Here is a 56,657-nt window from a genome sequence, read left to right as displayed (position 1 = left end):
CTTCGCCAGTTCGGGCCGGATCTCCGGCTCGGGATTGGCCATGGCGAAGATGATCGGCGCCTTCGCCATGTCCTTCACCATCTCCGGCTTCAGCGCGCCCGCGGCGGAGAGGCCGAGGAACACGTCGGCGCCGTGCAGCGCGTCCGTCAGCGTGCGGCGGTCGGTGGCGGCGGCGTGCGCCGACTGCCATTGGTTCACGTCCTCCCGCCCCTGGTAGATCACACCCTTGCGGTCGCAGATCAGCACGTTGTCGTGGCGCACGCCCATCGCCTTGATGAGCTCGGTACAGGCGATGGCGGCGGCACCCGCGCCGTTGACCACCACCTTCACGTCCGCCAGCGCGCGCCCCGTCAGCAGGCAGGCGTTGATGAGGCCGGCGGCGGTGATGATCGCGGTGCCGTGCTGGTCGTCGTGGAAGACGGGGATGTTCATCCGCTCGCGCAACGTCTGCTCGATGATGAAGCATTCGGGCGCCTTGATGTCCTCCAGGTTGATGCCGCCGAACGTCGGCTCCATCAGCTCGATCGCGTCGATCAGGCGATCGACATCCTCGGTCTTCAGCTCGATGTCGATCGAATCGACGTCGGCGAAGCGCTTGAAGAGCACCGCCTTGCCCTCCATCACCGGCTTGGACGCGAGCGCGCCGAGGTTGCCGAGGCCGAGGATCGCGGTGCCGTTGGAGATGACGGCGACGAGGTTGCCCTTGGCCGTGTAATCGTAGGCGGTCGCCGGATCGTCGGCGATGGCGCGCACCGGCACGGCGACACCGGGGGAATAGGCGAGCGCCAGGTCGCGCTGCGTCGCCATCGGTTTGGACGCGACGATCTCGATCTTGCCCGGGCGTCCTTCGGAATGGAACAGCAACGCTTCCCGGTCGGAGAATTGGTTGCGTTCCTCGCTGCGGGTGCGGTCGTCGGTCATGCCCCTGCCCTTACGGAAACAGGTCGCGGTTGCAAACGCCCTCATGCGCCAGCAACCAGCGCTTCGCGGCGAGGCCGCCGGCGAAGCCGGTCAGCGCGCCGCCGCTGCCGATGACGCGATGGCACGGCAGCACGATCGACAGCGGGTTGCGCCCGTTCGCGGCACCGACCGCACGCGTGGCGGCGGGGCGGCCGATGGCGCGTGCGACCTCGGCATAGCTGCGCGTCTCGCCGAAGGGGATCTGACCGAGCGCGGTCCAGACCGCGCGCTGGAACGGGGTGCCGCGCGGGGCGAGCGGCAGGTCGAAGGCGATGCGGGCACCGGCGAAATACTCGCGCAGCTGCGATGCCGCGGCGGCGAGGACGGAGTGCGTCGCATCCTCCTCCGGCACGGGCAGCGGCACGCGCGCGGGCGCGTCATCCGGCCACAGCAATGCGACGAGACCTGCGTCGTCAACGACGAGTGCCAGGGTGCCGACGGGGGACGCGAACGTGGTGCGGCGAAGCATGGCGCAGGCCTAGCCTAGGACCGCGGCCGCGCCTACAATGCCGCTGATGAAGCACGAACCCGGCATCTTCGAGCAACCCGATCCGGACGTGGAAGCCGCGGCGATCGCGCGGGCACGCGCGGACATCGCGGCGGGACGCTACCACGACCATGCCGTGGTGGCGGAGTGGCTCAAGACGTGGGGAAAACCGGGCCGCCTGCCGTTCAGGGAGTGGCTCGCTGCGCGGGATGCATAGGGTCGTCTGGCTCGACGAGGCGGCCGACCAGCTCGACGCGATCGTCGCTTATATCGAGTTGTTCGATCCCGCGGCTGCCGATCGGATCGCCAAACGGCTACTCGCCGTCGCGGACAGCCTTGCGTACTTTCCGCAGCGCGGCCGACCCTCGCGGGAGGGTTCGCGCGAGATGGTGACCGTTCCTCCCTACATCCTGCGGTACGACGTGCACGACGGGATCGTCTACATCCTTGGCGTCCGCCACGGCGCCCGCCGCCCGGACTGACCGCGATGACAACTCCCGCCCCCACGCCGATGATGGCGCAATATCTCGCGCTGAAGGCGGAAGCCGGCGATTGCCTGCTGTTCTATCGCATGGGCGATTTCTTCGAACTGTTCTTCGACGACGCGCGCGTCGCGGCGCAGGTGCTGGACATCGCGCTGACCGCGCGGGGCGAGCATGAAGGCAACAAGGTGCCGATGTGCGGCGTGCCCGTCCACGCCGCCACCGCCTATCTCCAGCGGCTCATCAAGGCGGGGCACCGCGTCGCCATCGCCGAGCAGACGGAGACGCCGGAGGCGGCGCGCAAGGCGCGCGGGTCCAAGGCGCTGGTCAATCGCGGCATCGTGCGCGTCGTCACGGCGGGCACGCTGACCGAGGAGGCGCTGCTCGACGCGCGCTCCGCCAATTGGTGCGTCGCCGTTGGCGAGGCAGGCGGCGAGGTGGCGGTCGCGGCGGCGGACGTCTCCACCGGGCGGTTCGAGATCGTCGAACTGTCGCCCACACAGGTCGCCGCCGAGCTGGCGCGACTCGCCGCCGCCGAAGTGGTCGCGGCGGAGGGCAGCGCGTGGCCCGCCACGGCGTGGCGTCCGCGCGGCGAGTTCGACAGCGGCGCGGCGGAGGCGCGGCTGCGGCGGTTGTGGAACGTCGCGACGCTGGACGGGCTGGGACTGACCGGGCGCGCCGCCATCGCGGCGGCGGGGGGCCTGGTCGCCTATCTCGATTACGCCGCCAAGGGCGCCCTCCCGTTCCTGCGCCCGCCCACGGTCGTCGCGGCGAGCGGGACGATGGCGATCGACGCCGCCACGCGCGAGAGCCTGGAGCTGACCCGCACGGCTGGCGGAGAGCGGCGCGGCAGCCTGCTCGACGCGGTCGATCGCACCGTCACCGGCGCGGGCGCGCGGCTGCTCGCCGCCGATCTCGGCGCGCCGCTGATGGACCGCGCGGCGATCGACGCGCGGCTCGACCTCGTCCGGACGATGGAGGCGGACGCGGGCCTGCGCGAGGGCGTGCGCGGCGCGTTGCGGGCCCTGCCCGACATCGGCCGCGCGCTGGGGCGGCTGGCCGCGGGGCGGGGTTCGCCGCGCGACCTGGGCCAGCTTCGCGACGGACTGGACGGCGCCTGGTCGCTGGCGCAGCGGCTGGAACAGGTGGCGGAGCGGCCCGCGCTGCTCGCCGACCTGCTGCCGCGGCTGCGCGGGCACGGCGCGCTGATCGACCTGCTCAAGCGCGCGCTCGTCCCCTCCCCGCCGATCGAGGCGTCGGACGGCGGCTATATCGCCGCCGGCTACGACGCCGCCCTCGATGCATTGCGCGAGACCGGGGCGGGCGGGCGGCGCGCCATCGCGGCGCTGGAAGGCGAGATGCGCCAGCGCACCGGCATCGCCACGCTGAAGATCCGCCACAACGGCGTGCTCGGCTATCATATCGAGGTGCCGGCGAAGGCCGCCGACCCGCTGATGGCGGCGGATTCGGGCTTCACCCATCGGCAGACGCTGGCGGGCGTGGTCCGCTTCAACGCGCCCGATCTGCATGATGTCGCCGCGCGGGTGACGCAGGCGGGCGCGCACGCGCTGGCGGCGGAGGCGGCGCACCTGGAAGATCTGACGGCGCAGGCGCTGGCGGGGCGCGAGTCGATCGCCGCCACCGCCGACGCGCTGGCACGGATCGACGTGGCGGCGGCGCTGGCGGAGCGTGCGGTCGAAGGCGGCTGGACCCGACCCGCCTTCGCCGACGAGGCCTGTTTCGACGTGCGCGACGGCCGGCACCCGGTGGTGGAGACCGCCTTGTCGCGCAGCGGCGAGCGCTTCGTCGCCAACGATTGCACGCTGAGCCCCACGTCGCGGCTGTGGCTCGTCACCGGGCCCAACATGGGCGGCAAGTCCACGTTCCTCCGGCAGAATGCGCTGATCGCGGTGCTGGCGCAGGCGGGCAGCTACGTTCCCGCCGCCGCGGCTCGGCTGGGCCTGGTCGACCGGCTGTTCAGCCGCGTGGGCGCGTCGGACAATCTCGCGCGCGGGCGCTCCACCTTCATGGTCGAGATGGTGGAGACCGCGGCCATCCTGGCGCAGGCGACCCATCGCAGCTTCGTGATCCTCGACGAGGTCGGGCGCGGCACCAGCACCTACGACGGCCTCGCCATCGCCTGGGCGGTGGTGGAGGCGATCCACGAGGACAATCGCTGCCGCTGCCTGTTCGCGACCCACTATCACGAGCTGACGCGGCTGGCCGAACGGTGCGACGCGCTGTCGCTCCACCACGTCCGCGCGCGCGAGTGGAAGGGTGAACTGGTGCTGCTGCACGAAGTCGCCGCCGGGCCTGCCGACCGCAGCTACGGGCTGGCCGTCGCGCGGCTCGCCGGGATGCCGCCGGCCACGGTCGGCCGCGCCAAGGCGGTGCTGGCGAAGCTGGAGGCTGGCCGCGCGAAGACCGGGGGTCTCGCCGCGGGGCTGGACGACCTGCCGCTGTTCGCCGCCGCGGCGCAGGCGGAGGAGCAGGCGTGCGACGCGATCCGCGCCGAGGTGGAGGCGCTGGACGTCGATGCGCTGACCCCGCGGGAGGCGCTGGACACGCTCTACCGGCTGAAGGCGCTCGCGCGCGAGGCATGACGATCCTCGCTTGACCCGTCCCTTGGGTCCGGCCGCATAGCCCCACCCGTCGGAAGGGAGCGCGAGTCGCATGGCAGGCGGGAACGAGTGGTACACGGCGGGCGCGATGGCGCGGCGGCTGGGCGTCAGCGTGAAGGCGTTGCGCGTCTACGAGGATGCCGGGCTGGTCGCGCCGGACCGCACCGGCGCGGGCTATCGCCTCTACGGCCCCGCGCACGCCGCGCGGCTGCACCAGGTGCTGGTGCTCAAGCGGATGGGGCTGTCGCTGAAGGACATCGCCGCGTTGTTGGCCGCACGGCTGGCCAGCCTCGACGCGGTGCTCGCATTGCAGCAGCGCGCGCTGGAGGCGCGGGTGGCGGAGGCGAAGCACGGCCTGTCACTGATCGCCGCCGCCCGCGCCACGCTGGCCCGCGGCGCCTCGCTCTCGCCCGACGATCTGGCACGACTGACACGGGAGACGGTGATGACGAAGGAACGCGACGAGGCGCTGGCGGCGGCGATGCGACCGCACGTGGAGCGGCATTTCAGCGACGCGGACCGCGCGCGGCTGGCGGAGACGGCGCCACCGTTCGACCAGGAAGAGGTCGCGCGCGAGTGGGACGCGCTGATCGCCGAGGCGACGGCGCTGATGGAGCAGGGCGACCCGACCACGCCCGCGGCGCGTGATCTGGCCCGTCGGTGGTTCGCTCAGGTGGAGCGCTTCACCGGCGGCGATCCGGCGACCTTCGCGAAGCTGGGCGCGGCATGGTCGGACGCGATGGCCGATCCGGTGGCGGCACCGAACCTGCCGATGACGCCCGAGCTCATGCGCTTCGTCGGCGCGGCGCGCTCGGCGGGGTAGGGAAGAACGGCGCTTCGACTGGCTCGGCGCGAACGGGGGAAAGGCGGGCGCCTCCCGTTGCGGCCGAACCCGTCGACGCCCTGCCCTTCTCTCCTGCCCCCTGTCCTTTTCGCGCCGCGCGCGCCACATAGCGCTCCATGCCGGGCCGTTTCGATCACCTTCCCCATCGCCGCGCCATCGTCGACCGCCGCCTCCTCGCCGAGGCGCTGCAGCGGGTCGAGGGGACGGGGACGGAGCTGCGCCGGGCCGCCACCGTCATCCTGAAGCAGGCGCTCGACGAGGGCCGGGCCGCCATCGCGCGGAGACTGGAGACGCATCCGTCGCGCGGGCTGGAGGCGGCGAACGCGCAGGCGTATCTGATCGATCAGATCCTGATCGCGCTCGCGGAATTCACCACCCACTGCCTGTATCCGCTGTCGAATCCCACCGCGGCGGAGCGGCTGACCGTGCTGGCCGTCGGCGGTTACGGCCGGGGGGAGATGGCGCCCTTCTCCGACGTCGACATCGGCTTCGTTACGCCCTGGAAGCAGACGCCTTGGGCGGAGCAGGCGATCGAATCGATGCTCTACTCGCTATGGGACCTCGGCCTGAAGGTCGGCCATTCCAGCCGCTCGCTGGACGAGATGGTGCGCCAGGCGAAGGCCGACGTGACGGTGCGCACCGCGCTGCTGGAGGGGCGCTTCGTCTGGGGGGACGAAAAGCTGCACGAGGAGGCCGCGCGTCGTTTCCGCGCCGAGGTGCAGAACGGCAGCGAGCGCCAGTTCATCGCCGACAAGCTGGCCGAGCGCAACGCGCGCCACGTCCGCATGGGCGACACCCGCTATGTCGTCGAACCCAATATCAAGGAGGGAAAGGGCGGCCTGCGCGATCTTCACGCGCTCTTCTGGATCGGCAAGTACGTCTACGACGTGGAGCGCGCGGCCGAACTGGTCGGCGTCGGGCTGTTCACCCGCACCGAATATCGCGCCTTCCATCGCGCCGACAATTTCCTGTGGGCGGTGCGATGCCACCTGCACCTGATCGCCGGGCGGGCCGAGGATCGGCTGACCTTCGACTATCAGCGCGAGATCGCGGCGCGGATGCGCTATGCCGCGCGACCGGGGAAGAGCGCAGTCGAGCGCTTCATGCAATTCTACTTCCTCCAGGCGAAGTCGGTGGGCTCGCTGACCGGGCTGTTCCTGGCGCATCTCGAGGAGAGCTTCGCCAAGACCCGCCGCCGCTACGCGCTGCCCCGGCTGCGGCGTGGGCCCAAGAAGCTGTCCGGCTTCGTGCTGGAGGGCGGGCGCCTCTCCATCCCCGACGACGCCTTCTTTCAGGACGACCCCGTCCGCCTGGTCGAGCTGTTCGCGATCGCCGCGCAGGAATCCGTGGAGATCCACCCGCTGACGCTGCGCTGCGCGACGCGCGACGCGAAGCTGGCCGACGGCGTGCGCCGCGATCCGCGCGCCAATGCCTCCTTCCTCGACGTGCTGACCAGCCGCAACGATCCCGAGCTGGTCCTGCGCTGGATGAACGAGACCGGGGTGATGGGGCGCTTCATTCCCGATTTCGCCCGCGTCGTCGCGCAGATGCAATTCGACATGTACCACCACTACACGGTCGACGAGCACACGATTCGCGCCATCGGCCTCCTCTCCCGCGTGGAGAAGGGCGAGCTGGCGGCGGATCATCCGCTGGCGACCGAGGTGATGGCGAACGTCGTCTCGCGCCGCGCGCTGTACGTCGCGGTGCTGCTGCACGACATCGCCAAGGGGCGCGGCGGCGACCATTCGATCCTGGGCGCGGGCGTCGCCGAGCGGTTGTGCCCGCGCTTCGGGCTGACCGCGGCGGAGACGGAGACGGTGGCCTGGCTGGTACGCCACCACCTGCTGATGAGCGCGACCGCGTTCAAGCGCGACCTGAGCGACTTCAAGACGATCCTCGACTTCGCCCACGTGGTTCAGTCGGCGGAGCGGCTGCGGATGCTGCTGGTGCTCACCGTAGTCGATATCCGCGCGGTGGGGCCGGGCACGTGGAACGGGTGGAAGCGACAGCTATTGTCCGACCTGTACGAGGCCGGCGAGGAAGTGCTGCGCCTGGGCCACAAGCAGAAGGGGCGGACCGAGCGGCTGGCCGCCAAGCAGGAGGCGCTGGGCGCCGCGATGGGGTGGGACGCGGCCACGCTCGCCGCCTACGTCCGCCGGCTGCCCGAACCGTATTGGATCGCGGAGCCCGCCGACGTGCTGGCGCGCAACGCCGCCTTCGTGACGCGCGCGGGCGAGGCGCCATTGTCGATCGAGGCGCACGCGGATGCGGATCGCGGGGCGACGCTGGTCACGGTCTACGCCGCCGACCATCCGGGCCTGTTCAGCCGCATCGCCGGCGCCATCCACGTCGCGGGCGGCAACATCATCGACGCGCGCATCCACACCACGCGCGACGGCATGGCGCTGGACAATTTCCTCGTGCAGGATCCGCTGGGCGGCATGTTTGCCGAGGAGGGCCAGCTCGCGCGGCTGGAAGCGGCGATCCGCGATGCGCTGATGGAGCGGTGGAAACTGGGCGACCGGCTGAAGGCGAAACCCGCGCCGCGGATGCGCGCGGACGCCTTCCGCATCGAACCCAACGTGCTGGTGGACCACAAGGCGTCGAACCGCTTCACCGTCGTGGAGGTGAATGCGCGCGACCGCCCGGCGCTGCTGAACCAGCTCGCCCACGCGCTGTTCCTGTCGAAGGTCACGATCCACTCCGCCCACGTCGCGACCTATGGCGAGCGGGCGGTGGACACCTTCTACCTCACCGACCTGACGGGGGACAAACTGGCGGCGGGGCCGCGCGTCAGGTCGCTGGAGAAGCGGCTGCTGGCAGCGGCGTCGGGGCTGGCCTACGACGAGGCGGCGTAGGGGTCGCGGTCGCCTGTCCTATCTCACCCGGGGGTGACGAATGGGGACAGTGCGGGAAAGCGCCGGGGCAGGCAGTAGCGCCTCGAAGGCGGCACGCAGGGGAAAAGCGTCGCCCCCCCCGCGCGCCCGACGGTGTCAACGGCTCACTTGGGCGCGAGCACCATCAGCATCTGCCGGCCTTCCATGCGCGGATAGGCCTCGACCTTGGCGACCTCGGCCACCTGCTCCGCCACGCGCTGGAGCACGTTCATGCCGAGCTGGCCATGGCTCAGCTCGCGCCCGCGGAAGCGCATGGTCACCTTCACCTTGTCGCCTTCGCCGATGAACTCCGCCACCTTCTTCATCTTGGTGTCGTAGTCGTGATCGTCGATGTTCGGACGCATCTTGATCTCCTTGATCTCCTGCGTCTTCTGCGACTTGCGGGCGAGATTCGCCTTCTTCTGGGCCTCGTACTTGTACTTGCCCACGTCCAGGAACTTGGCCACGGGCGGATCGGCGTTGGGCGACACCTCGACCAGGTCGAGGCCGACTTCCTTGGCCTGCTCGATCGCCTCGCGCGTGTACATGACGCCGAGGTTCTCGCCCTCGTGATCGATCACGCGGACCTTCTGGCTCTGGATCCACTCGTTGAAACGAGGGCCGTTCATCGGTGGCGCCTGCATGGGGCGGCGCATCATGGGCGGACGTATGGAAGCTTCTCCTGTTGATTCATCCGCGCCATATAGGCGATCTCGCGCGCCGAATGAAGCCGTGCCGCGCGATTTCAGCGCGGCGCGCAGCTGGCGGGCGCGTTGAGGATGCTCTCCATCACCTGCGCGCGCGTCTCGATCTCGCGCGCTTCGGCGTCGGACAGCCCGCCGGCGGCATAGCGGTCGCGCAGATCGCGCAGCTGCGAAGCCTCGTTGCGCGCGCGGCGGACGTCGCGGCCGGTCAGCCGGTCGTCGCGATCCGCGCGGCGGACGGCGGCGTCCACGTCGTTCAGCGCGGCGGCTCCCGCGGGCGCGGGCCGCGCCTCCACCCGGACGGGCGGCGGCACCCGCGCGGTATCCGGAGGCCCGGCCTGCGCCGCCAGCAGCAGGATCGCCGTCACCATCATCATCGCACGCCTCCGTCGTTCGCAGGAAGGATGCGGACGCCGCGATGCACCGCCGATTAACGCAGATCCGGCGGCGTCGCCTCGGCTTTCAGCGCGGCGATCGCATCGGCCAGCGTCATCACCTCCTGCGCCTGGCTGCCCAGTCGGCGCACGGCGACCTTGCCCTCCTCCGCCTCGCGCTTGCCGACCACCAGCAGCGCCGGGACCTTGGCCAGCGAATGCTCGCGCACCTTGTAGTTGATCTTCTCGTTGCGGCGGTCGGTCTCCACGCGCAGGCCCGCGCGGCGCAACTCGGCGGCGACCTCCTCGGCGAAATCGTCCGCGTCGCTGACGATCGTCGCCACGACGGCCTGCACCGGCGACAGCCACAGCGGCAGCTTGCCGGCGTGATGCTCGATCAGGATGCCGATGAACCGTTCGTAGCTGCCGAAGATGGCGCGGTGGAGCATCACGGGGCGGTGCCGCTCGCCGTCGTCGCCGACGTAGCTGGCGTCCAGCCGGTCGGGCAGCACGCGGTCCGACTGGATCGTGCCGACCTGCCACGTCCGCCCGATCGCGTCGGTCAGGTGCCATTCCAGCTTCGGCGCGTAGAAGGCGCCCTCGCCCGGCAGCTCCTCCCAGCCGTATTCCTCCGTGGCGAGCCCGGCACGCGCCACCGCGTCGCGCAGCTCCGCCTCCGCCTTGTCCCACATCTCCTCGGTGCCGAAGCGCTTCTCCGGCCGCAGCGCCAGCTTGATCGAATAGCCCGCGAAGCCCAGGTCCTTGTAGATGCGGTCGGCGAGCGCGCAGAAGGCGCGGACCTCGTCGACGATCTGGTCCTCGGTGCAGAAGATGTGCGCGTCGTCCTGCGTGAACTGGCGCACGCGCATCAGGCCGTGCAGCGCGCCGTGCGGCTCGTTGCGGTGACAGCAGCCGTTCTCGTACAGCCGCAGCGGCAGGTCGCGGTAGGACTTGATGCCCTGGCGGAAGATCAGGACGTGCGCCGGGCAGTTCATCGGCTTCAGCGCCATCCACTCGGCGTCGTCGCTGACGATCGGCCCCTCGTCCTCGGTATTCGGCACCTCGTCGGGGATGACGAACATGTTCTCGCGATACTTGCCCCAATGGCCCGATTGCTCCCACTGGCGCGCGTCCATCACCTGCGGCGTCTTCACCTCGCGATAGCCCGCGCCGTCGATGGCACGACGCATGTACGCCTCCAGCTCGCGCCAGATCATATAGCCCTTGGGATGCCAGAAGACGCTGCCGTGCGCCTCCGCCTGGAGGTGGAACAGGTCCATCTCCTGCCCCAGCTTGCGGTGGTCGCGCTTCGCCGCTTCCTCCAGCATGGTCAGGTGCGCGTCGAGCTGCTTCCGGTTGAGCCAGCCGGTGCCGTAGATGCGGCTGAGCATCGCGTTGTTCTGGTCGCCGCGCCAATAGGCGCCGGACACGCGCGTCAGCTTGAAGGCGGCGGGATCGAGGCGCCCGGTGGTCGGCATATGGGGGCCGCGGCACATGTCGAGCCACTGGCCCTGCCGGTAGATCGTCAACTCCTCGTCGCCGGGCAGCTCCGCCGCCCACTCGGCCTTGAACGTCTCGCCCTGCCGCTGCCACGTCTCGATCAGCTGCTCGCGCGTCCACACCTCGCGCACGAACGGCTCGTTGCGCGCGATGATGCGGCGCATCTCCGCCTCGATCCCCGGCAAGTCCTCCTCGGTGAACGGCCGATCCTTCGGTGCGAAGTCGTAGTAGAAGCCGTCGTCGGTCGCGGGGCCGAAGGTGATCTGCGTGCCGGGGAACAGGTGCTGCACCGCCTCCGCCAGCACGTGCGCGAAATCGTGGCGGGCGAGCTCCAGCGCGTCCTTCTCGTCCTTCTGCGTTACCAAAGCCAGCGCGGCGTCGCGCTCCAGCGGCCGCGACAGGTCGCGCAGCTCGCCGTCGACGCGCGCCGCGATGGCGGCCTTGGCGAGGCCGGGTCCGATCGCGGCGGCGATATCGGCGGGGGTGGTCCCGCGCGCGACCTCGCGGACCGAGCCGTCGGGCAGCGTGATCGAGAGCATCTCCATGGAACCATCCTGCAACGAGTGTCGCGCCCGCTTATCCGCGCGCACGGGAGAAGAGCAACCGGAAGGAGAAAGACGGATCGGAACGCCGGTCGCTCGGCCCGCCCGATCCGGGCGGGCGGCACGCGGCCGCTCAGCCGCGTGCGACGCCCGCCGGGGCGGTGGTAGTCGAGGGGGCGGGCCGGGCCGTCATCGCTCGCCGATATAAAGCGCCCGACCGCGTCGCGCCAGTCATTCCAGCGGGCCGCGCGCTTCCTATATCTGGCGCATGGCCTTCGACCTCGGCGTCCCCTCGCCTTTCCTTCTCGTCCTCGGCGGGCTGCTGATCGCCTCGCTGCTGGCGCGGCGCGTCCCGGGATTGCGGCTGGTGGTGAGCGTCTTGTTCTGGGTCGCGGCGATCGGATCGGTCGCCTTCCTCGTCACCGAGCGCGAGCGGCTGGACCCGTGGCTGGCGCAGGTGGCGGGCAAGCTGAACCTGGAGAGCCAGGAAGTGGCGGGCGAGGAGACGCGCATCCGCATGAGCACCGACGGCCACTTCTACGTCCGTGCGCGAATGGGCGGCGTGACGCGGCGGCTGCTGGTCGACAGCGGCGCGACGATCACTGCGCTGTCGCCGCGCACGGCGCAACTGGCCGGGGTGGAACCGCGCAACTCGCCCTTCCCCGTCCTCCTGAAGACCGCCAACGGCACGGTGCAGGCGCAGACGGGCGAAGTGACCGAGCTGCGCTTCGGCAACGTGGTGGCGCGCGACCTGACGGTCGTCGTCTCGCCTGCGTTCGGCGACGTCGACGTGCTGGGCATGAACTTCCTGTCGCGGCTGAAATCCTGGCGGGTGGAAGGGCGGACGCTGATCCTGACGCCGCACCATCCGCAGAAGACGGCGGCGACGGCGTAGCGGCATTCGTCACCCCGGCGAAGGCCGGGGTCCAGAGTGGCGCGCGTGTCGCCTGCGGCCCTGGATCCCGGCCGTCGCCGGGATGGCGAGCGATGATAGCTGCCGCGCCAGCGACTGCGCCGCGCGAACGTAGGCGGGGCCGCCGCACACGGTCCACGCCTCCGGCACGCGCAGTCGCGGCATGCGCGCGAGGAGGGGGTGGTGGAGCATCTCCGTTCCCTGGTCCGCCACGCGATCGGTCTCGCTCTCGACGATCAGATAATCCGGCCGGGCGAGCGCCATCTCCTCCAGCCCCACGCGCGCGAGCGGCGGCTTGCCCAGCCGCGTGGCGAGGTTGGCGAGGCCGACGCGGCGCATCATCTCGTCGACCAGCGTGCCCCCGCCCGTCAGGAACCCGCGCCGTTGGTAATAGGCGGCCACTCTCCCCCGCCCGGCGCCCGGCGGCACGGCGGCGAGCGCGCGGTCCATCACCGCGACCAGCCGGTCGCCGCGAGCGGGTCGGCCGATCGCCGCGGCGACCTGCCGCGCCTGGTCCCGGATGGCGGCATAGCTGTCCGCCGGGGGCAGCGCGAGCGTCGCGATCCCGCGTGCGCGCAGCCGCGCCATCGTCTCCGGCCGCCAATACGGATCGGCGATGACCAGGTCGGGTCGCAGCGCCAGCACGTCCTCTCCCGTGCCGCGCGTCACCGGATAGGACGCCGCCTGCGCCGCCACCGCCGACATCGCCGGATCGCGCGACAGCCGCGTGACCGCGGCGATCTGCCCCCGATCGGCGAGCGCGAGGAGATACTGGTCGGCGCACAGGTTCAACGACACGATCCGCTGCGGCCGGGGCGATGCGGCGCCGAGGGTCGCGAGGATGAGCGGGAGGGCGAGGAGGCGACGCACGGGGGGGCAATGCCTCGTCCCGGCGCAGGTTGCCAGCCGCGCGGGAGAAGAACCGCGCTTCGACCGGCTCGGCGCGAACGGGGAAGACAGGTAGCGCAAGCAGAGCGGGGATGCTTGTTGGAGTCGATCGCACGGCCTAACCGGCATGAATGCCGCCATCACCCCCACTCGGGCTGAGCCTGTCGAGGCCCCGCTCTTCCTTCCTGCCTTGCCGGGCGGCGTGACCCGCCTCGCCCCCGCCCTCCTGCTGCTCGTCCTGTTCGCCGCCCTGCTGGGCGTCGCGGTCGGCAGCGCGGCGATCCCGCCGGGGCGCGTGCTCGCGGCGCTCGCGGGGCGCGGCGACGACATCGAGCGGGCGATCCTCGTCGAACTGCGAGTGCCGCGCGTGCTGCTCGGCCTGGCGGTCGGCGCGATGCTGGGGCTCGGCGGGGCGGCGCTGCAAGGGTATCTGCGCAACCCGCTGGCGGAGCCGTCGGTGCTGGGCGCGTCCAACGGCGCGGCGCTGGGCGCGGTGATCGCGCTCTACTTCGGCCTCGCGCAGGCGTGGCCGTGGGTGCTGCCGCTGCTCGCCATCGCGGGCGCGCTCGCGACGCTGGCGCTGCTGTTCACGCTGGCGGGCCGGTCGGAGAGCCCGCTGACGCTGATCCTCGCCGGCATCGCCGTCTCGACGCTGGCCGGCGCGGGGATCAGCCTGGCGCTGAACCTCTCGCCCAATCCGTTCGCGGCGATGGAGATCATGACGTGGCTGCTCGGCAGCCTGGAGGACCGGTCGTTCCGGCACGTCCTCCTCGCCCTCCCCTGCATCGGCGTGGGAATCGTGTTGCTCGCCGGGCAGGGGCGCGCACTCGACGCGCTGACGCTGGGCGAGGACGGCGCCGCGGCGCTGGGCGTGGACCTCGCAGCGACGCGGCGACGCCTGCTGCTCGGCGTCGCGATCGGCGTCGGCGGGGCGGTGGCGGTGTCGGGCGCGATCGGCTTCGTGGGGCTGATCGTGCCGCACCTGATCCGCCCGCTGACCGATCGCAGCCCGTCCGCGCTGCTGTGGCCTAGCGCGCTGGCGGGCGCGGCGCTGCTGGTGTTGGCCGACGTGGCAGTGCGCGTGATCCCGACGACCAGCGAGCTGCGACTGGGCGTCGTCACCGCCTTCCTCGGCGTGCCGGTGTTCCTCGCCCATCTGATGCGTGAGCGGCGGCTGTGGTGAGCATCGCCGCCGAGGGCGTCGGCGTGACGCTGGACGCGCGCGATGTGGTGCGCGACGTGACGGTCGCGCTCGCGCCCGGCACCCTGGTGGGTGTCCTCGGCCCGAACGGGGCGGGCAAGTCGACGCTGGTGCGCGCGCTGCTCGGGCTGGTGCCCCATGCCGGACGCGTGACGATCGACGGAGAGCCGCGCGACGCGCTGACCCGCGCGGAGCGGGCGCGGCGCGTCGCCTACCTGCCACAGGGGCAGGTGCTGCACTGGCCCCTGTCGGTCCGCCGGCTGGTGGAGCTGGGCCGCCTGCCCCACCTCGCCCCCTTCTCGCGACTATCCGACGCCGACCGCCGCGCGATCGACCGGGCGATGGCGCGGGCGGACGTCGCCGCGCTGGCGCAGCGCGATGCCACCACGCTGTCGGGCGGGGAGCGCGCGCGCGTCATGCTGGCGCGTGCGCTGGCGGTGGAGGCGGGCGCGCTGATCGTCGACGAGCCGCTCGCCAGCCTGGACCCCGCGCACCAGATCGAGGGGATGGAGCTGCTGCGCGCCGAGGCGGACGCGGGCGCGCTGGTCGTCGCGGTGCTGCACGACCTGACGCTGGCGACGCGCTTCTGCGACCGGGTGCTGGTGCTGGCGGACGGCGCGCTGGCGACGGACGGCGCGCCCCGCCACGTGCTGACACCGGCGCTGCTGGCGGAAGTGTACGGCATCACGGCGTGGTTCGGTGAGGGGCTGGTGGTGCCGACCGGGCGGGTGCGCTGACCGTCACGTCGAAGCCCCTTGCTGCACCCGCGAAGGCGGCGTAAGCGCCGCCGCACGAGCCGGGTCCGCCCGGCCCGTTCGATCGCGCCGGTGCCCTCGCGAGGGGGCCTAAGAGGGAATGCGGTGCGGGAAGGCGACTTCCCAATTCCGCGGCTGTCCCTGCAACTGTGAGCGGCGAGCGAGAGGCGCGTGCGCGGGGAAGCCGTTCCCCGCGCGACCACTGGGGAAACCTGGGAAGGTGCGCTTCGAGCCGTGACCCGCGAGCCAGGAGACCTGCCGGTGCGTGTCGCTCATGTCTCGCGTCCAGGGGATGGCCGGGGCACGGAAGGATACGTCCGTTCGAGCGACTGACGCCGCGCGGCCTTTCGGGGGCCGCGGCGGCGCGCGTGCGCTCGGGCCCCGCGTTCGCCCTCGCGTGCCCGCGCCGCCGTCCGCTCGCCGGACAGCCCCCGCCCGCGCTTCATCGTTCGACGCGGGGGGAAGAGAAGACGTGACGAAGACCATCCTGATCGCGCTGCTGACCAGCGCAGCCACCGCCGCACCGGCCGCGGCGCAGAGCAACCCGACGCTGCCGACCACCGACGAGGCGGGCAACGCCGTCGTCGTCACCGCCTCGCGCTCGGGCGAGGGGACGGAGATCCGCAACCTGCCCGCCAGCGTGACGCTGCTGGACGCGGAGGCGCTCGACCGGCGACAGACGCGCGTCGTCTCCGACGTGCTGCGCGATGTGCCGGGCCTCGCCGTTAATCGCAGCGGCGGCCCCGGCTCGCTGACCCAGGTGCGCGTGCGCGGCAGCGAGGCGAACCACGTCCTCGTCCTCATCGACGGGATCGAGGCGTCGGACCCGTTCCAGGGGGAGTTCGACTTCGGCACGCTGATCGCCGACGAGGCAGCGAAGATCGAGGTGCTGCGCGGCCAGCAATCCTCGCTCTACGGCTCCGACGCGATCGGCGGGGTCATCCAGTACATCACGCTGACAGGGCGGGAGGCGCCGGGCGTGTCGTTGCGTGCGGAGGGCGGATCGTTCGGCACTTTCGCCGGCGGGGCCCGTGTCGCGGGGTTCGGCGACGCGATCGACTATGCCGTGTCGGGCTCGATGCTGCGCAGCGACGGCACGCCGACCGCGCGCGGCGGCGCGCGCGACATCGGCGCGACCAGCGCGAACGGCACCGCCAAGGTGACGTGGACGCCCGGCGGCGGCTTCACGCTGACCGGCGTCGGCCGCTACGCCTACACCGACGCGCAATCGAACCAGACCGGCGCCAACCCGGCGCTGCCCGGCTTCGATGTGACGGTGGACACGCCCGGCGGACGGCTGACCAGCACGTCGATCTACGGCCTCGCCAGGGCCGAGCTGTCGCTGGCGGGCGGGCGCTGGAGCAACGCGCTGACGGCGCAGTTCGCCGACCTGACGCGCGAGGGGTACACCACCACCGGGCGCAACGCCGGCAACGACGGGCGCCGCTACAAGGGCACGTTCGAGACCAGCCTGCGCCTGGGTGGCGACCGGGTGAAGAGCCGCGTGACCGGCGCGGTCGACTGGGAGCGGGAGGAGTTCCGCAACACGACGCCCGGCGGCTTCGCCTTCTCCGGCACGCGCGACACCACCAACTGGGGCTTCGTCGGCCAGTACGAGCTGACCGTCGACGACGCGCTGTCCGCCGGTGCCAGCGTGCGCCACGACGCCAACGACCGCTTCGACGACGCGACCACGTGGCGCGCGCAGGCGGGCTATCGCCTGCCCTTCGGCCTGCGCGTGCGCGGCGCCTACGGCACCGGCGTCAAGAACCCGGGCTATTACGAGCTCTTCGGCTTCGCGGACGGCCGCTACATCGGCAATCCGGACCTGAAGCCGGAAAAGTCGAAGGGGTGGGAAGCGGGCGCGGACTACGACCTGGCCGGCGGCAAGGCGTCGATCGGTGCGACGTATTTCGACAGCCGGCTGGAGAACGAGATCTTCACAACCTTCCCCGCGCCGGACTTCATCGCCACCCCGGCCAACCGCACCACGCGGTCGACGCAGCACGGGGTGGAGGCGTTCGTGTCGGCCCGGCCGATCGAGCCGATCCGCTTCGATCTCGCCTACACCTACCTGCGCGCGCGCGAGAACGGTGTGGAGGAGGTGCGCCGCCCGCGCCACGTCGCCAGCCTGAACACGACGGTGACCAGTCCGGACCGCCGCTTCGCCGGCACGCTGACCGTCCGCTACAACGGGCGGATGACCGACGTCGCCTTCACGCCCAGCTTCGCGTCGGTCACGGTGCCGATGCAGGAATATGTGCTGGTGAACCTCAACGCCGACTATCGCCTGTCCGACCGCTTCTCGCTGTTCGGCCGGGTCGAAAACCTGTTCGACGAGCGCTACGAGGAGATCTTCGGCACCGCCACCAGCGGCACCGGCGTGTACGGCGGCATCCGCGCACGCATCTGAGCGTCGGCAGGCGCGGCGTCACCCCGGCCTCGGGCCGGGGGCCACCGCGCCGCGTACTCAACCGCCGTCAGGCGGCCGCCGCTCTCTCCATGCGGGCCACGGCGGCGGCGGCCAGGCGGCGGAGCGCTTCGCACCGGTCCGCGTCGGGCCGCGGGCGCGGTGCATTGTCGAACACGCACAACATGCCGAAGGCCCGACCGCCCGGCGTCACCAGCGGGGCGCCGGCGTAGAAGCGCAGCGCGTTCGTCCCCTGCGCGATCCTCAGCCCGGCGAAACGGGCGTCGGCTTGCAGGTCGGGCACGCACAGCAGTTCGTCCGGCGTCAGGATACCGTGCGAGCACACGCTCTGCGTCCGCGCCAATCCGTCGAAGGCGATGCCGTGCCAGCCGGGGGCGGTCAGCCGGTCGCGGTCGATCAGCGTCACCAGGCCGATCGGCGTGCCGATCAGATCCGCTGCCGCGGCGGCGATCCGGTCCAGTTCCGCGGCGCGATAGCCCGGCGGCGCCAGGCCATCGACCTCACGCTGACGCGCGGGTTCGTCGTGCGGCAACGGTCCGTCAAGGCGGGGCGACAGGCGGATAAGCGATCTCCGTCGGGCGGCGCGGGATGCGCCGACGCCACCGCTATAGCGCCGATCGGTGAATCAATTGCTCGCGTTTCCGGCGACCAGAGCGACGAGGCCGGCGTCGTTCAGCGGCTCGGCACACAGGAACCCCTGATAGTAGGTACATCCGCGCGCCGCGAGCAGCGCGCGCTGCTCCTCTGTCTCGACGCCCTCGGCGATCGTCTCCAGCGACAGCGCGGCGGCGATCGCCAGCACGCCCTCCACCACGGCGCGGCGGCGGCGTTCGGCGACCACGTCCTGCGTCAGGGCGCGGTCGATCTTCAGATAGTCGAGCGGCAGCGTGGCGAGATAGGCGAGGCTGGAATAGCCGGTGCCGAAATCGTCCACCGCCACGCGGCAGCCGGCGGCGCGCAGGACCTGCAACGCGGGGGCGACCGCCTCGAGGTCGTCGATCAGCCCGCCCTCGGTGATCTCCGCCGTCACCCGCGCCGGATCGACCCCGCTGGAGCCGACGCGCGCGAGGAAGCCGTCGGCGAAGCCCGCGCGCGCCACGTCCGCCGCCGTCACGTTCACCGCCACGCGCAGGTGCGCGAGCGTCGCCGGCCACGCCGCGACATGCGCCAGCGCCAGCGCCTGGAGATGCTCGGACAGCGCCACGCCCAGCCCGGCGCGGTCAGCGGCGGCGAGCAGGCTGGCGGCGCCCAGCAGGCCCAGCCGCGGATGCTGCCAGCGCGCCAGCGCCTCGACCCCGGCGACCCGCCCGTCGGACAGGGCGACCTGCGGCTGGAAACGCACCTCGATCTCGCCGCGCTCGATCGCGCGGTGCAGGTCGGCGGCCAGTGCGGAGAGCGCCGCGCCGTCGTGATCGGGCGCGACCTGCGTCGTCGCACCCTCCCCGCCCCCGCCGCGCGCGCGCGCCAGCGCCTCCGCGGCACGGCGCAGCAGGTCCGCGGACGGCTCGTCCACCGCGGCGCGCGCGACGCCGATGCGCGCACCGACCTGGATGGTCTCCCCGCCGACGTCGAACGGCGCGGCCAGCGCGCGCTCCACCGCGGCCAGCGCCGCCTCCGCTTCCACCGGTGCGCCCGCCAGCAGGATGGTGAAGGCCGATCCGTCGCGCGTGACGATGGCGGCATGGGCCGCCAGCGCCTGCGCCAGCCGTGCCTGCGCCGCGTTGACCAGCGCGTCGCCCGCGGCCCGGCCGAACGCGGCGTTGACGATCTCGAAGCTGGTGAGCGCCGCGATCATCGCCGTCACCCCGGCGCCGTGATGCGCCAGCGCGAAGGCGGCCGCGTCGTCCTCCGCCTCCGCTTCCTCCGCGCGGCGCCCCTCGCCACGCATCCGGCGGACGTAACGCGCGGCGAAACGCAGCGTCGGTGCCAGCGCGTCCAGCCCCACCGCGGCATGGGTGGCGCCGGCGTCGTGCGCGCGTGCCGCCCCGGCCGCATCGGCCACCAGCGCGACCAGCGCGGCCCGGCGCGCGATCGCGCGGGCGTCCTCCGCCGCGACCGCCGCGGTGCCGTCGCGCGCGTCGGCCAGCACGACGCGGGCGTCCTCGCCCGCGTGCCAGCCCGCGAGCGCCACCGCCTCCGCCACGTCGTCGCGCGCGCCCGGCACGATCCGCACGGTGGCGCGTTCCTGGTCCATGCTCGATCCCATCGCCGCATCTCCTAGGAGAATGCGCCCCCCGCGCCAAGGAAGCCGCTCGTCCACATTCGGCACGGGGCCTTGCCCTCGCCGGCGCCGGGCCGTAGCGTTCCGCGCGTGATGGCGTCCGACGCTCCCCTGGTCGACGGCTTCGGTCGCACCATCCGGTACCTGCGCGTGTCGGTGACGGACCGCTGCGACCTGCGCTGCCGCTATTGCATGGCCGAGCACATGACCTTCCTGCCGCGCGACAGGATCGCGACGCTGGAGGAGCTGGCCGTCATCACCGAGCGGTTTGTCGCGCGCGGCGTCCGCAAGGTGCGGCTGTCTGGCGGCGAGCCGCTGGTGCGGCGCGACGTAATGCAGTTGACGCAGCGACTGGGCCGGCACGTCGGCGCCGGGCTGGACGAGCTGACGCTGACCACCAACGGCACGCGCCTGGCGCAGTTCGCGCCCGCGCTGGTCGATGCCGGCGTGCGCCGCGTGAACGTCAGCATGGACAGCCGCGACGCCGACCGCTTCCGCTTCATCACCCGCCACGGCGACGTGGCGCAGGTGCTGGGCGGCATCGCCGCGGCGAAGGCGGCGGGGTTGCGCGTCAAGATCAACATGGTCGCGCTGAAGGGCCTGAACGAGGACGAGATCGCCGCCATGCTCGACTGGTGCGTGGCGGAAGGCCACGACCTGACGCTGATCGAGACGATGCCGCTGGGCGCGATCGACGAGGATCGTACCGACCGCTTCCTGCCGCTGACCGCGGTGAAGGAGCGGCTGGAGCGCACCCACCGCCTGTCGCGCGACGCCGCCACCACCGGCGGGCCGGCGCGCTACTGGCGCGTGGACGGCGGCGCGACGCGGTTGGGCCTCATCTCGCCGTTGACCGCCAATTTCTGCGACGGCTGCAATCGCGTGCGGTTGACGACCGAGGGGCGGCTGTACACCTGCCTCGGCCACGACGACCACCGCGACCTGAAGGCGGCGCTGCGCGAGGGCGGCGTGCCCGCGCTGGACGCCGCGATCGCGGACGCGCTGGCGGCCAAGCCGCGGCGCCACGACTTCCGCATCGAGGCCGGCGCGGCGCCGGCGGTGGCGCGCCACATGAGCGTCACCGGCGGATGACCGAGTACGCGCGGCGGGCGCTGGTCGCCTCGCCCACGCCGCCGGCGCAGGCGGCGCGGGCGGAGCTGGCCGACGCCTGGGAATGGTGCCCGCTGGACGAGGCGGACCTGGTGATCGCGCTGGGCGGCGACGGCTTCATGCTGCAGACGCTGCACACGCTGCTGGAACGGCGCGGGCCGATCGTGCCGGTGTTCGGCATGAACCTGGGCACCGTTGGCTTCCTGATGAACGAGTGGCGCCGCCATGGCCTGGACGAGCGGCTGCGCCGCGCCAAGGCGTTCAAGGTCGCGCCGCTGACGATGACGGCGACGGGCGCCGACGGCCGCATCCACACGCTGCCCGCGATCAACGAGGTGTCGCTGCTGCGCGAGACGCGGCAGACCGCCAAGCTGGAGGTGAAGGTCAACGACCGCATCGTGCTGGACGAGCTGTCGTGCGACGGCATTCTGGTCGCCACGCCGGCGGGGTCCACCGCCTACAATCTGTCCGCCAACGGGCCGATCCTGCCGCTCGCCTCCAACCTGGTCACGCTGACCCCGATCAGCGCGTTCCGCCCGCGGCGCTGGCGCGGCGCGATCCTGCCCGATCGCGCGCGCGTGACGCTGCGCGTGCTGGACGCGGGCAAGCGCCCCGTGTCCGCCGTGGCGGACCAGCGCGAGGTGCGCGAGGTGGCGGAGGTCTCGATCGCGGTCGACCGCTCGCGCGAGCTGACGCTGCTGTTCGATCCCGATCACGCGCTGGACGACCGCATCACGATGGAGCAGTTTCTCGCGTAGAAGTTTGGGGTTGCGCAGCGCGGCGACACCCTTATAGAGCGCGCTTCCGCGACGGCATTCCCTGATAGCTCAGCGGTAGAGCTCTCGACTGTTAATCGAGCGGCCGTAGGTTCGAATCCTACTCAGGGAGCCACCGTCTTTCCCGCGCGCATGTCGTCGCCGGACCCATTCCGTTCATCGCACGTTCCACTCGGGTCAGCTACGCGCACGCCATGCCGTGTTCGCGGCATGTTCGGAGAATGGCAGCATGTTGAGGAACTTGGGTCGCAAGGCGGTTGTCGCAGCCTTGGCGGCCAGCACGATGCTCGTCGCGGCCTGCGCGACGGAGACGACGTATCGCCCGGCGACCGGATCGGGCTTCTATCGCACCGGCTACAGCGACCTTCGCATCGAGCCGAACCGCTACCGCGTCACCTTCGCGGGCAACACCGTTACCGACCGCGACGTGGTGGAACGCTATCTGCTGTTCCGCGCGGCGGAACTGACGCTGCAGAACGGCTTCGACTATTTCGTCATGGCCGACCGCGACACCGATCGCCAGGCGCGCACCTACTCGACGCCTGGCGCCTGGGGTCCTGGTTTCGGCGGGTTCGGCGGCGGCCTCTGGGGTCCACGCTGGGGCTTCTACGGGCGCGGCTTCGGCTATCGCGCGTGGGATCCGTTCTGGGGCGGCCCGTGGGGCGGCTGGGGCGGCGGCGCCGACATCCGCACTGTCGACCGATACGAGGCGTCGGCCGAGGTGGTGATGTTCAAGGGCACGCCGGAACGCGGCAACGTCCGCGCCTTCAACGCGCGCGCGGTGGTGGACAATATCGGCCCGACGGTGCGCCTGCCCAAGCCGTAAGCGGCCAAGGTCGAACGAGCAGCGGGGCCCTCGCCCACCCGGCGGGGGCCTCGTTTCGCGTCCGGCGCCGGACGGCGCGTTGTGCCGCCGGACGCTCATGTCTAGACAAAAGGCGATGGCCGATCTCACCCTCTTCGCCGGCGCGGCGCGGCTGCCCGGCGGCTGGCGCCGCGACGTGCGCGTGGCGGTGCGCGGCGGGCGCATCGCCGCGATCGCGACGGGCGCCGCCGCACAGCCTGGAGACCGGTACGCCGCCTGCCTGATCCCCGGCCTGCCCAACCTGCACAGCCACGCCTTCCAGCGCGCGATGGCAGGGCTGGCGGAGGGGCGCGGCGCCGGGGATGACGGCTTCTGGACGTGGCGGGAGGTGATGTACCGCTTCCTCGACCGGCTGACGCCCGACGACGTCGCCGCCATCGCCGCGCTCGCCTACATGGAGATGCTGGAGACCGGCTTCACCCGCGTCGGCGAGTTCCACTATCTGCACCACGCGCCCGACGGCCGCGGCTACGACGCGCCCGCGGAGATGGCGGCGGCGATCGCGCAGGCGGCGGAGACGAGCGGGATCGGCCTGACGCTGCTGCCGGTGTTCTACGCCTGGTCCGGCTTCGGCGCACGCCCGCCGCTGCCGCAGCAGCGCCGCTTCGTCAGCGACCGCGACGGCTTCGCCCGGCTGGTGGAGGGCAGCCGCGCCGCCGTCGCCCCGCTGCGCGATGCCGTCGTCGGCATCGCTCCGCACAGCCTGCGCGCCGCTGCGCCGGACGACCTGCCGCCGCTGGTCGCGCTTGCCGGCGAGGCGCCGATCCATATCCACGTCGCCGAACAGCAGCGCGAGGTGGACGACTGCCTCGCCTGGTCGGGCCGGCGCCCGGTGGAATGGCTGCTCGACCATGTCGACGTCGGTTCGCACTGGTGTCTGGTCCACGCCACCCACGTCACGCCCGCGGAGGCGGGCGGCATCGTGCGCGCGGGCGCGGTCGTGGGCTTGTGCCCGGTGACGGAGGCGAACCTGGGCGACGGCCTGTTCCCCGCCGCTGCGTTCCGCGCCGCCGGCGGGCGGTTCGGTGTCGGAAGCGATTCGAATGTGCTGATCGACGCCACGGAAGAGCTGCGGCTGCTGGAATATGGCCAGCGGCTGTCGCTGCGCGCGCGCAACGTGCTGGCGGACGGCGCAGGCGGCGCGACCGGGGCGGCGCTCCATGCCGGGGCGGTGGCGGGCGGGGCGCAGGCGCTGGGCGTCGCCACGGGACTGGCGGAGGGGGCGGCGTTCGACGCGGTGGCGCTCGACCTCTCGCACCCCTCGCTCCTCGGCCGGCGCGACGACGCGCTGCTCGACGCGCTGGTCTTCGCCGCCGGGCGCGCGGGGATCGACCGCGTGTGGCGCGCCGGACGCGAGTGGGTGAGCGGCGGCCGCCACGTCGCGCGCGACGCGATCCGCGCGCGCTACGCGCGCGTCATCGGGCGGCTGCTGGCGTGAACGGGACGCTCCACGACCGGATCCGCACCGATTTCGAGACGCGCATCCTGTCCGGCGAGCTGGCGCCGGGCGACCGGCTGCCGACCGAGCAGGCGCTGATGGCGCATTACGGCTGCGCGCGCATGACCGTGCACAAGGCGCTGTCGCCGCTCGCCGCCGCCGGGCTGATCGAGCGGCGGCGCAAGGCGGGCACCTTCGTCGCCCGGCCACGCGCGCATTCGATGGTGCTCGACATTCCCGACCTCGCCGCGGAAGTCGCGGCGCGCGGGCAGGCCTACGCCTATCGCCTGCTCGGCCGCACCTTGCGCGCGGCCGACGCTTCGCAGAGCGCCATGCTGGAGCTGGACGGCGTGCATACGGCCGACGGCCGGCCGCTGGCGGCGGAGCACCGGCTGGTCGCGGCCGCGGTAGCGCCAGGAATCGAGACGGCGGATTTCGCGCGGCAGTCGCCCGGCGCGTGGCTGCTGGCACACGTGCCGTGGAGCGAGGCGGAAACCCGCATCACCGCCGCCGCCGCCACGGCCGCGGAGGCGACGACGCTGGGCGTGGCGAAGGGAGCGCCGCTCCTGTGCGTCGCGCGCCGCACGTGGCGCGCCGGGCGGCTGGTGACGCTGGTGCGGCAGGCGTTCGTCGCCGACGCCTACGAGCTGGTCGCGCGCTTCGGTCCTCGCGGTTAGGAGGGCGGACGCCGTCGTTCAGAAGCCGTCGGGCAGCGTGATCGGCCCCACCACCTCGCGATAGCGCGCTACGGCATAACGGTCGGTCATGCCGGCGATGAAGTCGGCGACGTGGCGGCTCACCCACGGCTCCTCCGCGGGCAGGCGGGCACGCCACTCCTCGGGCAGGAGGGCGGGGTCGGCGCGATAGGCGGCGAAGAGGCCGGCCACCACCTCCTGCGCCGCCGCCGCCGCCTCCAGCTGGCGCGGATGGTGGTACAGGTTGGCGTACATGAAGCGCTTCAGCACGCGCTCCTCCCCCGCCATCGCATCGGAGAAACCGATCAGCGCGCGGCCGGCGGCGCGCACGTCGTCGACGCTCCGGACGCCCGACGCCGCCAGCCGCGCGCGCGAATCGGCGATCAGGTCGTTCACCATCGCGCCGATCTGCGTGCGCACCAGCTCGCCGCGCAGCATCGCCGGCGCACAGTCGCTGAAGCGCGTGCGCACGTCGGCCCAGCCGCGCGCCACCAGCGGCACCGCCTGGATCTGCTCCAGCGTCAGCAGCCCGGCGCGCACGCCGTCGTCGATGTCGTGGTTGTCATAGGCGATGTCGTCCGCTAGCGCCGCGACCTGCGCCTCCAGCGAGGGCCAGCTGTGCAGCGCCAGCGCCGCTTCCGCGTCCGCCGCCGCCAGCGCCCATGGCGGCGCGGCGCACGGCCCGTTGTGCTTGGCCAGTCCCTCCAGCGTCTCCCACGTCAGGTTCAGCCCCGGCCAGCGCGGGTAGGGCCGCTCGATCCGCATCAGCGTGCGCAGCGTGTGGCCGTTGTGGTCGAACCCGCCGGCGTCCGCCCCCCGCTCGCCCATCGCCGCCTTCAGCGCGTCCTCGCCCGCGTGGCCGAACGGCGGGTGGCCGATGTCGTGCGCCAGGCACAACGCCTCGGTCAGATCCTCGTTCAGGCCCAGCGCGCGCGCGATCGTGCGGCCGATCTGCGCCACTTCCAGGCTGTGGGTCAGGCGGACGCGGAAATGGTCGCCGTCGGGCGCCAGGAAGACCTGAGTCTTGTGGCGCAGCCGACGGAAGCTGATCGAATGGACGATACGGTCGCGGTCACGCTGGAAACAGTCGCGCGGCCCGCGCTGCTCGCCGCCGGGCTCGTCGTGCAGCCGGCCGCGGCTTCGCGCCGGGTCCGCCGCATAGGGGGCGGCGCTCACTTCTCGCCGAGCCGGGTCATCTTCTGCCCTGCGGCGCTGGTGAAGGAGAAGGCGGACAGACCCTGCTTCGACAGCGTGTTGACCATCGCGCGCGCTTCCGCCTCGCTCTTGAACGGGCCGGTGACGACGCGGTTGGTGGCGCGCAGCGGCGTCGTGTAGGCCGTCTTGCCGGCGAGCGCCGGCGCCTTCTTCTTCGCGTCGGCCCAGGCGCGGCCGAGGTCGCCCTGGTTCGCGCCGCCCGCCACCTGCACCCAGTAGCGCACCGGATCGGCCTTCGCCGCCTTCTTCTCCGCCGCTGCCTTGTCGGCCAATGCCTTCTTCTCCGCGGCCTCCTGCTTCGCCTTGCGATCCGCCGCCGCCTTGGCGCGGCGCTCGGCGGCGGTCGGCCGGGCGGGCGTGTCCTCCGCCTCGGCGGCGCGGACCGGCGACCGTTGCGTGCCGCGCTGCGCCGCGACGTTGCGCTCGGCCTGGCGCGCGGCGCGATCGAGCGTGGCGGCGGAACCCGGGGCGGCGGGCCGGGCGGGCGCCCTGGCAAGCTCCGACTCGGGGATCCTGATGCCGGCGACGATGCGCGCCAGGATCTCGTCCGCGTCGCCGCGGGGCGGTGCGGGGGCGGCATTGGCCGGCTGCGTCACCGGACGCGCGGCGGCGATGGCCGGCTGCGGCGCGGAACGGGTCGCGGCAACGATGGGTGCGGGCGTGGCGGGGCGGGTCGTCACCGCGGGCACGACGCCGGGGATCGGCGTGGCGCTGGCCACCATCGGCGCGACCGGGCGGCTCGCGACCGTCGCCGGCGCCGCCGGCGTGGAGGAGGCGGGCGCGGTGGCGGGCGGCGTCGCCGCGACGCCGGTGGGCACGTTGGCGGCGGCGGGTCGAGGCGTCGACGATGTCGGAGCCGGATACACCGGCGAGGCCGCGGCGACCGACGTCGTCGGCCGAGTGATGGCGGGCGCGGGCGTCGTCGTCGCAACGGGCGCCGCCACGGAGGTCGCCGTCGGCGCGACGGCCGGGGAGGTGGCCGCGACAGCGGCCACGGAAGCGCTGACGGGCGGGGTCGCGACCGGCGCGACGCCGCCGCCCGGCAGCGGCCGCCCCGTCACCACGGGCCCGCCGAGCACGCGGCCACGCTCGCGGTCGCGACGGCTCTCACGCGTCGTCGTGCGGGGCGGATCGCGGCGCTCGTTACGCGCCACCTGGACCGGCGCGGGCGCGGAGGCGACCGTGGCCACCTGCGTCGGGCGCGGCGCGTCCGGATCGGCCCCGAGCGCGGACAACGGGGGCGCCAGCCGCGCGTCGGCCAGCCGTGCCGGTGTGGGCGCGACCTCGCCGAAGTGCACGGCGAAGGCGCGGTCCACCGGGGCCAGCGCGGGCAGACGCTGGAAGAAGGCGGAGAGGCCGCTGGCCATTCCCGGCATCATGCTGGTGGCGATCTTGTTCGCGCCCGGCACGTCGCCGTTCATCGCCAGGATAAAGGCACGCGCGCGCCACGCGCCGCGGTCGCTGCGGCGCAGCAGCGCGTCGATCTCCTTCAGCGCGTCGTCCTTGCGCCCGGCGATGCCGAGCGACAGCGCGTAGCGGCGCCGGATCTCGTCATCGTCGCCTTGCTTCAACGCCAGGCGATAGTCGCGCTGCGCCCGCTCCTGCTCGCCCGTCAGGTCGTAGGCGAGGCCGCGGTCGCCCGCGTAGGGCGCCATCGACAGCCCGGTGCGTGCCGCCTGGTCGAAGTAGCGCAGCGCCTCGCCGGGATGCTCGCCCGCGACGAGGATGCGCGCGATGCCCGCCTTCACGCGGCCGTTGTTCGGATCAACCTGCTCCGCGCGCTTGAAGAAGGCGGCCGCGGCGGTGGCATCGCCCACCTTGATCGACAGCTCGCCCGCCTCCACCAGCGCGGACAGGTCGCGCGGCGAGGCACCGACGCGCCGCACCGCATCGGCCAGGCGGTCGGCGTCGGTGCGCGTCGGCGCGGCGTAGGTCTGCGCTGCGGCGGGAGCGGCGAGCGCCGTGCCGGTCAGCAGCAGCGGCACGGAGAAAAGGAGAAAGCGGGACATCGGCGCGACCGCTAAACCCCAGCGCGGCTGAACCGCCAATGATGCGGCCGGCACCCTGCGGCGAACCGAGCCCGGGCGACGATGAAGCGAGCCGGTTCCGCCGAAGCGGGAACGGCCCTATGGCGGATGAGGAGGTGATCGCGTTGGGTTGGCAGCATCGACTGATGGTCCGGGGCGCGCGGCTGTGGTGGCGCGTCCGGCGCCCCCGCACCCTGGGCGTCCGCGCGATCGTGGAGGACGGCATGGGCCGCATCCTGCTGGTACGCCATACCTATATCGACCAGTGGCACCTGCCCGGCGGCGGCGTGAGGAAATGGGAGGCGACCGAGGCCGCCGCGCGGCGCGAGGTCCGCGAGGAGACCGGCGCCGACGCCGCCATCGTCCGGCTGCACGGCGTGTTCCACAACCGGTCGCAGTTCAAGGACGATCAGGTGGTGGTCTATGTCGCACGGGCGGACGGCAACGTGGCGCCGCGGGGCGACGGCTTCGAGATCGCGGAGGCGCGCTGGTTCGCGGCCGAAGCGACACCGGACGTCGGCCCCGCCACCGGGCGCCGGCTCGCCGAATACCGCACGGGCGCCACCGCGTTCGGCCCGTGGTGACGAGCGTCGCCGAGGCCCCACCCGCGGTTCAGCCGGCGCGCACCGCCTGCTTCACCCCGTCGATCTTGCCGGCGAGGCCCGGCACCTCCTCCAGCTGTCGCACGTCGTCGAACCGGCCACGCTCTTGGCGGTAGCGAACCACCTCGAACCCATGTCCGCTCAGCTGCGGCACCGCGTCAATCTCGTCCGCCGTGGCCGTGTTGATGTCGATCATCCCTCGCTCCGTCATTACAGGTTCGCCTGTTCCTCCGCCGGCAGGTCCGCGTCCGGCGGGTAGTAGAGCACGGCGCATTCGTCCCGCAGGACGCCGCCCTCGATCACGATGTCGTCGCGATAGGCGTCGGCGATGAACGACAGCGTGTCGACGTGGCGCGCCTCGAAATACATGGCGTGCACGTCGTCGCGCCCCGCGCCGTAGACGACGCGGCCGACCTTCGACCAGATCGACGCCATCGTGCACATGCCGCACGGCTGGAGCGTCGAATAGAGCGTCGCCCCGCGCAATTCGAGCTCGCCGATCCCCTCGCACGCGCGGCGGATCGCCATCATCTCGGCATGGGCGGTGGCGTCGGGCAATTCCTCCGTCTGGTTGCGCTCGCCTGCGATCTCCCTGCCATCCAGGACGATCACCGACCCGAGCGGCGAGGTGGACGGGTCCGAACCCTTGGACCGGGCAATCTCGATCGCGCGGCGCATCCAGCGTTCATCGTCTTCGGTCATCCATACCTCCGGCGGCCTCAACGCCACCGGGCCATCGTTGTGCCGAGCGCTACTCGCGGATGAAGTCCAGGAACGCGCGTAGCGGCGGCGGCACCAAACGGCGGCCGGAATAATAGAGGAACGGGCCGGAGAAGGACTGGTGGCCGACCTGCAGCGGCAGGGGCTGGTGCGCCACATCGGCCTCAGCAACGTGACGCCCACGCAGTTCGCGGAAGCCCGCGACATCGCCGAGATCGTCTGCGTCCAGAACCAGTACAATCTTGCCCATCGCGACGACGACGCCTTCATCGACGCACTGGCGGCGGAGGGTGTCGCCTATGTCCCGTTCTTCCCGCTCGGCGGCTTCAGCCCGCTGCCATCGGCGGCGCTGTCCGACGTGGCGGCGCGGCTCGATGCGACGCCGATGCAGGTGGCGCTCGCGTGGCTGCTCCGGCGATCGCCCAACATCCTGCTGATCCCCGGCACCTCGTCGGTGGCGCATCTTCACGAGAACCTCGCCGCCGCATCGCTGACGCTGCCGGAGGACGCCGTGGCCGAGCTCGACGCGATCGGCCGGTAGTCGGACCGGGCGATCAGCGCGGGCCCTGCCGATCGGGACCGATCGGCACCGCCGGCGGAGCCGTGGCGGCGATCGTCGCCTGACGCGCGATGAGCTGCCACCCCGCACTCCGCTTCGCCCACACGTCGGTGAAGGGGCGCATCACCTGCCGGCCCGCGCCAGGACCCTTCGTCGGCACCATCGTGTCGTAGCCCATCACGACGGTCACTTCGGGCTTCTGCTCGACGAAGGTGACGTGCTTGCGGAAATCCCTGTAGTCGAGGAAGTCGCGCTCCATCACCGCGATCACCTGCTCGCGCCGCAGCACGGCGTTGTTGGGCGCGTTCACGACGAAATCGTCCGCCCACACCGTCCGGACGCCGGCAGCGTCATGCGCCATCATCGCCTTGCCGAGCCGCCCGTACGCGGCGCCGATGCCGGCGGGCATCGTCACGCCGGCCGCCGGTTGGGCGAGCGCCGGCACGGCCGCGAACGCCGCCGCGGCCAGCGCCAGGCTCGTCCACATCGCCGCCTTGCGCTCGCGATGCGGCGCTCGATCGGATCGCACCGCCGTCATCTAGAAAGCCCTCCGCAAGCCGAGCGTGCCATTGTGCGCGGTCCAGCCCCCGCCCGCCTCCGCCCGATAGCGGATGAAGCCGGTCCATCCCGCCTTGTTGACGCTGAGGCTGGCGCCCGCCTTCACGATGTCGCGGTCCAGCGCCACGCGGTTGCCGGAGAAGACGGTGCCATCGGCGGCGACCAGCACGCTCTCCATGCCCCCGGCGGCCCCGCTGCGGCGATAGCCGACCTCCGCGTCGGGAACCCAGGTGATCCCGCTGCTGCCGGTGTAGGCATAGGAGACGCCCAGCGTGGCGAAGGGCGAGACGAACGACTTCGTTTGCCTTCGCCCCGCCACCACGAAGTCGGGCGCCCCGCCCCCCGCCTCCCGAAAGGGGTCCGCCCGCACCCGCCCGGCGACGATGCCGATCGCCGGGGTCAGCACGGCACCCGACAGCGCCACGGGGCGCGAGAGCTGCACGCCCCCCGTCAGGCCGCCCAGGTCGCGGTCGGCCGATGCGATGCCCAGGCCGGTCGGGCGCCGGGTGCGCGTCCACGCGTGCGAGTAGGTCAGCGCCGCGGTCAACCCGGCGGGGCCGACCGGTTGCGAGGCGTAGAGGCTGGCGTGGACGGTGTCGCCGCGCCCGGTGCCCCGCGCGTCGTCGTCGAGCCACGATCCCTCATAGGCCAGCGCCGCGCCGATCCGTCCCGACGTGGCGAGCGTCGCGTCGCCGCCGATCTGCACGCCGACGGTGCTCGCGCGGAATCCCGCCCCCAGGGTCCGGCCGATCCCCTCCATCCATATTCGCGCCGGGTGTGGCTCTCCCGCGTCGGCATTGAAGAAGCTGTTGCCGCCCCCGTTCGCGCGCGGCCGGCCGAGCAGGTCCAGCAAGCGCGCTTCGTTGCCCATCGCGAAGGCCGCGACCTGCCGGCCGAACAGCGCGGCATTGGTCGGCGTGACGACGACCGGGGGCGTCGGTGTCGGTATCGGCGTCGGGGTCGGCATTGGCGTTGGCGTTGGCGTCGGGGTCGGCGTCGGCGTCGGTGTAGGCGTGGGCGTGGGCGTGGGCGTGGGCGTGGGCGTCGGTGTCGTGGCGCCGAGCACCAGGCTCGCCTGTCGGTCGGTGTAGGCGACGCTGACGTCCAGGCCGGCCGGCGGCGTCGTGCCCGCGGCGTTGGCGACGGTCGCGAACGTGCCCGTCAGCAAGGCGGCGCCGGGCGACCCCTCGCTCGCGATAAAGGGCCGGCTGCCCGCGCCATAGGTCCCCGGCGCCCAGGCGAAGGTCACCGTCCCATCCAGGGCGGAGGGGCGCGCGACCGTCAGCAGGTCGATCTGCGTCGGCGTGACGCCCACGATCAGATTGCCGGTCGCGGCCTGGGTGAAGCCTCCCGACAGCGTCAGCCGCCGCCCGTCGCCACCGCCGCGCAGGTCGATCGTGCCCGCGTTCACGACCCGGTCGGTGCCGCTGCCGCCGACGGTGGCGTCGACCGCGACCAGCAGCGTCGATGTCGCGTCGATGTTCAGCGTGGCCACGCGCGCGTCCGCGGTCAGCAGCCAGCGCGATCCCTGCGACAGGTTCACATTGCCCCAATCCCCGATGTTCGTCCCCCGCGCCGGATCGGGCGGCAGGGTGTAGGAGCCCAAGGCGCCGCCGCGGATGCTGGTGTTCGTCAGGTTCAGCGTGTCGGTGAACCCCGCCTGCAGGTAGCGGAGCGTCGCAGTCTGCGCCTGGGTCCGGCCGTCGATCGTCACCGTGGACGGCTCGACATCGAAGACCCGGCGGATCCCTCCCGTCAACTCGCCGCCGTTCCACAGCACCGTCATGTCGCCCGCGAACGACACGTCCCCGGTCACGGCGCCGCCCGCCAATTCGATGGCGCTGCCGAACGACCCCATGGCGACGGCGAAGCCGGTGTTCGGATCGGAAGTGATCGTTCCGGTGTTCACGATCCGCGTCGCGCCGCCCACCGCGCGGATGCCGCCGCGCACAGTGCCGGCGTTCGACACGACATTGCCCGTCGTTGGCGCCATGCCCGCGGGCTGTTCGGTATTGACGAGGATCCCTCCTTCCACCGTGCCCCCGTTGCCGACGGTCACCAGCGCCCGGGTGTTGGCGGTCGGCGCGGCGGCACCGCTGCCGACCCGTACGTCGATGGCGGGCGAGCCGCCCGTCGCCGTCACCCGGCCGTTGACGGTGACGGCCACGGTCCCGACCCCCTGCGCCGTGACGCCCGCCCCCGCCGAGATCGAGCCGTCCACCACGATCGTCACGTTCCCCTTCGCCCGGTCCGGAGAGCTCGACACGCCCGAGACGCCGTATCCCGTCGACCCTGGCTGATCGGCCACGGTGCCGGTGATCGCGATCGTCACGGGATCGTTCGACGAGCGGACGTCGACGATCGCCAGGTCGCTCGCCGCGGCGGCCTGCGTGCGGGTGGCATCGCCGCCGACCGTCACGTCCACGGGCCCCGCGCCGGCGGCATTGACGGACAGCGCCCCCCTGGCCCCGCCGACCCGGCCGCCGCGCGCGATGTCGACCGTGATGCCGCCCGACGCCTGTGTGCCGGTATCGATGCGGATCCCGTACCCGCCCAGCCCGGCGCCGTTCCGCTGCGTCCCCCGCCCGACGATCGTCCCGTTGGTGGTGACGCTGATCGCCCCGGCACCCAGGCTCTGCACGCTGATGCCGTTCGCCGCGCCGCTGATCGCCGCCGCGTTGCGGTCCTCCACCGTCGCCGCGCCACGGATCAGCAGGGCGTCGTTGTCGGCGACGTCGATCGTCAGGCCGGTAGCGGTGCGGACGACGGCGGGGGCGCCGTTCTGCGCGGCGATGAACTGGAACGCGGTGATCGAACCGGAACACAGGTACGAGCCGTCGGACTGCGCGGCGCACGCCTGCGCCCGCGCCTCGCCGCCCAGGACGGCCGCCAGGCCGCTCGCCCCGATCAGCAGAAAGGCCCGGGGAATGCTGGCTTCCTTGGTCATGCTGCTCGTCTCTCCCTGCGTGATCGCGTTAAGGCGTGGAACGGGAGCATCGGGTGACGGACGGCGGGGATCTGCCGAGACATCCGGTGCGCGGATCGCCCTGCGGCGGCGGGCCGGGCGGTGCCAGGACCGCAACCTGACTTTTTCCTGATGACTGCGGTATGGAGGCGCCATGACCGGGCCGGCTCCGCCCCATCCGACGATATCGCTGGGCGCGCTGACCATCCGGCCGGCGACCTGCGAGGTGATCGTCGGCGCCAGACGCCTGGTGCTGGAGCCGCAGGTGATGCGCGTGCTGGCGATGCTCGCCCGCGATGCCGGAACCGTGGTGTCGCGCGACGAGTTGGTGGCGCGGTGCTGGGACGGGCGCAGCGTGAGCGAGGACGCGATCAATCGCGTCATCTCTCGGCTTCGCAAGCTCGCGGTCGAAACCGCCGCGTTCGAGCTGCAGACCCAGCGCAAGGTGGGTTACCGCCTGGTGGCGATCCCGCCCGTTGCGTCCGCGGAGGAGGCGAGGCCGGAGGCGAACGCACCGCTGCCGGCCGCGCGCCGCAGCCGCTGGCCGGCGGCGGCGGCCGCCGCCGCGCTGGTCCTGCTGCTGCTCGGCCTCGCGGCGTGGATACTTTCGGCGAGCCTCGGTGCGCGTAGCGCCACGAAGTCGCTGGCGATCCACGTCACCGCGGACCGGCCGGGCGACCGCGCGGGCGTGCAGGCGTTCACGTCGAACCTGCGGCAGAGTCTGTTGCGGGTGCGCGGGTTGCGCCTGCTGGATGGCGCTGCGACGGGAACGCCCGACCTGACGATCGACGGGTCGTTCGGATCCACGCGCGAGCGCCCGATCCTGCTGACGCTGAAGGACGGATCGGACGGTTCCGCCATCTGGAGCGGTCGCTTCGCCCGATCGCCCCTGCTGCTGCCCGAGCAGCAGCGCGCGGTCGCCGCGGCGGTCCGCTACGTCGCCGTGTGGCTCAGCGACCGCGGCGGTGGGGAGCCGTCCGCGCGCGAGCCCGAGCGGTCGGACGTGTCGGCGCTGGTCGCCGACGGATTGCAGCAGTGGCAGACCGGCCGCGAGAAACGCGAGCAGGGCAAGCCTTCGCTGGCGATGGAGCATTATGCCGTGGCATCGGCGAAGGCGGACGCGGCGCTGGCGCTCGATCCGGAATCGCCGCGGGCATTGATGCTGCGCTACCAGATCGACCTTCTCCCCGCCTATCCGCGCCCCGGCGAGACCGTTCCGGCCTTCCGGAACCGGCTTCAGCGCGCCGACGAGATGCTGACCCGGGCGCTGTCGGCCGATCCCGACGATCCGGCCGTGCTGGTCGCCGCGGCGCGGGACTTCGGCCGCGCCGCGGACTGGGCTGCGGCGGGCGCGCTGCTGCGCCGCGCCGTGCGGCTCGGACCCAGTTCGGCCGACGCGAATACCTGGTACGCCTTTCACCTGGCGCTGGTCGGTCGCTGCCGCGAAGGCCTGCGCTATGCGCGCAAGGGCGTGGAGCTGGATCCCGGCTCGTCCTGGCGGCGGCGCGCCATCCCCCGGCTGATGCAAGGCGCCGGCGACACGTCCGGCGCGCTGCGCGACTATGCGCGCCTGCTGCGCGACGATCGGGCGAACGGTGTCCTCGCCTACGAGACCTATCTGGTCGCTCTGTCCGGCGGACGGGGCCGGCTGGCGCAGCTCGCGACGTTCCTTCGCCACGATCTGTGGCAGGGCGACCCGCCTCCCGGCATCCTGGCCGTCGTCGATCGCGCCGAAGCGGCAGCGGCGCATCGCGACGGACGTGCGGCGGCGTTCGACCGCCTCCTCGACCAGGAATTCCGCGCGACGCTGGAGAACCGCAAGCCCGTCTCCGCCAGCACGGCGGGCGACACGATGTTCGCGCTGGCGTACGAATATGCCCACGCCCGGCGGGTCGACCGCGCGCTCGACGCGCTGACCCGCGCGCACGACGCCGGCTCCACCTACCTTCCCTGGGCGCTCCCCTTCGGGTCGCACGAATTCCCCCCACCGCTGCGATCCGACCCGCGCTATCGCGCGCTGTGGCTCACCCCCACCGCCTGGGCCGAGCTGATGCGCGAGCGGGAAACAACGTCACTGGCGACGGCGGCGTCGCGCTCCTAGGATCGGCGCATGGCCACGCTCGTCCCGGTGCTCGGCGACCAATTGTCGCTCGATCTCGCCTCGCTGGCCGATGCCGATCCGGCCGACACGATCGTCCTGATGATGGAGGTGGCGGAGGAGACCGCCTACGTCCGCCATCACCGGACGAAGCTCGCCTATATCCTGTCCGCCATGCGCCACCACGCGGACGCGCTGACGGCGCGGGGCTGGCGCGTGGACTATGTGCGGCTGGACGATCCGCAGAACAGCGGCAGCTTCACCGGCGAGATCGCCCGCGCGCTGGCGCGGCACGCGGTGGAGCGGATCGTCGTGACCGAGGCGGGCGAGTGGCGCGTCGCGGCGATGCTGGACAGCTGGCAGACGCTGTTCGGTGTGCCGGTGGAGATCCGCACCGACACCCGCTTCCTCGCCACCCACGCGGAGTTCGCAGGCTGGGCGGACGGGCGCAAGCAGCTGACGATGGAGTATTTCTACCGCGCGATGCGTGCGAGGACCGGGCTGCTGATGACGGACGGCAAGCCGGAGGGCGGGCGCTGGAACTTCGACAAGGAGAACCGCAAGCCCGCCGAGCGCGACCTGCTGATGCCGCGCCCGTTGTCCTTCGCGCCCGACGCCATCACGACGGAGGTGATCGCGCTGGTGGAGCGGCGCTTCGCCGCCAATCCCGGCAGCCTGGACGGCTTCGACTACGCCGTGACCGCGGCGGACGCCGAGCGGCAGGCGGCGGCCTTCCTCGCCCACGCGCTGCCGCGCTTCGGCGACTACGAGGACGCGATGCTGACGGGCGAGCGCTTCCTTTGGCACTCGATCCTGTCGCCCTACATCAACTCCGGCCTGCTCGACCCGCTCGACCTCTGCCGCCGCGCGGAGGCCGAATATCGCGCCGGCCGCGCGCCGCTCAACTCGGTCGAGGGGTATATCCGGCAGATCATCGGCTGGCGCGAGTATATGCGCGGCATCTACTGGCGCGAGGGGCCGGGCTATGTCGATCGCAACTTCCTCGACCATCGGCGCGCGCTGCCGGCCTTCTACTGGACCGGCGAGACCGACATGCACTGCCTGTCCGAGGTCCTGTCGCAGACGCTGGCCACCGCCCACGCTCACCATATCCAGCGGCTGATGGTGACGGGAAATTTCGCCCTGCTGATCGGCGCCGACCCGAAACAGGTCCATCTTTGGTATCTCGAGATCTATCTCGACGCCTACGAGTGGGTGGAGCTGCCCAACACGCTGGGGATGAGCCAGTTTGGCGACGGCGGGCTGCTCGGGTCGAAGCCCTACGTCTCGTCGGGCGCGTACATCAACCGCATGTCGGATTACTGCCGCCATTGCCGCTACGACGTGAACCGGCGGACCGGCGAGGATGCCTGCCCCTTCAACGCGCTCTACTGGCACTTCCTCGACCGCCACCGCGCAAAGCTCGGCGACAATCGCCGGCTGGCGATGCCGTACCGCACGTGGGACCGGCAGTCGGACGAGGAACGGGCCGCGACGCGGGCGCAGGCCGACGCCTTCCTCGCCGCGCTGGACGACGGTGGGGCCTACGCCGACCCGCGATAGGCGTCGGCGCTCTTCTCCGGCCGGATGTAGATCGAGCTCAGCTCGGGCAGCGTGGCGCGCAGTTCGCGCTCGATCGTCTCGATCAGCGTCTCGCCCTCCCCCATCCGCAGCGCGTCGTCGAAGTCGGCGCTGATCGCGACGAAGACGCTGTCGGGCGCGGTGTGGATGGTGCGCACGTGGTTCACTCGCGTCACTCCGCCATGCGCCGCCACGATCGCGCGCACGCGGGCGATCACCGCCGGGTCGGCGCGCTCGCCGATGAGCAGTCCCTTGGACTCGCGCGCCAGCACGATCGCCACCCCGGCCAGGATCAGCCCGATCGCGATGGAGGCGTAGCCGTCGAGGCGCGGGTCGCCCCACCAGTGGCTGCACGCGATGCCGACCGCCGCGACGACCAGCCCGGCGAGCGCCGCCGAATCCTCGAACAGGACGATGAAGCCCGCAGGATCCTTCGATCGGTGGATCGCCTGCCACCAGCCCGCGTCACCCCGGGTGCGATCGAACGCGCGCATCGCGATCGTCCACGACGAACCTTCCAGCAGCGCAGCGATGCCGAGGACGATGTAGTTCACCGTCGGGTCACTCAGCGGTTCCGGGTCGACGATGTGCCGCCAGCCCTCATAGATCGACACGCCCGCACCGACGGCGAAGATCAGGATGGCGACGACGAACGCCCAGAAATACAGCTCCCGCCCGTAACCGAACGGCCGCACCTCGTCGGGCGGGCGGCGCGCCTGCCGCTGGCCGTAGAGCAGCAGCACCTGATTGCCGCTGTCCACCACGGAGTGGACGCCCTCCGTCAGCATCGAGGACGAACCGGTGAAGGCCGCCGCCACGAACTTCGCCACTGCGATGCCGAGATTGGCGGCGAGCGCGCCGAACAGGACGATGTTCGCGCGCCATCCCTGCGGCGGCTTCTGCGATGCGGACGCTTCCATCGCCGCCGGACGCGCCGGGCGGCACCGCGGTTCCACCGCCGCTTGCCATTCCGGCGCCGCGGCATCATCGCTGGTCGCCGCCATGAACGGAGAAATGCCATGACGGTGAAGGTGATCGCCTTCGTATCGGTGAAAGAGGGCCAGGAAGCCGCGTTCGAGGAAGCGGCGCGCCGCTGCGTCGCCGCGTCGCGCGCGGAACCGGGCGTCCACCACTACGACCTGTGGCGCGAGGCGGAGGGCGAGCGGCGCTACGTCTTCAACGAACTCTACGCCGATCAGGCGGCGGTGGCGGCGCACATGGCGTCCGCCCATTTCAAGGCGTTCGGCCTCGCCGCGCGCGATCTCGCCAGCGCGCGACCGGTGATCGTCGCGACCACGCCCGTCGACGTGGCCGACTGACGCAACTTACCACGGGCGCGGGGATTATTCCGTCGCGCCATCTCGGCGCGCTGGAGCTCCCATGGCCCTCGACGCCGCCGCGCCCGTCCGGCTGCACCCGCTGCACGCCTTGCTGCTCGCCTTCCCGGTCGGGTTCTTCCCGGCCGCGCTGGCGGCGGACATCACCTATCTGAACAGTGCCGAGATGCAGTGGTCGAACTTCGCCTCCTGGGCGATCACCGGCGCGCTGATCGTCGGCGCGCCGGCGCTGGCGTGGAGCGTGCTGCGCGCGCTTCCCGGCAAGGCGCGCGGGCGTTGGATCGTGCCGCTGCTGCTGGCGGTCGCCTGGGCGGCCGGGCTGCTGAACGCCTTCGGGCACAGCCGCGACGCGTGGAGTTCGGTCGGCACCACCGGGCTGCTGCTGTCTGTCGTCTCGACCGTCGCGATCCTGGCGGCGGGCTGGCTCGCCTTCGCGGCACCGGTGCGCGGAGGGCTGGCACGATGATCCGCGCGCTCCCGCTCCTCCCGCTCGCGCTCCTCGCCGGATGCGGCGGCCAGCCGACCGACGTTCGGCAGACCGGGCCCGATCCGCAGCTGCCCGCGCAGCACCAGACGCTGGTCCCGCCCATGAAGATCGCGCGCCCGGAAGCCTGGGGCGACGCGCGCCCGACCGTACCCGCCGGCTTCCAGATCACCGCGCTCGCCACCGACCTGAAGGTGCCGCGGCAGATGCTGGTCCTGCCCAACGGCGACCTGCTGGTCGCGGAGGGCAAAGGCGGGCATGCACCCAAGCTGCGGCCCAAGGACGTGATCGCCGGCTATATCAAGAGCTTGGGCACCACATCGGTGAAGGGTGGCGACCGCATCACGCTGCTGCGCGACGCGGACGGCGACGGACGGCCGGAAGTGCGCACCACCTTCATCGACAAGCTGGACGCGCCCTATGGCCTCGCGCTGATCGGCAACGAGCTGTTCGTCGCCGAGCAGGGCGCGCTGACCCGCTTCGCCTATACGCCGGGCGCGACGCGGATCGCGACACCCGGCTGGCAGGTGACGAAGCTGCCGTCGCGCATCAACCATCACTGGACCAAGTCGCTGGCGGCCAGCGCGGACGGGACGAAGCTGTACGTCGGCATCGGATCGAACAGCAACGTCGGCGAGCGCGGGCTGGAGGTGGAGGAGGATCGCGCCGTCGTCTGGGAGGTGGACCGCGCCACCGGCGCGCACCGCGCAATCGCGACCGGCATCCGCAATCCGACCGCGCTGGCGATCGACCCTGCCACCAATGCGCTGTGGAGCGTCGTGAACGAGCGCGACGAACTGGGCGCGCGGCTGGTGCCCGACTATCTGACGCAGGTGCGTGACGGCGCCTTCTACGGCTGGCCGTACAGCTATTGGGGGCGCAACGTCGATCCGCGCGTCCACCCGCAGCGGCCCGACATGGTCGCGCGCGCGCTGGTACCCGACTACGCGCTCGGCTCGCACGTCGCCGCGCTTGGCCTGTCCTTCGCCTCGAACGGCGGCATCGCGCCGCAATATGGCGAGGGCGCGTTCGTCGGCGAGCACGGCAGCTGGAACCGCCAGGACCTGGCCGGCTACAAGGTGACGTGGGTGCCGTTCGCGCGCGGCCGTCCCGCGGGCCAGCCGCGCGACTTCGTCACCGGTTTCATCGGTCCCGACGGCAAGGCACGCGGACGGCCGGTAGGCGTATTGTTCGATCCGCGACGCAAGGCGCTGTACGTCGCCGACGACCTGTCGAACACCGTGTGGCGGGTCACTCCCGCCGCGACCACGGCCGCCGCGGAGCGTCCGCGCCCGCGTGGCTGACGGCTACGCCGCGGCGCTGCTCGCCGGCGTGGCGCTGCTGTCCGCGCCCGCGGCGGCAGGGCAGACCGTGCCGACGATCGACACGGAGGATGCCGGCCTCGGCACCGCCGCGGTCGGTACCGGCGCGTTCCACCCGATCGTCGCGCTGGACGTGCGCAACGGCGACTTCGCACGCGGCGGCTACGACGACGATGCCGCCTCGCTCGACCGCGTGCCGGTGCACGCGCAGCTCGGCTTCGCCTGGGCGCTGCGCCGGGACGAAGCCGGCGCGGGCGACCTGTTCGTCGTCGCGACCTCGTCCAACGGCATCCACGCGCCCTCCTCCGCGGAGCGCACGGCACCGCGCGCCTGGTACGAGAGCAACAACCTGGTCGGCCTGGTCGCGCGGCCGGGCGGCGTCGTGGCGGTCGGCGTCGCCTACACGATCAAGACCAGCCCCAACGGCATCTCCGCCACCACCCACGAGGCGAGCGTCACCGCCGCGCTCGACGGCGAGGGCGTGCTTGCCGGAATGAAGCCCCACGCCGCCGCGACGGTGCGGACGAAGGGAGACGGGGGCGTCTTCACGCAGGCGGGCATCGCGCCGCAGGTCGCGCTGTCCGGCGCCGAGGATGCCGCCACGCTCGCGTTCCCGCTGCTCGTCGGCGTCGGCTGGGCCGGCTTCTACGGCGCCGGAACGGGCGACGTGGCCTATGGCAGCGGCGGGATCGCGTTCGCCCGGCCGTTCGCCGCCGGGGGCGCGCACTGGCAATTGGAGGCCGAGTTGCTCGCCGTGGTGCGCGACGCGACGCTCCGGCGGCTGGGCAGCGACGTCGCGGAGCGCGGCGCGGTGGTGCCGCTCGCCACCGTCAGGCTCTCCGTCGCCTTCTGAACGCCCGCCCGGCGCGGGTGGGACCTTACGCTCCCCGCTTCGTTACATGGATCAACCGATCCGGCGAGCGAGGACCACCGATGACCGAGACGACGACCACCACCGGCAGCGGTGGCGAGACCCACCAGCGCGTGACTGGCGACGCCGCCGTGCTGACCACCAACCACGGGGTTCCCGTCGGCGACAACCAGAACAGCCTGAAATCGGGCGCGCGCGGCCCGACGCTGCTGGAGGATTTTGTTCTTCGCGAGAAGATCTTCCACTTCGACCACGAACGCATTCCCGAGCGCATCGTCCACGCCCGCGGTTCCGGCGCGCACGGCGTGTTCGAGGCCACCGCGGACATCTCCGACCTGTCGAAGGCGGCGGTCTTCACCAAGGGCGAGCACACCGAGGTCTTCGTCCGCTTCTCCACCGTCGCGGGCGGCGCCGGCAGCGTCGACACGCCGCGCGACGTGCGCGGCTTCGCCGTCAAATTCTACACGCGCGAGGGCAATTGGGACCTCGTCGGCAACAACATCCCCGTCTTCTTCATCCAGGACGCGATCAAGTTTCCCGACCTCGTCCACTCGGTGAAGATGGAGGCGGACCGCGCCTATCCGCAGGCGGGCAGCGCACACGATACCTTCTGGGACTGGGCGTCGCTGATGCCCGAAACCACGCACATGCTGATGTGGGCGATGAGCGACCGCACGCTGCCGCGCTCCTTCCGCACGATGGAAGGGTTCGGCGTCCACACCTTCAAGCTGGTGAATGCCGAGGGGAGGGCCAGTTTCGTCAAATTCCATTGGAAGCCGCGGCTGGGGCTGCAATCGACCATCTGGGACGAGGCGCTGAAGCTGCAGGCGGCCGACAACGACTATCAGCGCCGCGATCTGTGGGAAGCGATCGACACCGGCGCGTATCCGCAATGGGACCTCGGCATCCAGGTGTTCGACGAGGAGTTCGCGCGGGCGCAGCCCTACGACGTGCTCGACGCGACGAAGCTGATCCCGGAAGACGACGTGCCCGTGCGGATCATCGGCACGCTGACGCTGAACCGCAATCCGGACAATTTCTTCGCAGAGACCGAGCAGGTCGCCTTCCTGCCGACCAACATCGTGCCGGGAATCGATTTCTCGAACGACCCGCTGCTGCAAGGGCGGCTGTTCAGCTATCTCGACACGCAGAACTCGCGGCTGGGCACGACGAACTTTCACCAGATCCCGATCAACGCCCCGCGCTGCCCGTTCGGCAACTTCCAGCGCGACGGCAAGATGCAGACGCAGGTGCCCAAGGGCCGCGCCAATTACGAGCCCAACAGCCTCGCCGCGCACGGCGAGGACGGCGGCCCGCGCGAGAGCGCGGAGCGTGGCTTCGCGACGGTGAACGCGGCGACCGGCGGCGACGAGCAGGGCGACAAGCAGCGCATCCGCGCCGAGCTGTTCGCCGACCATTACAGCCAGGCCCGGCTCTTCTACCGCTCGCAGACGGAAAGCGAGCAGGCGCATATCGCCTCCTCCTTCGTCTTCGAGCTGTCGAAGGTCGGCGTGCTCGACCAGGTGCCGCCACGCATGGTCGCGAACCTGCGCAACGTCGACGAGGACCTCGCCCGCCGCGTCGCCGACGGGCTGGGCATCGCCCTGCCGGAGAAGGCCGCCGCGGCGCGCGAGCCGGTCGACATGGCGCCGTCCGACGCGCTGTCGATCCACAAGAACATGAAGGCGACGCTGGAGGGACGCAGCGTCGGCATCCTGTATGCCGACGACAGCGACGGCGCCGAGATCGAGGCGCTGGTCGCCGCGGTGGCAGCCGCGAAGGGCAAGGCCGTGCTGGTCGCGCCCAAGGTGGGCGGCGCGACGCTGAAGGACGGGTCGAGGCGCAAGGCGGACGGGCAGCTCGCCGGATCGCCGAGCCAGATCTTCGACGCGGTGGCGATCGTGCTGTCCGCCGACGGCTGCGCCGCGCTGCTGAAGGAGGCCGCTGCGGTGCAGTTCGTGATGGATGCCTTCGGCCACCTGAAGGCGATCGGCGCCAGCGACGCGGCCCGGCCCCTGCTCGACAAGGCAGGCGTCGAGCCGGACGACGGCGTCACCGACTTGGGCGGCGCCTTCATCGCGGCAGCCGGCAGGCGCTTCTACGCGCGAGAGCCGGGGGTGCGCACGCTGGCGTGATCGCGCCCGGCGCGCCGCGGCAATTCCGGCGTCGTGATGGATGTGGCCGAGGCGGCAAAACTTCCATGCGGGGCAAAATGCTTGCCAGGTGATCGATCCAACTTGCCGGCAGGAAGGGGTACGTCGCGGCGCCGCCGAGCGAATCGGCGGCGGCGGCGGAACCGCGGCGGTGCGCGCCAGCGTCTCCGCTTCGTCGGCTACGCGACGGACATCCCAGTCCTGCCCGTCCGGATAGGCGTCGACGAGCAGGGGACCGGTGCTGGCGGGGATGCCAGCCATGCCGATCCCCGCCGGCAACCCGCACAGGCCGCCCGCGATCATGCGCACCGCGTCACCGCTCTGCGCGCTGGCTTTCGCGTGATGATGATGGGAAAGCCGCTGCCATGTCCGACACACCATTGCCACGACGTTCGGAACGTCTGTGGACGCCCGCGCGCTACCGCGCCCTCCTGCGTGCACGCGGGCCGCGATCGGTCCAGTTCAGGACGCGGATCGCGATCCTGCTCGGCGCCGTAGCGATCGGCCTTGCCGCGACGGCGTTCGCCGCGGCTGCGGACGCCGCGGCGGAGGTCTTCACCCGCTACTCGGCGCGCTTCCGCTGGGCGCCGCTGGTCACGACGCCGCTGTTGTTCGGCATCCTCGTCTGGCTGACGCGTCGCTACGTACCGCTGGCGCGAGGGTCGGGCATTCCATAGGTGATCGCGGCGCAGAAAGATCCCGAGCGTGCGACCGCGTCGCTCGTGTCGGTGCGCACCGTCCTTGGCAAGGCGATGCTGACGCTGGCGGCAGTGATGAGCGGCGCGTCGGTCGGTCGCGATGGCCCGACGGTGCAGATCGCCGCGTCGATCATGGGCGTCACCCACCGGCTTCTGCGGGTGCCGCTACGCGGCGCGGTGCTGATCGCGGGTGGGGCGGCGGGCGTGGCGGCGGCATTCAACACGCCGCTCGCCGGGCTGCTGTTCGCCATCGAGGAGCTCGCGTCGGCGTACGAGCAGAAAGTGACGCTGCTGGTCATCGCGGCGATCGTCATCGCGGGCATGGTCGCGCAGTCGGTGCAAGGCGATTACGTCTATTTCGGTGTAATCGGCGCGCACATGCCGCTCTCCGCGGCGCTGGTTGCGGTGCCGGTCGCGGGGGTCGCCGGCGGCGCGGCAGGCGGGTTGTTCGCGCGCGCGATGCTCGCCCTCGCGACCGGCACCGGCCGGGTGACGCGGTGGAGCAAGCGCCGCCCGGTCGCTTTCGCCGCGCTGTGCGGGCTGGTCGTCGGCGGCCTGGGCGTCGCGACCGGGCTGACCTGGGGAACAGGCTATGGCGCGGCGCGGGCGATGATCGTCGGTACCGATGCGCCGTTGTGGTTTGGGCCCGCCAAGTTCGCCGCAACTCTCGCCACGGCGGTCGCGGGATTGCCCGGCGGCATCTTCGCCCCCTCGCTGGCGGTGGGCGCAGGCATCGGCAACCTCCTCCAGTGGCTGTTTCCCGACTACCCGGCATCCGCGATCGTGATCCTGGGAATGGCCGCCTATTTCGCCGGCGTCGTCCGCGCGCCGTTGACCGCGGTCATCATCCTGTCGGAGACGACCGCAAGCCGCGGACTGATGCTTCCGATGTTCGCCGCTGCCTTCATCGCCGACGCGGTGAGCCAGTTCATCTGCCGCGACAAGCTCTATCACGGTCTGTCCCGAACGTTCGCGATGCCGCTCGCGGAGGGCGGGCGGACGTAACCTCGTCAACTCCGCCTGCTCCACGCACGGCCGTACAGCGGTCTCGTTTCGTGTCTGTCACGCGGAGCCGAGGCCACCTCCCCCCTGCCCCTCACCGCAGCCACGCGATGGCGGCGCAGGTGGACATGCCGACGATGACGTTCATGGGAAGACCGATCTTCACGAAATCGGAGAAGCGGTAGTCGGCCGCCGCATAGACCATGGTGTTGGTTTGATACCCGACCGGCGCGATCGAACCAATGGACCGCCAGCGCCACGCCGATCAGCGCCAGCGCGAGCAGCGCCCGCCACGACAGCGCCAGCCACACCGGCGTCCGGCTGCGGCGGTAAAGGTGGTAATCGGGGCGGGCGCCGTCGATTTCCACGGCCGGTCAGTCGCTCGCGGTCGAGGCGGGCGTGCCTGGCTGCGGTGCCGCGAACGTCGCCCAGTCCGCGCCTTCGTCACCCTCGCCGCCGGGTCTCGGCGGCGCGCCGGCGATGCTGTCGCGCTCTGTGGCGGCGCCGGCGCGCGTGCGATGCAGGTGGACCTTGGCGATCATGTTGGCCGAGATCGGCGCGGTGATGAACAGGAACAGCGAGATCAGCAGCTCGTGCGCGGTCCAGATGCCGAGCCGCAGCTGGAAATAGACGACGGAGGCGAGCAGCAGCCCGCCGAGTCCCAGCGTCGTCGCCTTGGTCGGCCCGTGCAGTCGCTCCATCGTCGAGGGAAGGCGCACGAGACCCCAGCTGCCGATCAGGGCGAAACCGCCGCCCAGGAGCAGCAGCGCCACGATCGCGATGTCGGCGAGAACACTCATTCCACGATGTCTCCGCGCAGGATGAACTTGCAATAGGCGATGGTGCTCACGAACCCCACCATCGCCAGCAGCAGCGCGGCCTCGAAATAGGTGTCGTTGCCGCCGATCATGCCGATCAGGACGATCAGCGCGATGGCGTTGATGACCATCGTGTCGAGCGCCACGATCCGGTCTCCCAGCGACGGCCCGCGCAGCAGCCGCCACAGGTTCAGGACCAGCGCCAGCGCGATGCAGCCCGCCGCGATGTGGAGCGCGATGCCGATCATGCGAAGATCCGTTGCAGCCGCGCCTCGTAGCGGGTCTTGATCCGCGCGATCTCCGCCGCCTCGTCCCCGACGTCGAGCGCGTGGACCAGGAGGAAGCGGCCGTCCGCCGACACGTCCGACGATATCGTGCCGGGCGTCAGGCTGATCGTGCCGGCCAGCATCGTGATCGCCTCCGGCGTGGTCAGCCGGATCGGGATTACCAGCCAGCGCGCGCGCAGGTCGCGGTTGCGGCGGAACAGGATCAGCCGCGCGACCTGGAAGTTGGCGACGACGATGTCGAGCACGACGATCGCCAGATAGCCGAGGAAGGCGCGGCCGAAGCGCATCCGGGGGCGATCCGGCCAGAAGGGCTGGGTGAATTTGGGCAGGACCAAGGCGAAGACGCCGCCGAGCAAGGCTCCGCCGATGGTGACGTCGTTGGCCATCAGCAGCCAGACGATCAGCAGCATCGCCGACAATCCGGGATGGGGCAGCAGCCGCTTCATCGCGCCGCACCCAGGACCGCGGTGATGTAGCGCCCGGGCGCCATCACCTGGGCGGCGGCGGCGTGGGCCTGCGCCGCCGCCCAGCCGGCGAACACGGTCAGCGCCGCCAGCAGGATCAGCAGCGTCGCCGGCGCGATGAAGTCGGCGCGCGGCCGGGGCATCGCCGAGATCGGATCGGCATCTGGCGCCGCCGTTTTCCAGAACAGCGAGGATCCGCTGCGCGCAAAGCCCACGACGCCGATCAGCGTGGTGCCCAGGATGGTGGCCCAGATCGCGGGCCAGCCGGGCACGGCGAAGCTGGCGTCCAGGATCAGCAGCTTGCCGACGAACCCCGTGAGCGGCGGCAGCCCGACCGCCGCGATCGCCGCGGCGAGGTACAGCAGGCCCGCCGCATCCTGCCCGGCGAAGCGCGGGCTCGGCACGACGGCGTCGGCATATTGGCCGCGCCGCCGCATCGTCGCGTCGGCGACCAGGAACAGGGCCGCGCCCGCGAAGATCGCCTGCACCATGTAATAGAGCGCGGCAGCCAGCGCTCCCTCCCGCCACACCGCTACCGGCATCAGCAGCGTGCCGGTCGACGCCAGCACCGCGAACGCGGCCTGTTCGCGCATCCCCCGCGCCACCAGCACGCCGACGAACCCGATGATGGCGCCCATGATCCCCGCGGGCAGCAGCCAGGGTGCGGGCACCCACGCCGCGGCGCCCGCCGATGCGCCGAAGACCAGCGGCACGGTGCGGATCATCGCATAGACGCCCACCTTCGTCATGATCGCGAACAGCGCGGCGACGACCGGCATTGTCGCGGCATAGGTGCGCGGCAGCCACAGGTGGAGCGGCACCGCCGCCGCCTTCAGCGCGAACACCGTCGTCAGCAACAGCCCGGCGATGCGCAGCAGCCCCTGGTCCTCCCGTCCCAGCGCGGCGACCCGGACGGCCAGATCCGCCATGTTGAGCGTCGCGGTCAGGCCGTAGAGCAGCCCCAGCGCGACCAGGAACAGCGCCGATCCGACGATGTTGACGACGACATAGGCGACGCCCGCCTTCAGCCGCAGCGCGCCCTGTCCGTGCAGCATCAGGCCGTAGGAAGCGATCAGCAGCACCTCGAAGAACACGAAGAGGTTGAACAGGTCGCCGGTCAGGAACGCGCCGTTGATGCCGAGAAGCTGGAAGTGGAACAGCGGATGGAAATGCCATCCCTTGCGGTCCGCGCCCGTGACGATCGCGTGCACCCATACCACCGTGGACAGGATCGCCGCCACCAGCAGCATCGTCGCCGACAGCCGGTCGAGCACGAGCACGATGCCGAACGGCGCCGACCACGCGCCCAGCGCGTAGCTGCGGATCGCGTCGTCCTGCGCGATGCCGAACAGCGCGATCGCCGCGGCCAGCGTCGCGGCGCATCCGCCCAGCGACACGGACAGGCCAAGCGCGCGGCGACGCCGCATCGACAGCATCGCGACCGGCGCGACGATCGCGGGCACGATCACCGGCGCGATCATCAGGTGATCGGACGCGCTCATGCGGCCTCGTCCCCGTCGCGTCCGGCCCGGCCGTCGACCTGGTCCGACCCGCTCTCCAGAAAACTGCGCAGCGACAGGATGACGGTCAGCGCGGTCATGCCGAAGGTAATGACGATCGCGGTCAGGACCAGCGCCTGGGGCAGCGGATCGGCATGGTGCGTCACGTCCTTCGACCACAGCGGCGGGCGATCGACGACCAACCGGCCGACCGCGAAAAGGAACAGGTTGACCGCATAGGACAGCAGCGTCAGCCCCAGCACCACCTGGAACGTGCGTGCCCGAAGCGCGAGATAGATGCCGCCCGCCACCAGCGTCGCGATGGCGGAGGCGACGAGGAATTCCAGGCTCATGCCGCGTCCTCCTCGTCGTGCCGGGCGGCACGCTGTGCGACATGCGCCAGCTGCGCCAGCGCCATCATCACCGCCCCCACCACGACGCAGGCGACGCCCAGGTCGAACAGCATTGCCGTCGCCAGCTCGAATTCGCCGATCAGCGGCAGGTGGAAATGGTCGAAGCTGCTCGACAGGAACGGCGCGCCGAACAGCAGCGCCCCCGCCCCCGTCGCGACGGCGATCAGCACCCCCGCGCCGATCAGGCCATGTTCCCCGAACTTTCGCCGCTCGTCGGTCCAGTCGAAGCCGGAGGCGAGATATTGCAGCAGGATGGCGATCGAGAATACCAGCGCGGCGATGAACCCGCCGCCGGGCTGGTTGTGCCCGCGCAGGAAGATGTAGCTGCCCACCAGCAGCGCCAGCGGCAACAGCAGCCGGGTCGCCATCACGAACATCATCGGGTGCCGCTCGGGCGAATGCCGGTCGTCCGATCGCCAAGCGCGCAGCCGCCGGCCGGCCACGCCGCGCGCCGCCGGTTGGAGCAGCGCGTAAATGGCGAGGCCGGCGATCCCCAGCACGATGATCTCGCCCAGCGTATCGAACGCGCGGAAGTCCACCAGCGTCACGTTGACGACGTTGGTGCCGCCCCCGCCGGCATAGCTGTTCTCCCAATGGAAGCGCGACACGCCCTCGCGCTCCGGGCGGGTCATGATCGTCCAGGCGAGCCATCCGGTGCCGGCCCCGCCGGCCACCGCGATGGCACCGTCCCGCAGGCGGCGCGTCGCACCCGACAGGCGGGGCGGACGGCCGGGGAGCAGGTGAAGCGCCAGCAGCATCAGCAGGATCGTCACGACCTCCACCGCGATCTGGGTCAGCGCGAGGTCCGGCGCGGAAAGGTGAACGAAGGCGAGCGCCATGACGAGGCCGATGACGCTGATGAAGATCAGCGCGAGATACCGGCGCCGGTCGGCCGCCAGCACCGCGCCCGTGGCGACGACCATCACCGCCCAAGCGACAACCGCCACCGGCGAGGCGGGCGTCGTCGGCCGCGATCCCGCAGCAACGCCGAAGCGCCACCCCGCCTCCATTCCCAGCGTCATGACGACGACGAACAGGACCGCCAGGTAGCGTTGCAGCGACGCGACGTGGAGCAGGTCCGACAGCCGACGCAGCCCCTCCACGATCGCCGTCATGCCGCCGTCGAACAGATGCTTGGCGTCGGGCGACGGCAGGCGGGCGACGGCACGCTCGAGGGCGGGGTAGCGCCACAACAGCAGGATGGCGATCGCGACCGCGCCCAGGCTCATCGCCAACGCCGGATTGATACCGTGCCACAGCGCCAGGTGCAGGTCCGGCCGCCCGTCGCCCGTCACCGCTTCGCTAGCCGCCGCGACCAGCGGCGCCGCGAGCGTCATCGGCAACAGGCCGAGCGCGAGCGCGAAGCCGACCAGGACCGCCGGCGGGCCGAGAAGGATCGCGCCGGGATCGTGCGGTGTGGCGACCTCTCCGGTCTTGCGCGCACCGAGATGCAGCGCCACCGCGTAGCGTAGCGAATAGCCCGCCGACAGCATCGCCGCGATCGTCGCCAGCACAGGCACCAGCAGCGCGCGCCCCGCCCACGCCGTTTCGGCGCTCCGCTCCAGCATCATCTCCTTCGAGATGAACCCGCCCAGCGGCGGCAGGCCGGCCATGGCCGCGGCGGCCAGCACACCCAGCGTCGCGGTCAGCGGCATGATCGCCGCCAGCCCGCCCAGCCGCCGGATGTCGCGCGTGCCGGTCTCATGGTTGACGATGCCGGCGTGCATGAACAGCGCCGCCTTGAACGCGGCATGGTTCATGATGTGGAAGATCGCCGCCGCCACCGCTGCGCCCGTGCCGAAGCCGAGCAGCATCACCATGAGCCCCAATTGGCTGATCGTCGAATAGGCGAGGATCGCCTTCAGGTCGTGGCGGAACAGCGCAACGCCGGCGCCGAACAGCATCGTCACCAGCCCGACCGGCGCCACGATGCCGAACCACCAGTCGGTGCCCGCCAGCACAGGCCACAGCCGAGCGAGCAGGAATACGCCCGCCTTCACCATCGTCGCCGAATGAAGATAGGCGCTGACCGGGGTGGGGGCGGCCATGGCGTGCGGCAGCCAGAAGTGGAACGGGAATTGCGCCGACTTGGTGAAGGCGCCGGCCAGGATCAGGACCAGGATCGCCGGGTACAGCGGCGACGCCTGGACGAGGTCGCCGCGCGACAGGATGGTGACCAGATCGTAACTGCCCGCCGCCTTGCCCAGCAGCAGCATTCCCGCGATCAGCGCAAGCCCGCCGCCACCGGTGATGCTCAGCGCCATCCGTGCCCCCTGCCGCGCCTCCGCGCGATCGCGCCAGAAACCGATCAGCAGGAAGGAGGCAAGGCTGGTCAGTTCCCAGAATACCAGCATCAGCAGCACGTTGCTGGACAAGGCGATGCCGACCATCGCCCCCTGGAACAGCATCAGGAAGGACAGGAACCGCGCCGTCGACTCGTCCTTGGCGAGGTAGCCCTGCGCATACACGACGACGAGCAGCCCGATGCCCAGGATCAGTCCGGCGAACAGCAGCGCCAGCGGATCGAGCCACAGGCTGAAGTCCAGGCCGAGGGTCGGCAGCCAGGCGACGGTCGTCCGGGGAATATGACCCGACAGCACGGCGCTCGCCTGCGACAGCAGGACGCCGAGCCCACCCGCGCTGCCGATCGCGGCGATCGCCATGTGCACGCCGCGCGACGCCCGCCGCACCGCCATCAACACGATAGCCGTGAGGAACGGCAGGAGGATCAAGGCCAGCAACGACACGCCTGCTATCCTAGCCCAAGGTCCGGGTTCGATGACGCCGGCACTCCCCGGCCGAACGCGGGGCGCCCGGGCGGCGCGGGCGATGACGGACGAAGGGGGGCGGCACAGGCAAGCCGATGCTCCAGGCGCAAGCGTTCACGCGTTGGCGGCCCGACCAACGTTAGAACCTGCCCGCACAGCCTGTCGCGAACACCCGGGGCGTCATATCGCAGACGGCCGGCGCGTTCACAACCCCGCTTGCCCGTTCATCCGTCCGGGGCCGCGCCCGCACGCGCCGCCTTCGCGTCACCGAGACGCCAGCGCTCGAGCACGTCGTTGGCGATCTGCGCGACGGTGAAGCCGGTCAGGTCGCGAAAGCCCTTCTCCCTCCACCTGCGCGGCGAGCAACCATGCCAGGCTGCGGCGGCCTTCGGGCGCCTCCCGCGCGATATAGGCCGCCAACGGCCGCGATCGGGGCGCCAGGCGATAGACGAAGGGGAGAAGGCCGGGCGCCGTGATGGCGAGTGAGATCGCCCCTTCGTCGCTGTCCAGCCTGCTCGCGGTCCAGCCCTCCTGCTCCATCGCGTGCTGCACCGATTGCAGCGCCGGTTCGCCGTTGCGGGCGATCTGTTGCACGATATCTGCGCGGCACACCGGGACCAGCAGCCGCTTGACGCGTTCGCCGACCGACGGCCCCTCACCCGAAGGCATCACGCCGGCCGGGTCGGCGCTGGTCTGCCGGACCAGCCCGAACGCCAGCAACAGCGTCGCGGTGAACCCCAGCAGAATGCAGCAGTACATGCGCTGCCAGCGCGGCGTGTGGTCGGCCCCGCCGGATGCCAGCGTGTCGCACCAGCGCCGCCGTGCTCGTCCTCATCGCGGGCGCGCAGGAGCGCTGCCAACCTGGCGATCGCCGCCTTGATCCTCTTGCTGATCGCCCGCCCCCCTTGCGCCCAGCGTTCACTGCCGTCCTCCACCGTGAGCAAATCGCCATCAGCATGGACGGCAAGGAGTGCTGGCGTGACGCCGTGCTTGTGGAGCGCCTCTGCCGCTTGGTGAAATATGAGGAGGTATACCTCAACGCCTACGCGTCGATCCCCGAAGCGCGCGCCGGCATCGACCGCGACATGGCGTTCTGCAATGCCGTCAGGCCGCATTCCACGCTTGGCGCTCGCATCCCTGACCAGATACACTTCGACCAGCCGCTACTCGCAGCGGCGTGATCCATCAGCGGCAATCCCCTTATCCATGCCGCGAGCCTGTGCAGACGAACCGCGGGTAAGGTGCCTCGACAGGCTGTCGTAGCATAGGAACCTCAGTGCTCGATCCGGGCGGATCGCTTATCTGCCACCGCTTGCATGCAATATGATCCGTACGCTTCTGTCCCCAATCTCCTCGACTTGCGGCTGCTCAGTGAGCGCATGGCCGCGCTGCTGTAAGATGGCAGGGATATCGAGCCGGATCATCTTTTCGTAATCCGCGAGATCTTGCCCGCCTGCCGGCACCGTCGCAGTCGCTTCAATCGCGCACGCCTGTTGGGAGCACCGCGTCGCGACGTTGCTCAATCCCGGAAAGGAGGAAGCTACAAGCGTCTGCAGCGCTAACGCAGGATCACCGTCCGGCATCGCGGTAGGCAACGCAGGGGGCAGAGCTTTTCTTTCGTCGATCATGTCGCTCCCCGCAGCCACGATGCGGACGGATCCGCTCGCGGCACGGGGGCCGGACTGATCGCTACGGGAACTCGACCACATCGCTGCAATCCCGAGCATTATTACCGCCAAGAGGCCCGCAGCCAACATTTTCAGGGCAGGCGTCGGCATAGGCGATGGCGTCATGATGCTACTCCCTCCTTCCTCATGTACCAACGCAATATGTCACTAAAGGTACTTAAATGTGACGACAGCGCGTCATGCCGCTGGCATAGGGAATGCGCGAGGGCGACGAATCGTCCTCGTTCAAGCCATTGCCCAGCGCTACGCCACAATGCTGGAGTAGGCGGGCGGGCAGGGGAGCAGGAAATGTACCTTTCGGGACCTACACGCATCCAGCGGCTTTGCGTCACGGGTTTGGCGACGATGCTGCTCATGGCGCCGGCCGCCGCCAGCGCACAGGGGCTGTGTCAGCTGGCCTGAGAGCGGATGAGGACGATCCTGGGCAACGATCGCGATCCGGATACGATGGTGTTGGCCCATCGCGGCTGGTGGGGCCGGTTCGCGAGGACGGCGGATCTGCCGGAGAATTCCCATTGGGCGATCGACGCCGCGTCGGTGAACTGCGCCGACGGCATCGAACTCGACGTGAAGATGACGAGGAACGGCGAGCCGGTGCTGATGCACGACTTCAATCTCGGCCGGACCACGAACATCTGGCAGGTCGCCCGCGGGGACAAATACGATCCGATCCGCAACGTCGGGCAGAACCCCGCGGTCAGCAGCCTGGATTCAAGCGTGATCGGCCAGTTGTTCCTCCTGACGCCGGACCGTTCCCGGCTCACGCGGGAGCGGGTGCCCAGGGTGGACGACGTGCTTCGCAAGTGGGTGGAGGGGATCGCCGGCACCTACGCCCCATTGGTTTTCGATATCAAGACCACCGACGCGGTTCGCGCGGTCGATGCTCATGTCCACCAACGAATGGCGGGATATGGTAAGACCATCGTCGCGGCTAAGGTCAACGCCACCCTCTATCCTACTCCGGGAGCGTTCTTTCGTGATTCGTCGAACATGAGCCCGATCCCCGTCTTCACGACGAACATGCTGGGCGTGACGAACGTGGCGGAGTCCGTTCTCGGCTGGTCGATGCAGGTGAATACTCTTGAGATCAACATGAAGCAGCCGCGAGGTCTTCTTTCGCCTGAAGTGGCAAACTCCCTAGCATCGGGCGACCGTGTCGGTGTTTTTCAGGCCATACCCGACGGTCCGCGCTTGGGTGAATTCTACAAGAATACCGGCGCCTGCTGCTACAAGCTTTCCGACCTGTACTACACTTACAGATTTCCCGGTGGGACCAGCCGCGACACGGCGGATCTCCGCGGGGATCTGAACTACATCACGCAGCAACGCTTCGGCCTCATCACGACCGACGATCCCGACACGGCGGTCCGTTTCCTCGATCGGAAGGGCCTGCGGCAGCGGCATCCCAAGGGATATTTCATCACCCCTACCACGCCGCGTTGACGGGGCGCGCCTTTCCGACAACCGGGCCGGTCATCCGTCAGGATGACCGGCCTTTCAGGATGTGAGCCGGTGAAGTCGATGTTCATGAAGATGTTCCTCGCGGGCGTGCTGTGCTGTCTCATGGGAGCGAGTGGAATGGCCGTTGGCCAGGAACGGGCGTCGTCCGAGCCGCTTCCCGTAGAGACCGCCGACGTGGCGCGGCTGGTGCGAGCCAAGGTGCCCTGGACCTGGCTGCTGAAGGACCCGGACGCCGGCACCGCCGTCGTTACTGCCGACCAACTGTCGCAGGCGCGGGCGATCCGTCGGATCGCGAAGTTGGCGCGCAGCCGGAGCCTGGATGATGACGTGCGGTACACGCGCTTGCGAAATGCGCTGGACGACGCAGCGCTTGCTGAACTTGCACGGCTGGACCTGGAGCGTCAGATCACCATTTCCGACACTGCGCGGGAAGCTTACCTCGCGTCGCATCCCGGTCGTTACGATCAATATCGACTGCGGCATATCTACATCGCCACGAACGGCGCGAGGGATGGTTCGAACCGGTCGGACGGACAGGCACGCACGATCGCAGAAGAAATCAAAGCCAGACTGGCCAGTGGTGAACAGTTCGAGGCGCTCGCCAGCCAATATTCTGACGACACCGCTACCGCTGCGCAGGGCGGGGAACTTTCGGTCCTGCTGGGCGCCTACATGGCCCGGCCCTTCCTCGACGCCGTTCGAGGGCGCAAGGAAGGTTTCGTCACTTCGCCCGTGAGGGGCGATGAAGGCTACCATCTCATTCGCATTGACCAGCACATTCCCGCGACCGCGACATCGGCATCCTACCAGATCGATCAGGACATCATCGCCGAACGCCTCCCTTCGCTGATCGACGCGGCGCTGGCGCAGGCCGCGCGACCGGACGTGGCGAACAGATGATCAGGGCACCGCTTCGTCAGGGTCGAAGAAGGCTGCGCGCAGCGGAAGGCACGCGGCACCGATCGCGGCCGCGTCTCCTTCAACGCGCGACGTCACGATGCGACTGGCCGGCCGCTGATAGCCGCACCGGACCGGATTGGTCAGCGTGATGCGCTCTGCCAGCCGGCTCGCCAGCGACGGCGGCAAACGGCCGCCCAGAACGATCATGGGCGGATCGAACGTGGCCCAGATCGCCGAGGCAACGAGGTCGAGCGACGGACTCACGCGGTCGAGCCATGTGTCAACCGCGGGATGGCCGGCATCGAAGCGCTCAAGCATCGACCGTATGTCGTCGAACGCTTCTCCCGCCTCTGCCAGGCACAGGCGCAATTCCTCCAGATTGGGCTGCGGCCACCCTGCCGGCAGGATGGAGGCGAATTCGCCCGCGTTGCCGTGATGCCCGCGCAGGCTCCCCCCGCGCGAGATCACCCCACCCCCGAAGCCGGCCGAGAAATACAGGTAAGCGAAGTCCGCGACCGTGCGGCCATGCCCGAGCAGCGCTTCGCCGAGCGCGGCGACGTTGCCGTCGTTGTCGATCCAGACCTTGCGTCCGAACGCTTCGGCCAGAAGCGTGTCGAGCGGCAGCAGCGCCCAGCCGTCGAGTAGCCGCGGCGGGTTGAGCCGGGCACCGTCACCGATGAAGTAGCCGGTCACCCCGACGCCGACGCCCACCAAGGTGTGCGGATCGCGATCAGCCGCGTCGATGGCGGCATCGATCATCGCTCCGATCCGACGTGTCGTCCGATCGAACGGCTCGTCGCGGAGGCGCGCGGTTCGTGCGGAGAGGACGTTGCCCGCGATATCGAGCAGGACCAGGGACAGCGCATCGGTCATGACCGACAGGCCTACGGAAAAGGCGGCGCTTCCGACCAGATGCAGCGCGGTACTCGGCTTGCCGCGGCCCTGCACAACCGGCGCGCTTTCCGCGATCAAGCCACGGGAGAGGAGAGGTTCGACGAGGCGTGTGACCGAATGCGGCGCAAGCCCGGTCAAACGGGCGAGATCGGCACGGCTCGCGGGACCGAGACGGGAAAGCAGGTCGAGCAGCACGCGCTCGTTGGCGGTCGCGGTGCGCCTGCCGTCTTCGCGCAGAAATCGTGGAGGAAAGTCGCCTGCGCTGATGCCGTTCATGTCGCATGAAGGTCGTGGCGGCGCCGGCATGTCAAGCACAGCAGGGCGGCGAAGGCGCAGGTCGATGCGATGGCGATGGCGAAGAACACGAAGCCGGTGGCGGTGAACACTGGCGAGCGCCCGAGCCCGCCTGCGAGCACCAGGCCCGACGCCCCGAGGGCAAGTTTGGACGTCATGGTATAGAGTGTGGATCGGCGTGGAAAAGGGACCCCGGTAGCGGGGTGATCGGCGTCGAAAAAGGACCCCTCATCCCGGTGGTCTAGGCTGCTCGCTTGGCGGTGTGTCAGGCGGCGAGATCGGGATGCTGGTAT

General features: G+C 71.2%; 49 protein-coding genes, 1 tRNA gene, 3 pseudogenes and 1 riboswitch (1 of these 54 running past the window's edge). Of the genes and pseudogenes, 28 read left to right on the top strand and 25 right to left on the bottom strand.

The genetic code is table 11. The features are described 5' to 3' along the window. On the bottom strand, positions 1-921 hold the 5' portion of the coding sequence (locus HBH26_RS13415) for an NADP-dependent malic enzyme (protein ID WP_168135136.1). Its footprint begins 1,353 nt before the window's first position; the window shows 921 of its 2,274 coding nt (coding positions 1-921); the start codon lies at positions 919-921; its stop codon lies beyond the left edge, outside the window. 10 nt (positions 922-931) lie between these two features. Further along, positions 932-1,429, bottom strand: coding sequence for a methylated-DNA--[protein]-cysteine S-methyltransferase (locus HBH26_RS13410; protein ID WP_168135135.1), 498 nt, complete (start codon positions 1,427-1,429; stop codon positions 932-934). A 46-nt stretch (positions 1,430-1,475) separates the two neighbouring features. Between HBH26_RS13410 and HBH26_RS13405 the strand changes: the two genes are divergently transcribed. The 5 genes from HBH26_RS13405 to HBH26_RS13385 all read left to right on the top strand — a co-directional run bounded on the left by HBH26_RS13405 (position 1,476) and on the right by HBH26_RS13385 (position 8,255). After that, a complete protein-coding gene (locus tag HBH26_RS13405; protein WP_168135134.1) occupies positions 1,476-1,664 on the top strand; it encodes an antitoxin in 189 nt (62 codons plus the stop codon). Then, complete coding sequence (locus HBH26_RS13400; protein WP_168135133.1) at positions 1,657-1,929, top strand: type II toxin-antitoxin system RelE/ParE family toxin; 273 nt, start codon at positions 1,657-1,659, stop codon at positions 1,927-1,929. The genes HBH26_RS13405 and HBH26_RS13400 overlap by 8 nt, the downstream gene beginning before the upstream one ends. Positions 1,930-1,958: 29 nt before the next feature. Next, complete coding sequence (mutS, locus tag HBH26_RS13395) at positions 1,959-4,532, top strand: DNA mismatch repair protein MutS (RefSeq protein WP_168135208.1); 2,574 nt, start codon at positions 1,959-1,961, stop codon at positions 4,530-4,532. 70 nt (positions 4,533-4,602) lie between these two features. Beyond that, a complete protein-coding gene (locus HBH26_RS13390) occupies positions 4,603-5,373 on the top strand; it encodes a MerR family transcriptional regulator (protein WP_168135132.1) in 771 nt (256 codons plus the stop codon). A 137-nt stretch (positions 5,374-5,510) separates the two neighbouring features. Continuing rightward, complete coding sequence (locus tag HBH26_RS13385; RefSeq protein ID WP_168135131.1) at positions 5,511-8,255, top strand: [protein-PII] uridylyltransferase; 2,745 nt, start codon at positions 5,511-5,513, stop codon at positions 8,253-8,255. Between the two features lie 143 nt (positions 8,256-8,398). Here HBH26_RS13385 and infC read toward each other — a convergent pair whose 3' ends face one another. From infC to thrS, 3 genes are all read right to left on the bottom strand, one after another. Continuing rightward, positions 8,399-8,932 carry a translation initiation factor IF-3 gene (gene infC / locus HBH26_RS13380; RefSeq protein ID WP_168135130.1) on the bottom strand — a complete coding sequence of 178 codons (534 nt, stop codon included), beginning with the start codon at positions 8,930-8,932 and terminating at the stop codon, positions 8,399-8,401. 86 nt (positions 8,933-9,018) lie between these two features. Next, positions 9,019-9,354 (bottom strand): hypothetical protein, encoded by a 336-nt coding sequence (locus HBH26_RS13375; protein WP_168135129.1) that lies wholly within the window; start codon positions 9,352-9,354, stop codon positions 9,019-9,021. Positions 9,355-9,407: 53 nt separating this feature from the next. After that, a complete protein-coding gene (gene thrS, locus HBH26_RS13370) occupies positions 9,408-11,390 on the bottom strand; it encodes a threonine--tRNA ligase (RefSeq protein ID WP_168135207.1) in 1,983 nt (660 codons plus the stop codon). Between the two features lie 271 nt (positions 11,391-11,661). Between thrS and HBH26_RS13365 the strand changes: the two genes are divergently transcribed. Then, positions 11,662-12,288: a retropepsin-like aspartic protease family protein gene (locus tag HBH26_RS13365; RefSeq protein ID WP_168135128.1), complete on the top strand. Its 627-nt coding sequence runs from the start codon at positions 11,662-11,664 to the stop codon at positions 12,286-12,288. A 9-nt stretch (positions 12,289-12,297) separates the two neighbouring features. Here the strand turns inward: HBH26_RS13365 and HBH26_RS13360 are convergent, their stop codons facing one another. Then, positions 12,298-13,176, bottom strand: coding sequence for an ABC transporter substrate-binding protein (locus tag HBH26_RS13360; RefSeq protein WP_338057371.1), 879 nt, complete (start codon positions 13,174-13,176; stop codon positions 12,298-12,300). A 220-nt stretch (positions 13,177-13,396) separates the two neighbouring features. On the opposite strand from HBH26_RS13360, the gene HBH26_RS13355 reads away from it, so the two are divergent. The 3 genes from HBH26_RS13355 to HBH26_RS13345 all read left to right on the top strand — a co-directional run bounded on the left by HBH26_RS13355 (position 13,397) and on the right by HBH26_RS13345 (position 17,563). After that, the gene (locus tag HBH26_RS13355) at positions 13,397-14,377 is read left to right on the top strand and encodes a FecCD family ABC transporter permease (RefSeq protein WP_338057370.1); all 981 of its coding nucleotides are present in this window, start codon (positions 13,397-13,399) and stop codon (positions 14,375-14,377) included. Continuing rightward, positions 14,371-15,132, top strand: coding sequence for an ATP-binding cassette domain-containing protein (locus HBH26_RS13350; protein ID WP_168135125.1), 762 nt, complete (start codon positions 14,371-14,373; stop codon positions 15,130-15,132). The genes HBH26_RS13355 and HBH26_RS13350 overlap by 7 nt, the downstream gene beginning before the upstream one ends. Before the next feature lie 71 nt (positions 15,133-15,203). Then, positions 15,204-15,428: riboswitch (cobalamin riboswitch) on the top strand. Positions 15,429-15,622: 194 nt separating this feature from the next. Then, positions 15,623-17,563, top strand: coding sequence for a TonB-dependent receptor plug domain-containing protein (locus tag HBH26_RS13345; RefSeq protein ID WP_338057369.1), 1,941 nt, complete (start codon positions 15,623-15,625; stop codon positions 17,561-17,563). Between the two features lie 67 nt (positions 17,564-17,630). Here the strand turns inward: HBH26_RS13345 and HBH26_RS13340 are convergent, their stop codons facing one another. Both HBH26_RS13340 and HBH26_RS13335 read right to left on the bottom strand, forming a co-directional pair. After that, positions 17,631-18,113, bottom strand: coding sequence for a GAF domain-containing protein (locus tag HBH26_RS13340; RefSeq protein ID WP_168135123.1), 483 nt, complete (start codon positions 18,111-18,113; stop codon positions 17,631-17,633). Positions 18,114-18,206: 93 nt separating this feature from the next. Continuing rightward, the gene (locus HBH26_RS13335; RefSeq protein ID WP_168135122.1) at positions 18,207-19,787 is read right to left on the bottom strand and encodes an EAL domain-containing protein; all 1,581 of its coding nucleotides are present in this window, start codon (positions 19,785-19,787) and stop codon (positions 18,207-18,209) included. 108 nt (positions 19,788-19,895) lie between these two features. Here HBH26_RS13335 and moaA point away from each other — a divergent pair, with 108 nt between their 5' ends. The 6 genes from moaA (at position 19,896) to HBH26_RS13305 (ending at position 24,668) form a co-directional block, all read left to right on the top strand. Continuing rightward, positions 19,896-20,894, top strand: coding sequence for a GTP 3',8-cyclase MoaA (moaA, locus tag HBH26_RS13330; RefSeq protein WP_168135206.1), 999 nt, complete (start codon positions 19,896-19,898; stop codon positions 20,892-20,894). Further along, entirely contained in the window at positions 20,891-21,670 is a 780-nt protein-coding gene (locus tag HBH26_RS13325; protein ID WP_168135121.1) for an NAD kinase, read from the top strand. Before moaA ends, HBH26_RS13325 begins: the two co-directional genes overlap by 4 nt. Before the next feature lie 58 nt (positions 21,671-21,728). Then, positions 21,729-21,803 (top strand) — tRNA-Asn (locus tag HBH26_RS13320). Between the two features lie 153 nt (positions 21,804-21,956). Further along, on the top strand, positions 21,957-22,514 hold the full coding sequence (locus HBH26_RS13315) for a CC0125/CC1285 family lipoprotein (protein ID WP_338057368.1): 558 nt from the start codon (positions 21,957-21,959) through the stop codon (positions 22,512-22,514). 115 nt (positions 22,515-22,629) lie between these two features. Beyond that, on the top strand, positions 22,630-23,991 hold the full coding sequence (locus HBH26_RS13310) for a formimidoylglutamate deiminase (protein ID WP_168135120.1): 1,362 nt from the start codon (positions 22,630-22,632) through the stop codon (positions 23,989-23,991). Further along, positions 23,988-24,668, top strand: coding sequence for a UTRA domain-containing protein (locus HBH26_RS13305; RefSeq protein WP_168135119.1), 681 nt, complete (start codon positions 23,988-23,990; stop codon positions 24,666-24,668). The genes HBH26_RS13310 and HBH26_RS13305 overlap by 4 nt, the downstream gene beginning before the upstream one ends. Before the next feature lie 18 nt (positions 24,669-24,686). Here the strand turns inward: HBH26_RS13305 and HBH26_RS13300 are convergent, their stop codons facing one another. Together HBH26_RS13300 and HBH26_RS20770 are read right to left on the bottom strand one after the other, a co-directional pair. After that, a complete protein-coding gene (locus HBH26_RS13300; protein ID WP_168135118.1) occupies positions 24,687-25,862 on the bottom strand; it encodes a deoxyguanosinetriphosphate triphosphohydrolase in 1,176 nt (391 codons plus the stop codon). Next, positions 25,859-27,910, bottom strand: coding sequence for an SPOR domain-containing protein (locus HBH26_RS20770; RefSeq protein WP_168135117.1), 2,052 nt, complete (start codon positions 27,908-27,910; stop codon positions 25,859-25,861). Before HBH26_RS20770 ends, HBH26_RS13300 begins: the two co-directional genes overlap by 4 nt. Before the next feature lie 119 nt (positions 27,911-28,029). On the opposite strand from HBH26_RS20770, the gene HBH26_RS13290 reads away from it, so the two are divergent. Then, positions 28,030-28,512, top strand: a complete 483-nt coding sequence (locus HBH26_RS13290) for an NUDIX domain-containing protein (RefSeq protein ID WP_168135116.1) — start codon at positions 28,030-28,032, stop codon at positions 28,510-28,512. A 28-nt stretch (positions 28,513-28,540) separates the two neighbouring features. Here the strand turns inward: HBH26_RS13290 and HBH26_RS13285 are convergent, their stop codons facing one another. Next, positions 28,541-28,726 carry a helix-hairpin-helix domain-containing protein gene (locus tag HBH26_RS13285; protein WP_168135115.1) on the bottom strand — a complete coding sequence of 62 codons (186 nt, stop codon included), beginning with the start codon at positions 28,724-28,726 and terminating at the stop codon, positions 28,541-28,543. A gap of 14 nt (positions 28,727-28,740) precedes the next feature. After that, complete coding sequence (locus HBH26_RS13280; protein WP_168135114.1) at positions 28,741-29,232, bottom strand: nucleoside deaminase; 492 nt, start codon at positions 29,230-29,232, stop codon at positions 28,741-28,743. Between the two features lie 139 nt (positions 29,233-29,371). On the opposite strand from HBH26_RS13280, the pseudogene HBH26_RS13275 reads away from it, so the two are divergent. Next, a pseudogene (locus HBH26_RS13275) lies at positions 29,372-29,791 on the top strand (aldo/keto reductase); the annotation flags it as partial. A gap of 13 nt (positions 29,792-29,804) precedes the next feature. Here HBH26_RS13275 and HBH26_RS13270 read toward each other — a convergent pair. Both HBH26_RS13270 and HBH26_RS13265 read right to left on the bottom strand, forming a co-directional pair. Next, positions 29,805-30,338, bottom strand: a complete 534-nt coding sequence (locus tag HBH26_RS13270) for a DUF4440 domain-containing protein (RefSeq protein WP_168135113.1) — start codon at positions 30,336-30,338, stop codon at positions 29,805-29,807. 9 nt (positions 30,339-30,347) lie between these two features. Continuing rightward, positions 30,348-33,314, bottom strand: a complete 2,967-nt coding sequence (locus HBH26_RS13265; protein WP_168135112.1) for an autotransporter outer membrane beta-barrel domain-containing protein — start codon at positions 33,312-33,314, stop codon at positions 30,348-30,350. Positions 33,315-33,486: 172 nt separating this feature from the next. Here HBH26_RS13265 and HBH26_RS13260 point away from each other — a divergent pair, with 172 nt between their 5' ends. Next, on the top strand, positions 33,487-35,433 hold the full coding sequence (locus tag HBH26_RS13260; protein WP_168135111.1) for a winged helix-turn-helix domain-containing protein: 1,947 nt from the start codon (positions 33,487-33,489) through the stop codon (positions 35,431-35,433). A gap of 9 nt (positions 35,434-35,442) precedes the next feature. Further along, positions 35,443-36,993 (top strand): cryptochrome/photolyase family protein, encoded by a 1,551-nt coding sequence (locus HBH26_RS13255; RefSeq protein WP_168135110.1) that lies wholly within the window; start codon positions 35,443-35,445, stop codon positions 36,991-36,993. Here the strand turns inward: HBH26_RS13255 and HBH26_RS13250 are convergent. Then, positions 36,975-37,931 (bottom strand): cation diffusion facilitator family transporter, encoded by a 957-nt coding sequence (locus tag HBH26_RS13250; RefSeq protein ID WP_168135204.1) that lies wholly within the window; start codon positions 37,929-37,931, stop codon positions 36,975-36,977. The genes HBH26_RS13255 and HBH26_RS13250 overlap by 19 nt on opposite strands. A 99-nt stretch (positions 37,932-38,030) precedes the next feature. Between HBH26_RS13250 and HBH26_RS13245 the strand changes: the two genes are divergently transcribed. The 6 genes and pseudogenes from HBH26_RS13245 (at position 38,031) to HBH26_RS13220 (ending at position 44,881) form a co-directional block, all read left to right on the top strand. Continuing rightward, on the top strand, positions 38,031-38,330 hold the full coding sequence (locus HBH26_RS13245; protein WP_168135109.1) for a putative quinol monooxygenase: 300 nt from the start codon (positions 38,031-38,033) through the stop codon (positions 38,328-38,330). A 61-nt stretch (positions 38,331-38,391) separates the two neighbouring features. Further along, complete coding sequence (locus HBH26_RS13240) at positions 38,392-38,814, top strand: DUF2231 domain-containing protein (RefSeq protein ID WP_168135108.1); 423 nt, start codon at positions 38,392-38,394, stop codon at positions 38,812-38,814. Beyond that, entirely contained in the window at positions 38,811-40,136 is a 1,326-nt protein-coding gene (locus HBH26_RS13235) for a PQQ-dependent sugar dehydrogenase (RefSeq protein ID WP_168135107.1), read from the top strand. Before HBH26_RS13240 ends, HBH26_RS13235 begins: the two co-directional genes overlap by 4 nt. Beyond that, positions 40,129-41,007, top strand: a complete 879-nt coding sequence (locus HBH26_RS13230; RefSeq protein ID WP_168135106.1) for a hypothetical protein — start codon at positions 40,129-40,131, stop codon at positions 41,005-41,007. Before HBH26_RS13235 ends, HBH26_RS13230 begins: the two co-directional genes overlap by 8 nt. Positions 41,008-41,087: 80 nt before the next feature. Continuing rightward, positions 41,088-43,160 (top strand): catalase, encoded by a 2,073-nt coding sequence (locus tag HBH26_RS13225; protein WP_168135105.1) that lies wholly within the window; start codon positions 41,088-41,090, stop codon positions 43,158-43,160. A 383-nt stretch (positions 43,161-43,543) separates the two neighbouring features. After that, positions 43,544-44,881 (top strand): annotated as a pseudogene (locus HBH26_RS13220) (chloride channel protein). Positions 44,882-45,252: 371 nt separating this feature from the next. Here HBH26_RS13220 and HBH26_RS13210 read toward each other — a convergent pair. The 7 genes from HBH26_RS13210 to HBH26_RS13180 form a co-directional block, all read right to left on the bottom strand. Further along, complete coding sequence (locus HBH26_RS13210) at positions 45,253-45,678, bottom strand: Na+/H+ antiporter subunit G (protein WP_168135104.1); 426 nt, start codon at positions 45,676-45,678, stop codon at positions 45,253-45,255. Continuing rightward, positions 45,675-45,944 carry a K+/H+ antiporter subunit F gene (locus tag HBH26_RS13205; protein WP_168135103.1) on the bottom strand — a complete coding sequence of 90 codons (270 nt, stop codon included), beginning with the start codon at positions 45,942-45,944 and terminating at the stop codon, positions 45,675-45,677. Before HBH26_RS13205 ends, HBH26_RS13210 begins: the two co-directional genes overlap by 4 nt. Beyond that, positions 45,941-46,429 carry a Na+/H+ antiporter subunit E gene (locus tag HBH26_RS13200; protein WP_168135102.1) on the bottom strand — a complete coding sequence of 163 codons (489 nt, stop codon included), beginning with the start codon at positions 46,427-46,429 and terminating at the stop codon, positions 45,941-45,943. The genes HBH26_RS13205 and HBH26_RS13200 overlap by 4 nt, the downstream gene beginning before the upstream one ends. Beyond that, entirely contained in the window at positions 46,426-47,949 is a 1,524-nt protein-coding gene (locus HBH26_RS13195) for a monovalent cation/H+ antiporter subunit D (protein WP_168135101.1), read from the bottom strand. The genes HBH26_RS13200 and HBH26_RS13195 overlap by 4 nt, the downstream gene beginning before the upstream one ends. Next, positions 47,946-48,299, bottom strand: coding sequence for a Na+/H+ antiporter subunit C (locus HBH26_RS13190; protein WP_209308552.1), 354 nt, complete (start codon positions 48,297-48,299; stop codon positions 47,946-47,948). Before HBH26_RS13190 ends, HBH26_RS13195 begins: the two co-directional genes overlap by 4 nt. Continuing rightward, positions 48,296-51,106 (bottom strand): monovalent cation/H+ antiporter subunit A, encoded by a 2,811-nt coding sequence (locus HBH26_RS13185; protein WP_168135100.1) that lies wholly within the window; start codon positions 51,104-51,106, stop codon positions 48,296-48,298. Before HBH26_RS13185 ends, HBH26_RS13190 begins: the two co-directional genes overlap by 4 nt. A gap of 285 nt (positions 51,107-51,391) precedes the next feature. Continuing rightward, positions 51,392-51,847, bottom strand: a complete 456-nt coding sequence (locus HBH26_RS13180) for a hypothetical protein (RefSeq protein WP_168135099.1) — start codon at positions 51,845-51,847, stop codon at positions 51,392-51,394. Between the two features lie 197 nt (positions 51,848-52,044). Between HBH26_RS13180 and HBH26_RS13175 the strand changes: the two are divergent. Beyond that, a pseudogene (locus tag HBH26_RS13175) lies at positions 52,045-52,308 on the top strand (integrase core domain-containing protein); the annotation flags it as partial. 117 nt (positions 52,309-52,425) lie between these two features. On the opposite strand, the gene HBH26_RS13170 reads toward HBH26_RS13175, so the two are convergent. Further along, complete coding sequence (locus tag HBH26_RS13170; protein WP_168135097.1) at positions 52,426-52,755, bottom strand: hypothetical protein; 330 nt, start codon at positions 52,753-52,755, stop codon at positions 52,426-52,428. A 468-nt stretch (positions 52,756-53,223) separates the two neighbouring features. On the opposite strand from HBH26_RS13170, the gene HBH26_RS13165 reads away from it, so the two are divergent. Next, complete coding sequence (locus HBH26_RS13165) at positions 53,224-54,258, top strand: glycerophosphodiester phosphodiesterase family protein (RefSeq protein WP_168135096.1); 1,035 nt, start codon at positions 53,224-53,226, stop codon at positions 54,256-54,258. Positions 54,259-54,336: 78 nt separating this feature from the next. Continuing rightward, positions 54,337-55,176 (top strand): peptidylprolyl isomerase, encoded by an 840-nt coding sequence (locus tag HBH26_RS13160; protein WP_239024793.1) that lies wholly within the window; start codon positions 54,337-54,339, stop codon positions 55,174-55,176. Here HBH26_RS13160 and HBH26_RS13155 read toward each other — a convergent pair whose 3' ends face one another. Both HBH26_RS13155 and HBH26_RS13150 read right to left on the bottom strand, forming a co-directional pair. Further along, entirely contained in the window at positions 55,177-56,346 is a 1,170-nt protein-coding gene (locus HBH26_RS13155; RefSeq protein WP_168135094.1) for an ROK family transcriptional regulator, read from the bottom strand. Next, a complete protein-coding gene (locus tag HBH26_RS13150; protein ID WP_168135093.1) occupies positions 56,343-56,522 on the bottom strand; it encodes a hypothetical protein in 180 nt (59 codons plus the stop codon). The genes HBH26_RS13155 and HBH26_RS13150 overlap by 4 nt, the downstream gene beginning before the upstream one ends. Positions 56,523-56,657 lie beyond the last annotated feature (135 nt).

The organism is Sphingomonas corticis, assembly GCF_012035195.1.
GTDB lineage: Bacteria > Pseudomonadota > Alphaproteobacteria > Sphingomonadales > Sphingomonadaceae > Sphingomonas > Sphingomonas corticis.
The sequence above is the reverse complement of the archived record's forward strand: the minus strand, read 5'-3'. Positions and strand labels throughout refer to the sequence as shown.

Coding starts and splice junctions, on each gene's coding strand:
- HBH26_RS13255 (WP_168135110.1), top strand. CDS start 35,443: ATGGCCACGCTCGTCCCGGTGCTCGGCGACCAATTGTCGCTCGATCTC.
- HBH26_RS13310 (WP_168135120.1), top strand. CDS start 22,630: ATGGCCGATCTCACCCTCTTCGCCGGCGCGGCGCGGCTGCCCGGCGGC.
- HBH26_RS13375 (WP_168135129.1), bottom strand. CDS start 9,354: ATGATGATGGTGACGGCGATCCTGCTGCTGGCGGCGCAGGCCGGGCCT.
- HBH26_RS13335 (WP_168135122.1), bottom strand. CDS start 19,787: ATGGGATCGAGCATGGACCAGGAACGCGCCACCGTGCGGATCGTGCCG.
- HBH26_RS13155 (WP_168135094.1), bottom strand. CDS start 56,346: ATGAACGGCATCAGCGCAGGCGACTTTCCTCCACGATTTCTGCGCGAA.
- HBH26_RS13245 (WP_168135109.1), top strand. CDS start 38,031: ATGACGGTGAAGGTGATCGCCTTCGTATCGGTGAAAGAGGGCCAGGAA.
- HBH26_RS13210 (WP_168135104.1), bottom strand. CDS start 45,678: ATGAGTGTTCTCGCCGACATCGCGATCGTGGCGCTGCTGCTCCTGGGC.
- HBH26_RS13410 (WP_168135135.1), bottom strand. CDS start 1,429: ATGCTTCGCCGCACCACGTTCGCGTCCCCCGTCGGCACCCTGGCACTC.
- HBH26_RS13200 (WP_168135102.1), bottom strand. CDS start 46,429: ATGAAGCGGCTGCTGCCCCATCCCGGATTGTCGGCGATGCTGCTGATC.
- HBH26_RS13170 (WP_168135097.1), bottom strand. CDS start 52,755: ATGATCGACGAAAGAAAAGCTCTGCCCCCTGCGTTGCCTACCGCGATG.
- HBH26_RS13160 (WP_239024793.1), top strand. CDS start 54,337: ATGTTCATGAAGATGTTCCTCGCGGGCGTGCTGTGCTGTCTCATGGGA.
- HBH26_RS13290 (WP_168135116.1), top strand. CDS start 28,030: ATGGCGGATGAGGAGGTGATCGCGTTGGGTTGGCAGCATCGACTGATG.
- moaA (WP_168135206.1), top strand. CDS start 19,896: ATGGCGTCCGACGCTCCCCTGGTCGACGGCTTCGGTCGCACCATCCGG.
- HBH26_RS13325 (WP_168135121.1), top strand. CDS start 20,891: ATGACCGAGTACGCGCGGCGGGCGCTGGTCGCCTCGCCCACGCCGCCG.
- HBH26_RS13150 (WP_168135093.1), bottom strand. CDS start 56,522: ATGACGTCCAAACTTGCCCTCGGGGCGTCGGGCCTGGTGCTCGCAGGC.
- HBH26_RS13285 (WP_168135115.1), bottom strand. CDS start 28,726: ATGATCGACATCAACACGGCCACGGCGGACGAGATTGACGCGGTGCCG.
- HBH26_RS13390 (WP_168135132.1), top strand. CDS start 4,603: ATGGCAGGCGGGAACGAGTGGTACACGGCGGGCGCGATGGCGCGGCGG.
- HBH26_RS13235 (WP_168135107.1), top strand. CDS start 38,811: ATGATCCGCGCGCTCCCGCTCCTCCCGCTCGCGCTCCTCGCCGGATGC.
- HBH26_RS13165 (WP_168135096.1), top strand. CDS start 53,224: ATGAGGACGATCCTGGGCAACGATCGCGATCCGGATACGATGGTGTTG.
- HBH26_RS13400 (WP_168135133.1), top strand. CDS start 1,657: ATGCATAGGGTCGTCTGGCTCGACGAGGCGGCCGACCAGCTCGACGCG.
- HBH26_RS13280 (WP_168135114.1), bottom strand. CDS start 29,232: ATGACCGAAGACGATGAACGCTGGATGCGCCGCGCGATCGAGATTGCC.
- HBH26_RS13205 (WP_168135103.1), bottom strand. CDS start 45,944: ATGATCGGCATCGCGCTCCACATCGCGGCGGGCTGCATCGCGCTGGCG.
- thrS (WP_168135207.1), bottom strand. CDS start 11,390: ATGCTCTCGATCACGCTGCCCGACGGCTCGGTCCGCGAGGTCGCGCGC.
- HBH26_RS13195 (WP_168135101.1), bottom strand. CDS start 47,949: ATGAGCGCGTCCGATCACCTGATGATCGCGCCGGTGATCGTGCCCGCG.
- HBH26_RS20770 (WP_168135117.1), bottom strand. CDS start 27,910: ATGTCCCGCTTTCTCCTTTTCTCCGTGCCGCTGCTGCTGACCGGCACG.
- HBH26_RS13240 (WP_168135108.1), top strand. CDS start 38,392: ATGGCCCTCGACGCCGCCGCGCCCGTCCGGCTGCACCCGCTGCACGCC.
- mutS (WP_168135208.1), top strand. CDS start 1,959: ATGATGGCGCAATATCTCGCGCTGAAGGCGGAAGCCGGCGATTGCCTG.
- HBH26_RS13250 (WP_168135204.1), bottom strand. CDS start 37,931: ATGGAAGCGTCCGCATCGCAGAAGCCGCCGCAGGGATGGCGCGCGAAC.
- HBH26_RS13405 (WP_168135134.1), top strand. CDS start 1,476: ATGAAGCACGAACCCGGCATCTTCGAGCAACCCGATCCGGACGTGGAA.
- HBH26_RS13265 (WP_168135112.1), bottom strand. CDS start 33,314: ATGACCAAGGAAGCCAGCATTCCCCGGGCCTTTCTGCTGATCGGGGCG.
- HBH26_RS13365 (WP_168135128.1), top strand. CDS start 11,662: ATGGCCTTCGACCTCGGCGTCCCCTCGCCTTTCCTTCTCGTCCTCGGC.
- HBH26_RS13225 (WP_168135105.1), top strand. CDS start 41,088: ATGACCGAGACGACGACCACCACCGGCAGCGGTGGCGAGACCCACCAG.
- HBH26_RS13385 (WP_168135131.1), top strand. CDS start 5,511: ATGCCGGGCCGTTTCGATCACCTTCCCCATCGCCGCGCCATCGTCGAC.
- infC (WP_168135130.1), bottom strand. CDS start 8,932: ATGATGCGCCGCCCCATGCAGGCGCCACCGATGAACGGCCCTCGTTTC.
- HBH26_RS13260 (WP_168135111.1), top strand. CDS start 33,487: ATGACCGGGCCGGCTCCGCCCCATCCGACGATATCGCTGGGCGCGCTG.
- HBH26_RS13190 (WP_209308552.1), bottom strand. CDS start 48,299: ATGAGCCTGGAATTCCTCGTCGCCTCCGCCATCGCGACGCTGGTGGCG.